This is a genomic window from Variovorax sp. GW821-FHT09B05 (assembly GCF_059418265.1).
Genome location: NZ_JBWKPN010000016.1, coordinates 109842 through 165448 on the forward strand (window position 1 = coordinate 109842; position 55607 = coordinate 165448).

Below are 55607 nucleotides of genomic sequence, written 5' to 3' on the forward strand. Positions count from 1 at the left end.
GTGCGATCGCATGCGGCAGCTCGACGATGACCAGCGTGTAGCCGTCGGGCGGCGCCTTGGCGGCGGCGTCGGTGCCGATCTGGCCGGCCGCGCCCGGGCGGTTGTCGACGATCACCGACTGGCCCAGCGTCTGGCTCATGCGCTGCGCCATGGCGCGCGCGATGGCATCGGTGCTGCCGCCCGCGGCCCAGGGCACGACCAGCTTCACGGGCCGGTCGGGAAAGGCGCCCGCCTGGGCGTTGCCGGTGGCGCCCAGCAGGGCGCCTGCCGATGAAACGGCAAGGAAGGTACGTCGGCGCATCGCGTGCTCCGTGAACGAGGGACGAAGGAAGAAAGAACCGGTCTCAGACCGGCGGATCGGGCCAGCTCGGGTCGCAGGCGGCGCTCGCGGTGAGCATCAGCACCACATGCGCATCGGCCGCCACCAGGCCGTTGTCGCGCAACTGCCGCAGCGCGCCCAGGCCCGCGGCCGCGCAGAGTTCGGCGCTCACGCCGGCGGCCGTCAGCAGCCGCCGCGCCACGCGCGCCTCGTCGTCGTTGACCACCACCGCGCCGCCGGCGGTGGCGGTGGCGGCCTGCCATTGCAGGTAGGTGACGGTGGCGCCCGCGGTCGAGAACTGCGCCGTGTGGCCCGGGTAGCTGCCGTTGACGGCGCCGCCCGCGAGCACGCGCGACAGCCGCGGGAACGGCTCCACCAGCCACAGCCGCGGCAGCCGCGCGATGCGCCCGGCCGCCAGCAGGTCGCGAAAGCCCGCATAGATGCCCCAGGCCAGGTCGCCGCGCGCGGTCGGCACCACGATGTGGTCGGGCAGACCGCCCTCGGCCAGGCATTCGGCCGCGATCGGCTTGTAGCCCTCGATCGCCAGCGGCGCGCTGCCCAGCGCGGGCAGCCGGTAGTTGGTGAGCGCGAAGTAGCCCGGATGCTGCGCGCGTTCGCGCACGAAGGCCCAGCGGCCCGCGTTGTCGGAGAAGGCATAGCGCCGCGCGCCGAGCGCGTCGAGCTGGCGCGCATAGGCGGCCGGCAGGCCTTCATAACCCGCGACTTCGCAGGACAGGCCCGCGGCCCAGGCATAGTGGGCGGCCGAGACTGCGGCATTGCCCGAGGAGGCCAGCACCAGCGTGTGGGCGCCGGCGTCCAGCGCCTGCGCCACGCCGACGGCGGTCATGCGGTCCTTGTGCGAGCCGGTCGGGTTGACCGATTCGTCCTTGAGCGCCAGCCGCGCCACGCCCAGGCGCTGCGCCAGTTCGGGCAGCTCGCGCAGCGGCGTGTTGCCCTCGCCGAGCGTGAAGCCCGGCAGGTAGGGCATCGGGAGGCCGGCGTCGGTGCCCGGCAGGTAGCTGGCCCGCAGGCCGATGTGCACGCCCATGCGACGGCAGGCCGGGCAGCCTTCGTTGAGCGAGGACACCGGATAGAGCGTCTCGCAGCGCAGGCACTGGAGGCCGCGCAGTTGCGGATTGCGCAGCGGCCGCACGGCATCGGCCGCGAGGGCCTCGTCCGCGGCGGCGTCGGAAGAAAGGTCGGCGGGCAAGGTATCGAGCGCGTGGAGTGTCATCGCACTGTAGGGTGTGAAGGAGTCGGTCGGGGTGGCGGGCCGAATCTTATGCGTTCGGAAATAAAATCAGAATGCCCAAAATACTCAACCGATAACGGAACTTATCGATGCGATTTGCGGAGATCGAGACTTTCCGGGCGCTGATGCGCAGCAGTTCCACGCGCAAGGCCGCGGCGCTGCTGCATGTGACGCAGCCGGCGATCAGCCAGTCGCTCAAGCGGCTCGAGACGCAGGCCGGCATGCAGCTGTTCCAGCGCACCGGCGGGCGGCTGGTGCCCACGCCCGAGGCGCGCGCGCTGTGGGTGGAGGTCGAGCGCGTGTTCATCGGCATGGACGCGATCGAGCACCGGGTGCGCAGCCTGCGCGACTTCGGCACCAACCAGCTCGAGCTCAGCTGCTATCCGGCCTTCGGCCTGGGCTTCATGCCGCGCGCGCTCGAGCGCTTCAAGGCGCACCGCGGCGCGAGCGCCTGGCCGCAGGTGTCGCTGCAGGTGCTCAGTTCCAAGGACGTGCGCGACCGGGTCTCGATGGGCATCTCCGACTTCGGCCTGATGGCCGACGAGCTCTCGCTCGAAGGCCTCGAGCATTCGACCTTCGCGCATTTCCCGGGCGTGGTCGTGATGCCGCAGGGTCATGCGCTCGCGCGCTTCAAGAGCATCGAGCCCGAGCAGCTGGTGGAAGCGCCCTTCCTCGCGCTCAACCCCGAGGACCCCTCGCACCGCCGGCTCGAGGCCGCGCTGGCGCAGAAGAGCCTGGCGCTGCGCATGGTGGTGCAGACGCCCTACGCCGCCAGCGTCTGCGAGATGGCGCTGCGCGGGCTCGGCGTGGGCCTGGTCAATCCGATCACCGCGCTCGACTATGCCGAGCGCGGCCTGGTGGCGCGCAAGCTGTCGGTCGACATCTCCTTCGCCTGCATCCTCGCGCTGCCGGCCGGCAAGGTGCTGTCGTCGACCGCGCGCGACTTCCTCTCGGTGATGCGCCAGCAACTGGCCGACGACGAGAAGCGCATGCAACGCTACCTGCGCTGAGCCTTCAGCGCTCGGCCGGCAGCCGGCCGAGGAAATCGCCGATCGCCGCGCCGATCTCCGCCGCATGCGTCTCGAGCGCGAAGTGGCCGGTGTCGAGGAAGCGCACCTGCGCGTTCGGGTTGTCGGTCTTGAAGGCCTCGGCGCCCGGCGGCAGGAAGAAGGGATCGTTGCGACCCCAGACCGCGAGGAAGGGCGGACGGTGGTTGCGGAAGTAGTCGTGGAACTTCGGATACAGCGCCACGTTGTTCGCGTAGTCGAGGAACAGGTCGAGCTGGATCTCGATGTTGTCGGGCCGCTGCATCAGGGCCCAGTCGAGCTCCCAGGCCTCGGGCGCCACCTGCTGCGGATCGGGCGTGCCGTGCACGTACTGCCAGCGCGTGGCCTCGTGCGTCAGTTGGGCCGCGCGCACGGCCTCGCGGTTGGCGGCATTCGGCTCGCGCCAATAGGTGCGCAGCACGCCCCAGCCCTCGCTCAGGCCCTGTTCGTAGGCATTGCCGTTCTGCGACACGATCGCGCTCACCCGCTCGGGCCGCGACAGCGCGAGCCGGAAGCCCACGGGCGCGCCGTAGTCGAACACGTAGATCGCATAGCGCCGCAGCCCGAGCGCGTCGGTGAAACCTTCGATCACCTTGGCGAGGTTGTCGAAGCTGTAGGCGAAGGCCGGCCGCGCGGGCGACTCGGTGAAGCCGAAGCCCGGCAGGTCGGGCGCGACGATGTGGAAGCGATCCGCCAGCAGCGGGATCAGGTTGCGGAACATGTGCGACGAGCTCGGGAAGCCGTGCAGCAGCAGCAAGGTGGGCCGCGAGGGATCGCCAGCCTCGCGATAGAAGACCTTGTGCGCGCCGACGGCGACGGTGTGGAAACGAACCATGGGAAGACTCCTGCAAGCCGATGGCGGCGCCCGGGGACTCCCGGACTTAAATAACCTGCTAACGACGTATTTGAAGGTTATTCATGGCCGAGTAACCTGTCAATCTATTTTTTGACGGTTATCATCGCGCCAGGAGCTTTGCCATGACCACCACCGCCGTCCCCATGCCCGCGCCCTTCGTCGGCGACCATCTCGCGCTCGATTTCGTCAACAGCACCGCCACGCCCGACGGCGTGCGCGTCGAATGGCTGGCCGATGGCGCGGCGCTGCTGCAATGGCTGCTGGCGGCGAAGCAGATCGCGCCGGCCGATGCCGAACGGCTGCAGGCTGCCAAGGGCGGCGCGGCCGCGCTCGATGCGGTGGCACGGCGGGCGCGCGAGCTGCGCGACGGCTTCCGGCACTTCGCCGAACGCCACGCGGGCAGGCCGCTCGACGTGGAGGCGACGGCCGAACTCGAGGCGCTGAACCGCCTGCTCGCGCAGGACCAGAGCCATGTGGAAGTGGCGGCCGATCCCGAGGGCGGCGGCCTGCGGCTGCGCCGCGTCGAGCCCTTCTCGACGCCCGATCAGCTGCTGCAGCCGATCGCGCGCGCCATGGCCGGGCTGCTGTGCGACGAGCACTTCGAATGGGTGCGCGCCTGCGAAGGCCACGCCTGCACGCTGATGTTCCTGGACCGCACCAAGACCCACTCGCGCCGCTGGTGCAGCATGGCCTCGTGCGGCAACCGCGCGAAGGCGGCCGCGCACCGGGCGCGGCGCAACCTCACTTCCAGCTGAACTCGTGGTTCAGGCCGATCACGACCCCGCGCACGCCCTGCGGCCCGGAGCGTGAGGCGCTGAGGTCCAGGCTGATCAACGGCGTCAGGTTCAGGCGCGCGCCCACGCGCGAGGTCCACAGCCGCGAGACGCGGCTGCGCTCGGCGATCAGCGACAGCGTGTCGTTGAGCGCCCACTCGCAGGCCAGCCCGCCGCGCGCCGTGCGCTGGCCGGTGCCGGGCGCCCAGTCGGCGCCGAGGTTGGCGTGAATCTGCAGACTCTGCGTGGGGCGCCAGGTGACCGGCAGCACGAACTGCCCGCCCGTGCGGCCGCCGGTGCGCAAGTCCGACACCGTGCCGGCCGAGACCGCGGCGCTCCAGGTGGCATCGGGCGCCGGGCCGAAGAAATTCCACTTGATCTGCGGCCCGCCCGTGACCGTGCGCACGCCCAGCGTCGACAGCCGGTCGAGGTTGAAGCCCAGCTCCACGGGGCCGATGCGGCAGGCCGGGCCCAGGTGGAAGCCGATGACCGGCTCGGTGCCGGTGCGGCCCCACCAGGTCTCGTACTGGCACTGGCCCGGATCGAGCGTGGCGGCATCGTCGATGTCGAAATGGCCGGCCGCGTGCGCGCTCGCGCCGGCCCACAGGCCGCAGGCGGCTAGCAGCCATCCGATGCGCGTCCCTCTGGTGGCGTGTTCGTTGTTCTTCATCGCGGGCGTTCCGGTGAACCGGCGCGCGATTCTAGGCAGGCGGAAAGTCGGCGGCGTGACGCCGCCGCCCGAACGCTGGAACGCTAGATCTCGAACTGCGGCTGCAGCTCGCGGATGCGCTTGATCGCCACGCCCGCCGCGGCCGTGCGCGTCTCCACGCCGAGCTTCACGTAGACCCGCTCGAGGTGCTTCTTGGCCGTGGCCGGGCTGCTGCCGAGGATCTCGCCGATGTCCTTGTTGGTCTTGCCCTTGACCACCCAGTAGAGCACCTCGGCCTCGCGCGCCGTGAGCTTGAGGCTCAGGCTCATGGCCTCGATCACGGCGGTGTCGGACACCTCGCGCATGATGATCATCCACTCGTCGCCGTCGTCGTCGTGCCCGGTCTGCTGGTGCAGCCGCAGCGTGAGGCTGCTGGCGCCCTGCGCGATCGACAGCGCCGGCGGCTCCACGCCGCGCTGGCGCGCCGCCGGCGCATGGCTGCGCAGCCAGTCGAGCACGGCGGCCGGGGTCTCGGGCGCGCGCGTCTCGCAGTAGCGCTGCAGCAGGTCGCGCGCCAGCGCCGTCTGCCAGATCAGCCGGCCCTCGGGCAGCCGCACCGTGATGCTCGCGTAGCCGAAGGCGTCGAGCGCGTTGCGCGCCTGGCCGGCCTGGCGCGCCACCTGGCGCGCACGCCGGGCGCCCTGCAGGTGCACGTTCATGCGCGCCAGCACCTCCTTGGGCTTGATCGGCTTGGTCACGTAGTCCACGCCGCCGGCCTCGAGCGCGGCCACCAGGTGCTCGGTCTCGGTCAGGCCGGTCATGAAGACGATCGGGATGTGCGCCGTCATCCCGTCGGCCTTGAGCCGGCGCGCGACCTCGAAGCCGTCGATGCCCGGCATCATCGCGTCGAGCAGCACGATGTCGGGCCGCGCCTGCGCGGCGCGCTGCAAGGCCTGTTCGCCGTTGGTGGCGATCAGCACCGTGTAGCCCGATTCGTCGAGCGCGTCGTGCAGCACCGCGAGGTTGTCGGGCACGTCGTCCACGATCAGCACCAGGTCGCTGTTGGCGCTCTTGTCGCGCAGCGACTGCGCGAGCGGCACGGGTTCCACAGGTGTGGCCGGTGTGTTCATCTGATGGTCATCCCGCATGGGCCGCCTCGGCCAGCGCGCGGCCCATGGCCTCGAACTGGAACTGTCGCGCCAGCACGCGCTGTGCCTCGGTCCAGGCGGCGCATTCGGGCTGCTCGCCATCGATCGCGTCGAGCTGGTTCATGATGCCGCGGAAGTAGCCGAGGCTCACGGCCTCGTCGAGCGCGCGCAGCCGCTCGCGCGAAGGCGGGCGCAGCACCGGCTGCACCGGCGCCGGCACGCTCGCCGCGGCCGCCTCGGTCCAGCGCAGGCCGAGCCGGCGCTCGAGCCAGTCGAGCAGCTCGGTGTGGCGCACCGGCTTCACGAAGAAGTCCTCGGGCGCGATCTCCACGTCGTTGTCGAGCCCCTTGTCGAAGGCATTGGCCGAGACGATCGCCACCGCGGCGTCGGCCAGCCCGAGCCGGCGCGCGCGGCGGATGGTCTCCCAGCCGTCGATGCCAGGCATCGCGAGGTCGACGAACATGGCGTCGGGCCGATAGCCCGCTGCGATCAGGTCGAGCGCATCGTGGCCGCTGGCCGCGCTGCGCAGCTCGAAGCCCAGCGGCGCCAGCACATGGCCCAGCAGCTCGCGGTCGGCCTCCTCGTTGTCGACCACCAGCAGCCGGCGGCGCGCGCCCTCGTAGCCGCGCCGCGCGCGCTGCACCGGTTGCGGCCGGCCCGCGCCGGCCACCGCCTCGTGCACGCGCGGCAGGAACAGCCGCACGCAGAACAGCGAGCCCACGCCCGGCGTGCTGCTGACCTTCATCTCGCCGCCCATCAGGTCGGTCAGCATCTTGGCGATGGTGAGGCCCAGCCCCGCGCCCGGCGCGGCCGCGGCGCCGGCCGAATCGCCGCGCGCGAAGGGCTCGAAGATGCGCTCGATCTCGGCCGCCGTCATGCCCGGGCCGGTGTCCTCGATCTCCACCGCGGCGAACTCGCGCGCATAGGCGAGGCGCAGCGTGACCTGGCCAGCGGCCGTGAACTTGATCGCGTTGCCCAGCAGGTTGATGAGGATCTGGCAGACCCGCTTCTCGTCGGCACGCACCACCTCGGGCAGCGCGCCCGCGGCCTCGAAGTGGAAAGCCAGGCCCTTCTCGGCCGCCTGCAGCTCGAACATGTCGGCCAGCTCGCGCAGGGTGTCGGCGAAGCGCATCGGCCGCGCATGCAGCGTGAGCTTGCCGGCCTCGATGTGGGCGATCGCCAGGGTGCCCTCGATCAACGACAGCAGGTGCTCGCCGCCGCGCTTGATGACCGCCACCGCCTGCTGGCGATGCGGCGGCACGGAATGGTCCTCGCCCATCAGCTGCGCATAGCCGAGGATGCTGTTGAGCGGCGTGCGCAGCTCGTGGCTGATGGCGCTGATGTAGCGGCTCTTGGCCTGGTTGGCCTGGTCGGCGGCGCGCCGCGCCTGCTCGGCCGCGAGCTTGGCCTGCTCGGCCACCTCGCGCGCCTCCTCGGCGGTGCGCGTGGCCGACTGCAGCGCGCGGTCGGTCTCGCGGTGCAGCTCGATCTCGCGCACCAGCAGGTGGGTCTGGCGGTTCGATTCCTCCTGCGCCACCTTGCGGCTCTGGTGCGCCAGCACCAGCCACCAGGCCACGATGCCCGCGATCACCAGCAGCGCCATGTAGGCCTTGAGGAAGCCCGAGCGCAGCGAGGCCTGCTGCGCGGCCGCGAGCGCCTGCGCCACCTCGCTCCGCGCGGCCAGCTCGAGCGCGCTCTCGCCGAGCGCGCGCAGCTCCTGCTGGTAGAGCACGCCAAACACCACCGCCAGCAGCGGCACGATGATCAGCATCAGCAGCAGGAAGTGACCCAGGCCGGTGTCGAGGTAGCGCCAGCTGCGCCGCGGCAGCAGCCAGCGCAGCACCGCCGACCACTGCGCCGACAGGCTCGCATGCGGCTTGCAGAGGTCGCCGCAGCGCGCGTCGAGCGTGCAGCACAGCGAGCAGATCGCGCCCTGGTAGGCCGGGCAGTGGGCCATGTCGGGGCCTTCGTACTCGCGCTCGCAGATCACGCAGCGCTGCACCGCGAGGCGGCGGTAGGCGCCTTCGGATTCCACCCGGGCCCACTGCACCGGCCGGCCGGCGGCCACCGCGGCGCCCTCGACCGAGCCGCGCGCCAGGTAGTAGCGCCCGCCCGTGGCCCAGGCCAGCAGCGGCGAGGCGACGAGCGCCGTGCCGAGCGCGATCAGCGCCGAGAAGGCCTGCGCCAGCGGCCCGAACACGCCCAGGTGTGCGGTGATCGACAGCAGCGAGGCCAGCGCCATCGCGCCCACGCCCACCGGGTTGATGTCCCACAGGTGGGCACGCTTGAACTCGATGCCCGGCGGCGACAGGCCCAGCGGCTTGTTGATGACCAGGTCGGCCACCACGGCCATCATCCAGGCGATGGCGATGTTGGCGAACAGCCCGAGCACGTCGCCCAGCGCCTCGAACACGTTCATCTCCATCAGCATGAAGGCGATCAGCGCGTTGAACACCACCCATACCACGCGCCCCGGATGGCTGTGGGCCACGCGCGAGAAGAAGTTGCTCCAGGCCAGCGAGCCCGCGTAGGCGTTGGTGACGTTGATCTTGAGCTGCGAGATCACCACGAACAGCGCGGTGGCCGCCACCGCCCAGCCATAGTTGGGGAACACGTACTCGTAGGCCGCGAGGTACATCTGGTTCGGATCGACCGCGCGCTCCACCGGCACCATGTGCGTGATCGCGAGATAGGCCAGCGCGGCGCCGCCCAGCATCTTGACCACGCCCAGCACCACCCAGCCCGGCCCGCCCGCCAACACGCCGGCCCACCAGCGGCCGCGGGTGGCCGCGGTGCGCGCGGGCATGAAGCGCAGGTAGTCGGCCTGCTCGCCCATCTGCGTGATGAGCGCGATGCCGACCGTGAGGGCGGCACCGAACAGGTGCAAGTTGAATCCTTGCGCACCACTCTTGGCGCCGTTGTAGTGCGTGATGCCCGCAAACGCACCAGGATCGCGCACCAGCACATAGGCGAAGGGCACGACCAGCATCAGCAGCCACAGCGGCTGCGTCCACAGCTGCAGCCGGCTGATCGCCGAAACCCCGTGCGTGACCAGCGGGATCACCACCAGCGCGCAGACCAGGTAGCCCCAGACCGGCGGGATGCCCAGCGCCAGCTCGAGCGCGTAGGCCATCACGGCCGCCTCGAGCGCGAAGAAGATGAAGGTGAAGCTCGCGTAGATCAGCGAGGTCAGCGTGGAGCCGATGTAGCCGAAGCCGGCGCCGCGCGTGAGCAGGTCCATGTCGACGCCGTAGCGCGCCGCGTACACGCTGATCGGCAGGCCCGCGAGGAAGATGATCAGCCCCGTGGCCAGGATGGCCCAGAAGGCGTTGGCGAAGCCGTACTGCACCAGCAGCGTGGCGCCCACCGCCTCGAGGATCAGGAACGAGGCCGCGCCGAAGGCCGTGTTGGCGACCCGCCATTCGGACCATTTGCGAAAGCGCTGCGGCGTGTAGCGCAGCGCGTAGTCCTCGAGGGTTTCGCTCGCGACCCAGCTGTTGTAGTCGCGCCGCACCTTGACGATGCGCTGCGGCGCGTCGTCGGACTCGGTGGGGGGGACGGCGGAGGGCGGGCCAGGGTTCACACCGTTTCGGTGCATCTTTCGTGCCACCCGGCGCCCCGCGGACCCGGTGCCATACGGCATTCGGCGAACAGGGCACGACTGTTGCAACAGCCCTGCTCTGCCCATAATGGCCGCCTCCTCCCGCCACCCGATGCCGTCTCCATGGAACTGACTCCGCGCGAAAAAGACAAGCTGCTGATCTTCACCGCGGCACTGCTCGCCGAACGCCGCAAGGCCCGCGGCCTCAAGCTCAACTACCCCGAAGCCATCGCCCTGATCTCGGCCGCCGTCATGGAAGGCGCGCGCGACGGCAAGAGCGTGGCCGAGCTCATGAGCGAGGGCCGCAGCGTGCTGACGCGCGCCGACGTGATGGACGGCATCGCCGAGATGATTCCCGACATCCAGGTCGAAGCCACCTTCCCCGACGGCACCAAGCTCGTGACGGTGCACCAGCCCATCGTCTGAACGACCGCACACCCAGAACAACCAAGGACAAGCCCTCATGCGCCCATCGATCTCCTCCAGGACCCTCGCCCTGCTCGCCGCCGCCCTGCTGCCCCTGGCGGCCAGCGCCCACACCGGCGTCGACGGCGGCCTGCACCACGGCCTCGTGGCCGGCTTCATGCATCCGCTGACCGGCGCCGACCACCTCGCGGCGATGGTCGCGGTGGGCGTCTGGAGCGCGCTGTCGGCGCGCCGCGCCTGGCCCGACCTGCTGTGGGCACCGCTGGCCTTCGCCGGCATGCTGCTGGCGGGCGCGCTGGTCGGCCTGGCCGGGCTGCAGCTGCCGGCCGTCGAGCCGATGATCGCGGCCTCGCTGCTGGTGCTGGGCCTGCTGGTGGTCACGCGCGTGCACCTGCCGGCCGGCGTGGCGATGGCGGTGGTCGGCCTGTTCGCCGTCTTCCACGGCGTGGCGCACGGCCACGAGCTCGCGGGCGAGCACGACGCCGCCCTCACGCTCGCCGGCATGGTCGGCGCGACCGTGCTGCTGCATGCCGCCGGCATCGCGCTGGGCTGGGCGCTGCGCCATGCCAACGCCTGGCTGCCGCGCATCGCGGGCGCCGCGGTGGTCGGCCTCGGCGCCACGCTGCTGGCGCAGGCGATCTGAGGCGAGGCACCGCCCATGATCCCCGGCGAAATCCTCACCGACGACGGCGACCACCCGCTCAACCCGGGCCGCCGCACCCTCACGCTGGTGGTGCAGAACACGGCCGACCGGCCGATCCAGGTCGGCTCGCACTACCACTTCGCCGAAACCAACGGCGCCCTCGGCTTCGACCGCGAGGCCGCGCGCGGCATGCGCCTGAACATCGCCTCGGGCGCCGCGGTGCGCTTCGAGCCGGGGCAGCAGCGCACGGTCGAACTGGTCGATTTCTCGGGCGACCGCATCGTCTACGGCTTTCGCGGACTGGTTCAGGGCAAGCTCTGAGCGGGCGCCGGCATGCTGTCACTCGCGCTCTCCGCCTTTCTGCTGGGCCTGGTGTTCAACGCCGCGCCGGGGGCCGTGTTCGCGGAAACCGTGCGCCAGGGACTGCAGGGCGGTTTCCGTCCGGCCTTCGCCGTCCAGATGGGCTCGCTGGTCGGCGACGCGCTGTGGGCCGTGCTGGGCCTGGCCGGCGCGGGCGCGCTGATGCAGATCGATGCCCTGCGCTGGCCGCTGGGGATCGCCGGCGTGCTCTATCTCGCCTGGCTCGCGGCCGACAGCTGGCGCGCGGCGAAGCGCGATGCCGGCATCGAGCGCGCGCAGGCCGTGCCCGCGAAGCGGGCGCTGCGCTCGGGCGTGATCCTCTCCGCCACCAATCCCCAGAACCTGGCCTACTGGGCCGCGCTCGGCAGCGCCATGGCCGGCCTCGGCATGGACCAGCCGACCACCGCCCACTACGCCGTCTTCTTCACCGGCTTCATGGCGGCCTCCGTGCTCTGGTGCTTCGTCTGCGCGGGCCTCGTCGCCAGGCTCTTCGGCCGCTCGGCATCGCGCTGGGCCGGCGTGACGCACCGCCTGTGCGCCCTCGCGTTCATGGCGCTGGCGGTCGCCTCGATGCGCGACCTGCTGAATTTCACCGGCCCCGCCGAGAACCGGCCCGCGGCCTCTCCCGCAAGACAAGGAACGACATGGCAACCATAGGCAGGCGCGCCTACGCAGAGATCTTCGGCCCCACGGTGGGCGACCGCGTGCGGCTGGCCGACACCGAGCTGCTGATCGAGGTCGAGGCCGACTACACGCTGCGCGCCGGCGGCTACGGCGAGGAGGTCAAGTTCGGCGGCGGCAAGACGATCCGCGACGGCATGGCGCAGTCGCAGCGCACGCGCGCGCAGGGTGCCGTCGACACGGTGCTCACCAACGCGCTGATCCTCGACCACTGGGGCATCGTCAAGGCCGACATCGGCCTGAAGGACGGCCGCATCGCCGCCATCGGCAAGGCCGGCAATCCCGACGTGCAACCGGGTGTCGATATCGTGATCGGCCCGGGCACCGAGATCATCAGCTGCGAGGGCAACATCGTCACCGCCGGCGGCATCGACAGCCACATCCACTTCATCTGCCCGCAGCAGATCGAGGAGGCGCTGGCCTCGGGCGTGACCACCATGCTGGGCGGCGGCACCGGCCCCGCCACCGGCACCTTCGCGACCACCTCCACGCCCGGGCCCTGGCACATCGAGCGCATGCTGCAGGCGGCCGACGCGTTCCCGATGAACCTCGGCTTCCTCGGCAAGGGCAACGCCAGCCTGCCCGGCGCGCTGCACGAGCAGATCAAGGCCGGCGTGATCGGCCTCAAGCTGCACGAGGACTGGGGCACGACGCCCTCGGCCATCAGCAACTGCCTCGACGTGGCCGATGCCACCGACACGCAGGTGGCGATCCACAGCGACACGCTCAACGAATCGGGCTTCGTCGAGAACACGATCGCGGCCGTGGGCGGCCGCGCGATCTGCGCCTTCCACACCGAGGGCGCGGGCGGCGGCCATGCGCCCGACATCCTGCGCGTGGTGGGCGAGGCGAACTTCCTGCCCTCGTCGACCAATCCCACCATGCCCTACACCGTGAACACGCTCGACGAACACGTCGACATGCTCATGGTGTGCCACCACCTCGACGCCGGCATCGCCGAGGACCTGGCCTTCGCCGAGTCGCGCATCCGCAAGGAAACCATCGCCGCCGAGGACGTGCTGCACGACCTCGGCGCGATCAGCATGTTCAGCTCCGACAGCCAGGCCATGGGCCGCGTCGGCGAGGTGGTGCTGCGCTGCTGGCAGACCGCGCACAAGATGAAGCTGCAGCGCGGCACACTGCCCGAGGACAGCGTGCGCAACGACAACTTCCGCGCCAAGCGCTACGTGGCCAAGTACACGATCAACCCCGCGATCGCGCACGGCATCGCGCACGAGGTGGGCTCGATCGAGGTCGGCAAGTGGGCCGACATCGTGGTGTGGAAACCGGCCTTCTTCGGCGTGAAGCCCTTCACCATCATCAAGGGCGGCAGCATCGCGATGGCCGCGATGGGTGACCCCAACGCCTCGATCCCGACGCCGCAGCCGGTGCACTACCGCCCGATGTTCGGCGCCTATGGCGGCTCGCTCGCGAAGGGCTCGCTGACCTTCGTCTCGCAGGCCGGCCTGGCCGCGGGCATCAAGGAGCGCTACGGGCTGGCGAAGAACCTGGCGGCGGTGAAGAACATCCGCAACGTGCGCAAGAAGGACCTGATCCACAACGGCTACGCGCCGAAAATGGAGATCGATGCGCAGACCTATGCGGTGCGCGCGGACGGGCAGTTGCTGACCTGCGAACCGGCGAAGCTGCTGCCGATGGCGCAGCGCTACTTCCTGTTCTGAGACAAGGCCCGAAAATCCGGCGCGGCACGCCGGCTTGACAGGCTGCGTATCCTTGAAAGCATCGTTCCTGTCTTCAGACGCGCCACGCGTCCCACCGCACCATGCTCACCGCCAACAAACTCATGCCCCGGGGCCGCGGCCTCGCGCCCGTGCTGCTCAAGCGCGCCGCCACCATCGAACTCGACTGGGACGTGCGCCAGAAAAGCCGTTTCGACGCCACCGATTCGCAGGGCCGGCAGATCGGCGTGTTCCTGCCGCGCGGCACGGCCGTGCGTGGCGGCGACGTGCTGGTGGCGGAAGACGGCTCGCTGGTGCGCGTGATCGCGGCGCCTCAGCCGGTGTTGCGCATCACGCACTGCACGGCCCACGGCACGCCCTTCGACCTGACGCGCGCGGCCTACCACCTGGGCAACCGTCATGTGCCGATCGAGCTCAAGCCCGACCACCTGAAGATCGAACCCGACCATGTGCTGGCCGACATGCTGCGGTCGATGCACCTGATCGTGGTGGCGGTCGAGGAGGCCTTCGAACCCGAGGGCGGGGCCTATGGGTCGCATGAGCATTCGCATGGGGGTGGGCACAGCCATGACCATGACCACTCGCATGGTCATGCGCACTCTTCGGGGCCGAAGCCGCTGGTGTTGGCGCCGGAGTTGCTCGATGACCATGGGCACTCTCACTGAGATGGAGGCTGGGTTTTCGGATCGGGCCGGCTTGTTTCGGTCGGGGCGGGCGCACGCCGACGGGGTACTCCCCTCCGCGAATGTCCCCCGCCTTCGGCTCCTCCTTTATTTCGCTGCGGGGAGTACCCCATCGACGTGCGCCAGACGCGCGGCGCCTGCGCGGCCGGCACCACCGCTGCGTCTACGTGCACAGGGCAGTGGGTGCTTCCCGCAGCGAAATAAAGGAGGAGCCCGAAGGGCGGGGGACATTCGCGGAGGGAAGTACCCGCTGTCCTGTGCACGCGCCCCGAACAAATGCACCCCAGTCGGCAAGTCAACGTCCAACTGACATGCCAGAACCCCAAAGCCTCCTCCAGCTCATCTGGCTCGCCTCCCCCGCCCTCCCGGTCGGCGGCTTCTCGTACTCCGAAGGTGTCGAGGCCGCCGTCGAATGGGCCGGCGTCGACTCCGAGGCCAGCGCCGCCGAATGGCTGTCCGACCAGTTGCACCTGAGCTTCGCGCGCGGCGACCTCGCCTTGGTCGCGCAAGCCATCGCTGCCTGGCGCGCCGACGACAAACAGCGCATCCGCACACTCAACGATTGGGTGCTGCAAACCCGCGAATCGGCCGAGTTCTTCCTGCAGACCGAACAGATGGGCCGCTCCTTCGTCGAATGGCTCAAGCTGCACCATGCCGACACGGCCGAGGTCTTCTCCGGCCTGCCCGCGAGCTATCCCGTGGCCTTCGCGTTCGCGGCCCACCGCTCGGGTGCTTCGGTGCACGACGGCTGCCTGGCCTTTGCCTTCGGCTGGGCCGAGAACATGGTCGCGGCCGCGGTCAAGGCCGTGCCGCTCGGGCAGAGCGCGGGACAGCGCATCCTCGGGCGGCTCGCGCAGGAGATTCCCGCGGCCGTGAACCATGCGATGCAGCTGTCCGACGACGAGCGGCAGGCCTTCGCGCCGCTGCTGGCCGTGCTGTCGGCGCGGCACGAAACCCAGTATTCGCGGCTCTTCCGCAGCTAGATTTTTTCCTTCACGCACCCACCATGACCTCCGCCCTGCACCACATCCCCAACCGCACCAAGAAGCTGCCGCCGCTGCGCGTGGGCATCGGCGGCCCCGTCGGCTCGGGCAAGACCACGCTGCTGGAGATGCTCTGCAAGTCGATGCGCGACAGCTACGACCTGGTCGCGATCACCAACGACATCTACACCAAGGAAGACCAGCGCCTGCTGACCGTGGCCGGCGCGCTGCCGGCCGAACGCATCATGGGCGTGGAGACCGGCGGCTGCCCGCACACCGCGATCCGCGAGGATGCCTCGATCAACCTCGAGGCCATCGACCGCATGCTCGAGGATTTTCCCGATGCCGACGTGGTGTTCGTCGAATCGGGCGGCGACAACCTCGCGGCCACCTTCAGCCCCGAGCTCTCGGACCTCACGATCTACGTCATCGACGTGGCCGCGGGCGAGAAGATCCCGCGCAAGGGCGGCCCCGGCATCACCAAGAGCGACCTGTTCGTCATCAACAAGACCGACCTCGCGCCCTACGTGGGCGCCAACCTCGACGTGATGGAGCAGGACACGCAGCGCATGCGCCGCCAGAAGCCCTATGTGATGACCAACCTCAAGACCTTGACCGGCGTGGCCGAGGTCGTGCGCTTCATCGAGGAGCGCGGGATGCTCAAGACGGCCTGAGGCCGTCGCCTCACAGCTCGCTGCCGTCGCGCAGCTGGCGCTGCTTGTAGACCAGGCGAACGCTCGCGCGGCGCGGATCGCCGACACGCTGGACGTAGACGTCCATCTCGCCGCTGCTCCAGGCCGCATAGGCGCTGCCCGGGTCGTTGGCCGCGAGTTCGGCACCGAAAGTACCGCGGCCCCACTGCAGCAGTTCGGCAAACGCCGCGCTGCCGCCATCGGGCAGGCCCTGCGCCGAAGCCGCGTACTCCACACGCCGCAGCTGCGCATCGGCAAAGAAGAAGGTCGGCTCGAACACCAGCCCCGCCAGGGCCTGGGATGCGCCATGCCAGCTGCCCAGCAGGCCGCCCGCGAGCCGCTGCGGCCGCGCCACGCGCTCGGCCGAGGGCAGCGCGGCACGCAGCTCGTCGGCCGACATGCCGAGCCGCACGCCGGGCGGCAACGCTTGCGCCTGAACGGCGAGGCTCGCGAGACAGAGGGCACCCGCGCCGAACAGGCGCGCTACGGGTGAAAAGAATGAGGGAATGGACATCGGGCAACGGCGAAACGGGCGACAGCGGCCTGTGACCCGCAGTATCGCCCCGAGTTCGCGACAGCACCGTGTAACTGCCGATACACGTCCCACCGGCCCTTTGTAGACTGGCCCGATGACTCCCCAGGACGTGCTCGACCACTACGACCGGGCCGCGCTGTGGCCCGCCGATCGCCCCGACCGCGGCCCCGCCGGCCTGCCCGCCGCCTATGCCGACGCGCTCGCGCTGCGCGCCCTGCGGCTCGCGCGCGGCGAACGGCCCATGGGCTACAAGGTCGGCTTCACCAACCGCACCATCTGGCAACGCTATGGCGTTTTCGCGCCGATCTGGGGCCCGGTGTGGAACACCACGCTGACGCTGTGCGACGGCCGGGGCAGCATCGACCTCACGGGCACGGTGCAGCCGCGCATCGAGCCCGAGGTCGTGTTCGGCATCGCCGCCACGCCGCCGCGGGGCGCCACGCTCGAGCAATTGTTCGCCTGCGTCGAGTGGATCGCGCCGGGCTTCGAGATCGTGCAGTCGCACTGCGAAGGCTGGAAGTTCGGCGCCGCCGACACCGTGGCCGATGGCGGGCTGCATGCGCGCCTGCTGGTCGGACGGCAACGGCCACTGCGCGACTTCGCGAGCGACGGCGCGGCGCTCGATGCGCTGCTCGCGCGCACCCGCCTGCGCCTGTCGCGCGACGGCACGCAGGTCGAGGAAGGCACGGGCGCCAACGTGCTCGACGGCCCGCTGCATGCGCTGCTGCACTTCCTGCACGAACTGCAGGCCTGCCCCGGCGCACCCGCGCTGCAACCGGGCGAGGTGGTCACCACCGGCACCTGGACCGACGCCTGGCCGATCGCGCCCGGCCAGGTCTGGCGCAGCGAGTTCGACGCGCCCTTCGACGGCCTCGAAGTCACGCTGCGCTGAGCGCGCGGCTCAGCCGGCCTTGCGGAAGGTCAGGTTGATGCGCACGCTGCCCAGCAGCGGATGCGGCTTGTCCTTGAGCGGCAGCACGCCATGGAAGCGCAGCCGGTCGGGACCGCCCCACACCACCACGTCGCCATGCGCGAGCGGCACGCGCTCGACCGCGTCGCCGCGCGCGAGCCCGCCGAACTGGAACACCGCCGGCATGCCCAGCGACACCGAGACGATCGGCGCGCCGTGGTCGCGCTCGTCGCGGTCCTGGTGCAGCGAGAGCCTGGTGCCGGGCTGGTAGCGGTTGACGAGGCAGGCATCGGGCCTGAAGCCAGCGAAACCCGCCGTCTCGGCCGCCTCGCGCGCGAGCCGCGCGAACGCGGCGGGCATCGCGGGCCAGGGCTTTTGCGACAACGGATCGATCGCGTCGTAGCGATAGCCGCTGCGATCGCTGACCCAGCCCAGCGGACCGCAGTTCGTCATCGCCACCGACATGGTGTAGCCGCCGGGCGTGACCAGGTGCCGGAACGGCGACACGCCCTCGATGCGCGGCAGCGCGGCCAGCAGCTCGCTCGCGAACGGCAGCGCAAAGCCACGCAGCACGCAGGCGCCCGGGCCCAGCGGCTCGGGTGCGCGAAACGGTTCGTCGGTGGCGGGGAAGAGCTCGAGGGTCATGGTGGATGCGGCCCTCGAAAATACCGCAAGCCGGCGCACCGGGTCCGGCCGGTTCCGGACATCCGGTGCCGCCGGTGTGGTCTCAGGCGGTCTCGAGCATGCCCGCGAGCCGCGCCGCGATCAGCCCATGGGCCTCGGCCATGATGCGGTCGACCAGTTCCTGCACGGTCGGCACGTCGTGGATCAGGCCCGCCACCATGCCGCAGCTGAAGGCGCCCGCGTCCACGTCGCCCTCGATCATCACGCGCGGATAGATGCCCGCCACCTGGTCGTGGATGTCCGAGATCTGAAGGTCCGCGCCCTTCGCGCGCTCGATCGCGAGCAGTTCCTCCACGCCCTTGTTGTTGAGCACGCGCTCGGTGTTGCGCAGGCCGCGCATCACCAGCCGCGTGTCGAGCTCGCTGGCCGCGACGATCGCGCGCTTCACGTTCTCGTGCACCGGCGCCTCCTGCGTGGCAATGAAGCGCGTGCCCATGTTCATGCCCTCGGCGCCGAGCGCGAGCGCGGCCACGAGGCTGCGGCCGTCGGCCATGCCGCCCGAGGCGACGAAGGGAATGCGCAGCTCGTCGGCCGCGCGCGGCAGCAGGATCATGTTGGGCACGTCGTCCTCGCCCGGATGGCCGCCGCACTCGAAGCCGTCGACGCTGACCGCGTCGCAGCCGATGCGCTCGGCCTTCAGTGCGTGGCGCACCGAGGTGCACTTGTGGATCACCTTCACGCCGGCCGCCTTGAGCGCCGGCATGTGTTCCTCGGGGCTGCGGCCCGCGGTCTCGACGATGCGCACGCCGCCCTCGATGAGCGCGGCGATGTACTCGGGATAGGGCGGCTTGGAGAAGGTCGGCAGGAAGGTCAGGTTCACGCCGATCGGCTGGTCGGTCATCTCGCGGCAGCGCGCGATCTCGCGCGCCAGCAGCTCGGGCGTCTTCTGCGTGAGCCCGGTGATGATGCCGAGGCCGCCGGCATTCGACACCGCGGCCGCGAGTTCCGCGAAGCCCACGTAGTGCATGCCGCCCTGGATGATCGGATGGCGGATGCCGAAGAGTTCGGTGATGCGAGTTTTCATGGTCGATGAGGGTGGAGGAAGAGGACGGGAAACGCGGCGCTGCCGCTCACCAGCGCTCCATGTACGGACGCAGGTCGAGCTCGAAGGTCCACGCATCGCGCGGCTGCGTGTGCAGGTGCCAGTAGTTCTCGGCGATGTGCTCGGGGTTCAGGATGCCGTCCTCCGACTTCAGCGCGTAGCGCTCGGGGAAGCTGGTGCGGATGAACTCGGTGTCGATCGCGCCGTCGACCACCACGTGCGCCACGTGGATGTTGCGCGGCCCCAGCTCGCGCGCCATGCTCTGGGCCAGCGCGCGCAGCGCATGCTTGGCACCCGCGAAGGCCGCGAAGTTGGCGGCGCCGCGCAGCGCCGCGGTGGCGCCCGTGAAGATGATCGTGCCGCGGCCGCGCTCGACCATGCGTCTGGCCGCTTCACGGCCGTTGAGGAAGCCGCCGAAGCAGGCCATCTCCCAGATCTTGAAGTACTTGCGCGCGGTCTCCTCGAGGATGCTCGAGGGCACGTTGGCGCCGATGTTGAACACCAGCACCTCGATCGGCCCGACCTCGTGCTCGACCCGATCGAACAGCGCGATCACCTCCTCCTCCTTGCGCGCATCGGAGCCGAAGGCCACGGCCTTGCCGCCGGCCGCCTCGATGCTCTCGACCAGCGGCTGCAGCTTCTGCGCGTCGCGCCGCGTCACGCAGGCGGTGTAGCCGCCGGCCGCGAAGCGCCTCGCGATCGCCCCGCCGGTGGAATCGCCGGCGCCGATGATCAGCGCCACACCGGCGCCCGCATTGCCCTGGCTCATGTCGTCTCCTTGATTGAACGCTCGTGGACCAAAGCACGGTAAAGGAGAGGCATCGGGCTGTCAATCGAGCGCGCGACAGCATTCCGGCGGTGCATGCGGCGCATGCGCGCGGCGCGGTTCAGTCCAGGTGGTTGCGCTCGATGTCGCGGCGGGTCGAGTTCAGGATGTCCTGGCGCGTGCGGTCGTTCTCGACCACGCGCGCCATCAGCAGCGCGCCCACGCACTGCGCCATCACGGCCCAGGCCGCGTCGTCGTCGCCCGCCAGGCGCTGGCTCCAGGCCTTGTGCAGTTTCTTCAGGCCGCGCTCGACCGCCGCGCGCACGGCCGGGTCGGAGCGCGCAATCTCGGCGCCCAGCGCGGGCAGTGCGCAGCCGGTCTCGGGGTGCAGGGCATGGGCGCTGCTGAGGTAGCTCTTGAGGCAACGCGCCACATGGTCGGGCGGCGAGTCGGGCGTGCCCGCGAGCATCTCGGCGCTGTTCTCCATCTCGCGCTCGATCAGCGCCGCGAACAATTCACCCTTGGAGCCGAAGTGGCTGTAGAAGGCGCCGCCCGTGAGGCCGATGGCCGACATCAGCGCATCGACGCCGGTGCTGCTGAAGCCCCCCTTCTTGGCGATCGCTCGGCTGCTCTCGAGCAGCTTCTCGCGGGTCTCTTCCTTGTGGTTGGGGGCGTAGCGCATGGCGGTTCCTCGGCGCGGGATTCCGGTGGACAGGACGAAGGGAAAAATAACATACGATCGTTCAGCCATCCTGACGCCGAGCCATCGATCGCTGCTCGTTTTCCCGGGTCCCTTGCAAGGCCCGCGCCCGCCGCGGAAGACGCTTTCAGGGCGCCGGCGCACCGATCCCGAGCAATTCCTTCACCAGCACGTACTGCGCATCGAGCATCGAGGTGCCCAGCGAGATGCGGCAGCCGCGCGCCTGCGCCGCGGCCAAGAGCGGCGTGATCGCGGGCGTCATGATGATCTCGGCCACGTCGGTGCCTGCCGCCAGGTGCGCCAGGTGCGCCACGTCGAGCGGCAGTGCATCGCCCTCGTGCATGCCCATCGAGGTGGTGTTGACCACGAGGTCGAAGCCGCGCGGGTCGTTCGTGCCCGCGCGCGCGCTGCAGTCCGGGTACGCGGTGGCCACGTCGGCCGCCAGCGCCTCGGCCCGCTCGTTCGTGCGGTTGTGGATCACCAGTTCGCGCGCGCCCGCCTCGGCGATGCCGAAGGCCACCGCGCGCCCCGCGCCGCCCGCGCCGAGCTGCAGCACGCGGCGCCCCTGTAGCGTGATCCCCTGCCCCGCGAGCCCGTCGACGAAGCCGCGGCCATCGAGGTTGTCGCCCGTGAGCCGGCCCTCGGCATCGCGCCGCACGAAGTTGACCGCGCCGATGCGCGCCGCGCGCGGCGTGGTCGCGTCGAGCAGCGGCAGCACCGCGATCTTGTGCGGGATGGTCACGCCGAAGCCGAGCACGTTGCGCATGCGGCGCAGCGCGTCGATCACGGTCGCGAGGTCGGCGGGGCCCACGTGCAGCGGCGACACCGCGATGTCCAGGCCCTCGGCCGCGAAGCGGTCGTTGAGCCGCAGCGAGCCCACCACGTGGGCCACGGGATCGGCCAGCATCAGCATGATGCCGGTGCGGCCGGTGATGCGCATCTCGGTCATGGCGGCGCTCAGGCGGGCAGCTCGAACGGCGCCGGGTCGAGGAAGCGCCGCAGCACGTTGCCGGTGATGCGGCTCACGTTGTTGTCGTAGCCGTTGTGGCTCAGCGAGAGCACGTAGGAGATCGAGCCGGTGGAGAACACCGCGCCGCCCCTGGCGGTCTCGAAGAACACCATGTCGGCGCGCACCAGCGCGTTCTGCTCGCCGTCGAGGCCGTGCACCGTGGTGCGGTACTCCTCGGGCGTGGGCAGCGCGCCCGGGCCCAGGCCATGCGAGGTCGCGAGCATCACCGCATGCGGCGGCGAACCGAGGCCGACGTCGAAGCGGTCGATCTCGATGCCGACCGCACCGCCGATGCGCACGCCGTAGTCGCCGATGCGCTCGCCCTGCGCGATGCCCTCGACCGCGAAGGCCACGCGCGGCTCGGCCGCGTCGGGCGTCAGCAGGTAGTAGCCCGCGTGGTCGTAGACCATGGCCGAGAAGCCCACGCCGATCAGCTTCTGCGGCGCGAAGCCGCTGTGGCGCCACAGCGCGCCGGGCTCGCCGGTGCCGGCCAGGTGCACCTCGCCAGGCTGCGATTCCCAGGTCCGCGTGCCGGCCATGCCGCGCCGCACCTCGACCGCGGCCGGTGCCTTCGGATGGAAGGCGCAGCGCCAGTAGAAGCCGTTGGCGCCGAGCGCGAGGTGGCGCCCGCCCGCGTTCTGGAAGGCCATGATGCCGTTCATCATCGCCTCGCTGTAGTACTCGGGATGCGACAGCGTCGCCAGCACGCGGTAGCCCGCGAGCGCGCCCGCGCCCTGGCGGTCGAGCTCGACGTCGGTCACCACGTCGTAGTCGATGCCCTTCTCCTCGAGCCAGTCGAGGAAGTGGCTGTCGATCGCGAGGTTGCCGGGCTGCGAGCGCGGCCGCATGTTGAGCACCGGGCGCAGCCACGAGCTGTAGGCGCGGCCGCTGCCGTCGATGTGGTGGTCGTAGGTCGACTGGCCGACCTCGGGATGTTCCTGCAGGTAGATGTCGTCGCCAGTCAGCATCAGCAGGCGCTCGGTCAGCACCTCGAAGTGCACCGCATGCAGCCGCAGCGCGCTGTTGGCGTAGGCCATGTAGGTCATGCTCGCGGCCAGCACCGCGAGCGGCGCGCGCTTCGCATCGGCCGCGGGCGTCACGAAGAAGGTGATGAAGGTCTCGGCCGCGCTGCCGTCCACGGGCCGCAGGCGCAGCGCGTGGAAGCCCGACTTCCAGTCGGCCGGCACGTCGAGCTCGAGCGTCGCGGGCCAGCCGCAGTCGTAGATGTCGTCGCTGTGGAAATGGATCGCGCCGTACTCGCGCGGCGCGAGCCGCCAGTCGTGCACGTCGCCGGTCCAGTGCACGCCGGTCATGCCGCGGCAGGGCAACTGGTGCAGCCGGCCGTCGAGGCGGTTGGAGGAGCGGTCGAGCACCTCGAGCGTGTCGATGCCGTGCGAGAAGTCCCAGCAGGCGATCAGCGCGGCATCGGCCAGGCCCGGGCGCGCGAGGTCGTCGCAGCGGCGCAGCGCGTCGATGCCCAGCAGGCCTTCGGCGATGCGCGGTGCCTCGATCTTGCCGTCGTAGTGCGCACCGCAGCGGCCGCCGGTGGCCGAAAGCGCATGCGCGGCCACGGTCAGCGGGCCTTGCGAGTCGAGGCGCCAGCCGCCCGCCTTCGTCGCGCGGGCCTCGCGGCGCTGCTCGGGCAGCGCGCCATCGGCCAGCCGGCATTGCGACAGCACCATCTCGCCGGTCGTCGCATCGAGCGCGCCCTGCACCCAGTACCAGCGGCGCTGCTCGAGCGGCGCATCGGTCTTCAGCTCGATGGCGCCATCGGCACCGCCCACGCGCAGCCGCAGGCCCTCGCGCGACAGCTGCAGCGCCCAGCCGCGGCCGCTGTCCTCGCACCAGCGCGCGAGCACGGTCTGCGGCGTGGCCAGCAGCCGCGTCGGCCAGACGTAGCAGCCGAACGAGAACGCGCCCTCGGGCGCGAAGCGCGCATCGGCGGGCACCGACATGAAGGAGCCGCAGGGCGCCTCGTGGAACGCGACCGCATGCACGCCGTCGATCGGCGATGCGAGCTCGCGGTACTTGATGCCGGGCCCGGTGGCGTCGGCGTCGGCGCAGCGCACGCGCACGAACTTCACGTCGGCCTGCTGCTTCGCTTCGCTGCTGAGGTGGAATCGGATGCGTTCGCCGGCGCGCACGCTGAGGGTGTCGGGGTAGCCGACGAAGGCATTGGTGTCGATGGGGGCGCTCATGGTCGTCTCGCGGTGTTCTTCTTCAATCCAGCTTCAGCTCGGTGCCGGTCAGCGCCTTCCAGCGCAGGCCGAACACATGCCACTCGGCGTCGTCGAGCGACTCGAACACCACGTCGTGGAACACCTTGACCTTCTGGCCGCGCTCCTCGGGCATCTGCGCCAGCGCCCAGCGGCGGCCCGGCTCGACCATCACCAGCAGATAGCGGCCGGGGAAGGCGCCCCAGCGCATGCGATGCAGGAGCTTCTTCAGTTCCTCGCTGTGCGGGCCGCGGATGCAGCCGCGGAATTCGCGCGCGAGGTCGGTGCGTTTGGGGTCGAGTACGTAGCGCGCCGCGTTCGGGTCGCTGGTGTGGTCCATCATGGGGTGGGAGGCTTTCTGCCGGTCGGTGGCGGCTGGTTGCGCAGCGCGAGCAGTTCCTCGGCGCGCGCGGGATTGGCATCGATTTCCCCGAGCACGCGCACGAAGTCGCGTCCGCCCTCGATCAGGTCCTGCTCGATGGCGTGGCGCACCATCGCGGTGTCGCGCTGCTGCAGCCCGCGCAGCACGTTCACGTGCTGGTGCTCGGCGTCGTAGGTCGGGTGGCCGTGGGGATAGAGGAAGTTCATCATCGGCCCCACCTGCACCCAGATGCGGTCCAGCAGCTCGGTGAGCTGCGGCATGCCCGAGTGGCGGTAGATGCCGAAGTGGAAGTCGAAGTTGTGCTGCAGCGCGGCGCGGTAGTCCTTGGTCTTCTCCGCGCGCACCAGCAGCCGGTGGCTCTCGGTGAGCTGCTTGAGGGTGGCGCCGTCGAGCAGCGGCACCGCGCGCTCGGCCGCCAGCGGCTCGAGCGCGAGGCGGATGTCGCGCAGCTCGAGGTACTCGGCCAGCGAGAGCTGCCGCACGCGGATGAAGTAGCCCTCCTTCATCTCGAGCGCGCGGTCGCGCACGAGCTGGATCAGGGCCTCGCGCACCGGCGTCTCGCTGGTGCCCATGGTCTTGGCCAGCTCGCGGATCTTCAGGCGCTGGCCCGGCTGGAAGGTGGCCGACATCAGCTGCTCGCGCAGGTGCTCGTAGATCTGGCTCGCCAGATTGGTGCGTTCGACCACGTTGATGACCGGGGTTGCCATGGGCTTCTCTCTCCTTGATTGCGTGTGTGCCGGGAATCGCGCGGCGGCGTATTGTGGCCCTGCCGTGGCCCCGCGAGCGGCACTCACGCGATCGGGATCAGCGTCCCAGCCAGGCGATCCAGCGGTCGCGCAGCATCTGGCGGTTGTTGCCGATCCACTCGTAGTCGGCCACGATCAGCTTGTCGAAGTTCTCGGCCGAGGTCGCGAGCATGGCGCGGCGCTCGGGCGGGAACAGGCTCGCGGTCTTGCCATTGCCGGTGTCGTAGTTGACGGCATTGACGAAGTTCACGTGCTGCTCGGGCGCCGAGGCATAGAAGAAGTCGAGGTAGGCCATGGCCGCCTTCGGATGCGGCGCGCCCTTGGGGATCGACATGTAGCCGACGTCGCGCACGGCGCCGTCCCACGACACGGCGATCGGCACCTTGGCGTTCATCAGCGAGATCAGGCGGCCCGAGTAGCCCATGCTCATGACCACTTCCTTGTTGCGCATGATCTGCTGCAGCTGGTCGCCGCTCTTCCACCAGACCGCGACGTTGGGACGCAGCTTGTCGAGCTTCTTGTAGGCGCGGTCGAGGTCGAGCGGGAACAGCTTGTCGGGCGCGACGCCGTCGGCCAGCAGCGCCGCCACCGGCACCCACCATTCGCGGTCGCCGGTGTCGGGCAGGCCGCGCGGGCCGGGGAACTTGGCCGTGTCCCAGAAGTCGGCCCAGGTCTTGGGCACGTTGGCGCCCTTGAAGGCCTCGGTGCTGTAGCCGATCTGCATGCCGCCCACGGTGCGCATCACGCCGTAGGTGGTGCAGGCGCCCTTCACGCCGTTGGCGGTGACGTTGGGCAGCTTGCTGCAGTCGATGGCCTGCAACAGTTCCTTCTTCTGCACCAGGTCCGGCGGGGTGGCGGTCACGATGTCGAACTCCATGCCGCCGCTGCGCGACATGGCCTGCACCTTGGCCCACTGGTCGGGCACCTCGATCGCGGCGGGCACCACCTCCACGCCCTTGGCCTTGGAGAACGGGGTGTAGAAGTACTGCACCAGCGTCTTCTCCATCAGGCCGCCGGTGGTGGCGATCACCAGTTCCTTCTCGAGCCCCTGCGCCGAGGCGCCGGTGAACGCCGCGCAGGCGAGCAGCGCGAGGGCGGCACCCTTGCTTCGAGCCAGACATTTCATCATCGCGAACTCCTTGTGAGTGAGGACCAGGAAAAAACGGGGGGTGCGCTCATTCGGCGCGGCGCCGGCGCTCGAGTACGCGCAGCAGCGCCACGGCGATCAGCACCGCGATCGACAGCAGCGTGAGCAGCGTGGCGATGGCCGGGATCACGGGCGTGAGGTTCTGCTCGATGTCCTCGAACATGCGCCGCGGCAGCGTGCGCTGGCGCACGCTCGAGACGAAGAACGAGACCACGGGCTCGTCGAAGGAAATGATGAAGGCGAACAGCGCGCCGCTCAGCAGGCCCGGCACGATCAGCGGCAAGGTCACGTGGAAGAAGGCACGCGCGCGGCTCGCGCCGCAGCTCATGGCGGCCGACTCGAGGTCGGGGTCGACGCGCGACAGCGCGGCCGAGACCGTGAACACCACGAAGGGCAGCGCCAGCACCGTGTGCGCCGCCACGAAGCCGGCCAGCGAACCGACCACGCCCAGGCGCTGGTAGAACAGGTAGCAGGCCACCGCCACCGCGATGTGCGGCGCGATCACCGGGCCGATCACCATCAGCTGCGTGGCCGAGCGGAAGCGCTCGGTGCCGCGCACGATGGCGTACGACACCATGGTGCCGATGACCACCGAGCAGACCATGGTCAGCGCGGCCACCTGCAGGCTCAGCAGCGCCGCCTTCTGCCACTGCGGATCGCCGAAGAACTCCTGGTACCAGTGCAGCGTGAAGCCGCTGGGCGGGAACTCCAGGAAGTCGGCCGGGCTGAAGGACATCGGCACGATGATCAGCGTGGGCACCATGATGAACAGCACCACCAGCCAGACGTAGGCGCGCAGCGAGAAGGCGCCCAGGTCGAAGGGCGCGCGGTGGCGCACGGTGTTCTCGTTCTTGCTCATGCGCCGCCTCCGATCAGCCGGTTGAAGCTCACGGCCTTGTTGAAGACCATGGTCAGCGTGGCCACCACCACCATCAGCACGCCGATCAGCGCGGCCGCGAAGGGCCAGTCGAGCATCTCGCGCACCTGCTGCGACACCAGCGTGGCGATCATCAGCTCCTGCGGGCTGCCGACCAGCGCCGGCGTGACGAAGAAGCCCAGCGCCGAGAGGAAGACCATCAGGCAGCCGCTCCACACGCCCGCGCGGCTCATCGGCAGCAGCACCTCGAAGAAGGCGCGCCGGCGGTTGGCGCCGAGCATGGCGGCCGCGCGCATGTAGTCGTCGGGAATGTTCTTGAGCGCCGAGTAGATCGGCAGGATCAGGAAGGGCAGCAGCACGTGCGCCATCGCGAGCACCACCGCACCCTCGGTGTAGAGCAGCTTCACGGGCTCGCCCGTGAGGCCCAGCCACTGCAGCGCGTTGTTGACGATGCCGTCGCGGCGCAGCAGCACGATCCAGGCGGCCGTGCGCACCAGCACGCTGGACCACAGCGGCAGCAGCACGCAGGCCGTGAGCAGCGCGGCCACCGCGCCCTTCACGCGCGTCATCAGGTAGGCGATCGGAAAACCCAGCACCAGCGCCAGCACGGTCGTCAGCAGGCTGATCCAGCCGGTGCGCAGCATCACGCGCACGTAGACCGGGTTGTCGAACACGCGCGCGTAGTTCGCGAGCGTGGGATGCGGCTCGAGCACGCTGAGCGACAGCAGGCTCAGCAGCGGATAGACGAACACCAGCAGCAGCAGCGCGAAGAAGGGCGCGAGCAGCACGGCCGAGGCCGCCACGCTGAGCTGCCGGCCGCCGAGCCACAGGCGCGAGAACGCCGAGGGCGAGGCCGCGATGGCGGGCGCGGTCGCCGTGCTCATGCCGCGGCCACCTCTTCGCCATAGATGCGCAGCGCATCGGCCGGCCACAGCAGGCCCACGCGGTCGCCGGCCGCGAGCGCGACGCGGCTCGGGTCGGGCAGCCGCGCGCGCAGCTCGGTGCCGTCGGACAGCTGCGCGATGCACAGCACGGTGGAGCCGCTGTAGATCACGCCGCTCACGGTGGCGCGCAGCGCGGCCGGGTCCTCGGGGCTGCCGATCACGATCTGCTCGGGGCGCAGCGCGGCCACGGCGCGGCCGCCGGCGGCGACGCGCCCCACCAGCGCATCGGGGCGCACCTCGCGCGGGCTCGCGCCGCCGGGCAGCTGCACCAGCGCGCCCTGCGTGCGCAGCGAGCCGATCTCGGCCGGCATGAAGTTGGTCTCGCCGATGAAGCCCGCGACGAAGCGCGTGCGCGGCCGCTCGTACAGCGCCTTGGGCGCGTCGAGCTGCTGGATGCGGCCCTGGTTGAGGATCGCGACGCGGTCGGCCATGGTCAGCGCCTCGCCCTGGTCGTGCGTGACGAAGACCACCGTGATGCCGAGCTGCGACTGCAGCCGCTTGATCTCGAGCTGCATCTCCTCGCGCAGGTTCTTGTCGAGCGCGCTCAGCGGCTCGTCCATCAGCAGCACCTTCGGCTTGTAGACGATGGCGCGCGCCAGCGCCACGCGCTGCTGCTGGCCGCCCGAGAGCTGCGCCGGCATGCGCTTGCCGTAGCCCTCGAGCCGCACCGTGGCCAGCGCCTGCTCGGCCAGCCGATGCCGCTCGGCGCGCGCCACGCCGCGCATCTTGAGGCCGAAGGCCACGTTGTCGAGCACCGAGAGGTGCGGGAACAGCGTGTACTTCTGGAACACCATGCCGAGGTTGCGCTGGCTCGCGGGCAGGTAGGTGACGTCGCGGCCGTCGATGGCGATGCTGCCGGCATCGGGCAGCTCGAAGCCCGCGATGCTCATGAGGATCGAGGTCTTGCCCGAGCCGCTGGGCCCGAGCAGCGCGAGGAATTCGCCGGGCTGCACGCTCAGCGACACATCGTCGACCGCGCGCACCGCGCCGAAGCGCTTGGCGAGGCCGCGGATCTCGATGCCGGCACCGCCGACGCGTTCGGAGCCCGCAACGGGCGGTTGGGTTGCCGTGGATGCCATGCTGCGGATTCCTCTTCGTGCGTGCGGGAGATGGGGACGTCAGCGCCGGCCGAAGCGCGCTGCGACGGCGGCGAAGGCCGCGTCGGTGGCCTGCAGGGCCCGATCGATGTCTTGCACGGTGTGTGCCAGCGACAGGAACATGTTGTGCCTGGGATGCAGGTAGACGCCGCGGCGCAGCGCCTCGATGGTGAACACCGCGCCCTTGTCGAAGCCCGGGTCCTCGTCGAACAAGATCAGCGGCAGCGCCGCCGGGCCCGTCTGGCGCACCGGCACGCCATGGCTCGCAGCCTGCGCGGCGATGCCATCGCGGAAGCGCTGGCCCATGGCCTGCACATGGCCCACCACGTCCTGCGCATCCGCCACTTCGATCGTCGCCAGGCCCGCGGCCATCGCCACACCGCCCGACCAGAACGAGCCCGTGGTGTAGATGCGCGTGGCCGCCTCGCGCAGCGCGTCGACGCCGGTCACGGCCGCGAGTGCGTAGCCATTGGCGATCGACTTGCTCCAGGCGCTGAGGTCGGGGCGAACGCCCACGGTTTCCCAGCTGCCGCCCGCATGCACGCGGAAGCCCGCGCGCACCTCGTCGAGGATCAGCGCGGCACCGGCCTGGTCGCACAGCGCGCGGGCACGGCGCGCGAACTCGGGCGTGGGCAGCTCCTGGTCGATGCCCAGGTCGTGCTTGAAGGCCGCGCAGACGATGGCCGCGAGGTCCGTGCCTGCCTGGGCCACGGCCGCCTCGAGGCTCGCGATGTCGTTGTAGGTGTAGTGGATGAGGTGCGCGCGGTCCTCGGGCGTGATGCCCTGCGGAATCGGCGTGCACCAGGGATCGGCGCCGTGATAGGCCTTGGTCGCGACCAGCACCTTGCGCTTGCCGGTGGCCGCGCGCGCCACCATGAGGCAGACGGTGGTGGCATCGGTGCCGTTCTTCTGGAACAGCACCCAGTCGGCATGGGCGCTGCGCGCGACGAAGCGTTCGGCCAGTTCGACGAAGCGCGCCGTGGGGCCGTCGAGGCAGTCGCCCAGGGCCTGCTGCCTGCGCGCGGCCTCATCGACCACCGGATGGTGATGGCCCAGCAGGTTCGGGCCCCAGCTGCACATGAAGTCGATGTATTCGTTGCCGTCGACGTCCCAGACGCGGCAGCCCTGGCCGCGCTCGAAGAACTGCGGATAGCCCGCGGGCAGGCCCGCGGCATTCAGATGCCCCGTCATGCCGCCGGGCACGACCTTGGCGGCGCGCTGCCGGAGCTGGAGATCGTGCTGGTTCGGCCTGTTCTGCGAGGCGGCGGACGACATTCGGGAACCCTTCGTTGCGTTAGTTTTGAGGCATGATATATCATATTTACTGTAGCGCAATAGCTCACAAACCCGGCATCCGCCCTCGCACGAGAACGATCGGAGACACCCATGGCATTACTGTTCGGCGCCCTCGCCGATGACCTGACCGGCGGCATGGAACTGGCCGCGATGCTGGTGGCGCACGGCGTGCGCTGCGGCTTCGTGACGCGGCCCGAAGCCCTGGCCGAACTCGGCGACGAACTCGACGCGGTGGTGATCGCGCGCAAGACGCGCGTGGTGCCGGCGGCCGACGCGGTCGCGGCCTTCGAGGCCGGCGCGCGCGCGCTGCTCGAGCGCGGCGCGCGCCAGCTCTTCTTCAAGTACTGCGCCACCTTCGACTCCACCGACGACGGCAACATCGGTCCCTGCGCCGACCTGCTGCGCGAGCTCACGGGCGCGAAGCTCACCGCCTTCTGCCCCTCGTTCCCCGAGGCCGGCCGCCGCGTGTTCCAGGGCCATCTGTTCGCCGACCAGATGCTGATCTCGGAGTCGCCCAAGCGCTTCGACCCGCTGACGCCGATGCTCGACCCCAACCTCGTGCGCACGCTGCAGCGGCAGACCGCGACCAGGGTCGGCCTGATCCCGCAGCAGGTGGTGCATGCAGGCCCCGCGGCGATGCGCGCGCACGTGGCCGCGCTCGAGGCCGAAGGCACCGGCTTCGCGATCGCCGATGCGGCCGAGCCCGACGACCTGCGCGCCCTCGCCGGCCTGACCTGGGACTGGCCGCTGATGACCGGCAACTCCTCGATCGGCGCCTACTACCCCGCGCTGTGGCGCGAGCACGGCTGGCTCGCACCAGGCGACCGCGCGCCGCGCCTGCCGGCGGTCGAGGGCCCGGGCGTGGTGCTGGCCGGCAGCTGCGCCGACCGCTCGATCGAACAGCTGCGCGCCTTCGAGCGCGAACGGCCGGTGCACTGGATCGACGTCGAGCGCGCGATCGACGGCGTCGACGTGATCGGTGAGGCATTGGAGTGGGCGCTCGCGGCGCTGCCGCAGGGCCCGGTCGCGATCGCGACCTCGGCGCATGCGCCGGTGATCGAGCGCGTGCAGGCGCGCATTGGCCGGCACGAGGCCGCGGCGCTGGCCGAGGACATCCTCGGCCGGCTCGCGGTGCGGCTGCGCGACGCGGGCGTCAAGCGCTTCGTGATCTCGGGCGGCGAGACCTCGGGCTCGGTGCTCGAGCACCTGGCCATCGACCGGCTGCAGGTCGGCCCCTATGCCGGCCCCGGCATCGCGCGCGCGGTGACCCTCGGCGCCGCGCCGCTCGCGCTGTGCCTCAAGTCGGGCAAGCTGGGTCCGGTCGACATGCTGCTGCCCATGCTGCAGAGCATGCGCGACGCGGCCCGCTGAAGAACCGAACGTCCCACCTTCGCTTCACCGCGCCGACGCGCGAAAGGAACCGCCCATGACCACGTCCCCGTCTCCCCTTCCCCTGTCCGAAGACGCCCTGCGCCAGGCCCTGGCCGCGGGCTATCGCCGGCTCGCGCAGCTCGGCCTCAACAACGGCAGCGCGGGCAACATCAGCTGCCGCTTCGACGGCGGCGCGCTGATCAGCCCCACGGGTGCCGACGCCGACACCATCGACCCACGGGCGCTGGTGTCGATCACGCTCGACGGCGAGACCCGCGGCCCGGGCATCCCCTCGAGCGAATGGGCGATGCACACCGCCATCTACCGCCGCTACCCGCAGGCCGAGGCCGTGGTCCACACGCATTCGGATGCCTGCGTGGCGCTGTCGGCGCATCGGCGGCCGATCCCGGCCTTCCACTACATGCTCGCGGGCTTCGGCGGCGACGACATTCCCTGCGCGCAGTACGCCACCTTCGGCACCGATGCGCTCGCGCAATCGGCGGTCGATGCGCTCGAGAACCGCAACGCCTGCCTGCTCGCGAACCACGGGATGATCTGCCACGCGGCCACGGTCGAGAAGGCGGTGGCGAACGCCGCCAAGCTCGAGACCCTGGCGCGCCAGTACTGGATGAGCGCGCAGCTCGGCGCGCCCGTGATCCTCGACGCGCAGGAGATGGAGACGGTGCGCCAGCGCTACCGCGGCTACGGCAAGTCGCGGCTGCCCACGCGCGGCTGAGTCAGCCGGCGCCGAACGCCAGCACGAAGGCCGCGGTCGCACCCTCGGGGCAGCGCAGCGCGAAGCCTTCGGGCGTCGCACGCAACGCCAGGGCCGCGCCGCCTTCGATGCGGTCCGCCTCGCCGCGTGCGACCTCGGCACCATCGCACCACAGGGTCCAGGCACCGCGCGATGCCAGCCGCCCGATCTCGACCTCGACGCCGCCGCGCGCGCCCTCGCAGCGGCGCAGCGCGAAGCGCAGCACGCGCGCCTCGGTGTCGAACACCGCCTGCCGCACATCGACCGCGTCGTCCACGCGCACCAGCGCGGGCTGGCGATGGTGGTGCTCGGGCCAGGGCTGGTTGTAGAGGCGCCAGAGCCCGTCGGGCACGTTGAGGCTCGCATAGCCCAGCAGCACGTTGCCGGTCATCGGCTCGACCAGCGTGCGATGGCCCTGCGCGTCCTCGAGCTGGTCGTTGCGCGGGAAATGGAAGCCGCCCTCGCGCCAGCTCGGCGCCATGTGGCGATCGGCATGGCGCATGAAGCCCTCGAGCGTGGCCGCGTCGCCCATCTCCGAGGCCCAGGCCGCGGCCCAGCCGAAATCGGAATCGTCGTTGACCACCTGCTGGCCCATCACCGGCGGCCGTTCGGCCGAGCGCACCGAGCAGGCGCCGTCCTCGCCGCGCAGCAGCCAGCCCGCGAGCTGCGCCGGATAGTGCGCATGCACGAAGTCGCGGTTCCACATGTTCATCAACATGCCGCACCAGGCATCGACCCAGGGCGAGGGGCCGGCGTTGTCGCGCAGCGCCCGCGTGTCCTGCGCCATCATCGTGAGGTAGTGGCCATTGGCGCCGAGCCGGCCGAAGCGCTCCCAGGCCTGCTGGTAGGCCGTCGTGACCTCGGCCGCCATCGCGCCGCCATGCACCAGGTCGTGCATGCGAAAGCCCAGGATCGCGGGCTGGTTGCAGATCTGGAACACGCAGTTGGGCTCGCAGGCCACGCCGAGGTAGCCGCTCTCGACCATCTGCCAGTAGACGTGCTGGTTGAGGCTGCGCTGGTCGTATTCGAAGCGGCGCTCCTTGCCGCCCCAGAAGAAGGACCAGTAGCTGAAGGTCAGCGCGCCGGGCTGCGCATAGCGGTCGTCGTCGAACAGGTAGTGGTGCAGCAGCGCCATCGACTGCACGTAGGCGCTGTACATGATGTTGTCGCGCCCGACCGGGTTCCAGTCCTCCTCGTAGTCGTGCGAGCGGTGCATGTTGAACACGCTGCCGCCGCGGCTCACGCGCGCCCAGTACATCCAGACCTCGGGCAGCAGCATCTTGGCGATCAGCCGCTCGAACACCGGCCGGAAGGCGCCGGGCGCCGCCGGCAGCCGGTGGCGGTGCGCGAGCGCGATCGCATAGGCCATGTAGGCGAGCTGGAAGCGGTAGCCGCCGAAGTCGTCCTGGCCGGTGCCGCGGCCCTGCATGCCCGACCAGTCGTTGACCGGCTGTCGCGAGAGGTTGGCGAAATGGCGCAGGTGGCCGGCCTGCCGGTCGCTCAGCGGCGTCGAGGCTTCGGGGCTGTTCATGGCCTGTCTCCCTGCATCAGCTCGGTCATGCGCGCCGCCACCGCGGGCGCATCGAGCGATTCGGCGAAGTGCGCGAGGTAGCGGCCGCCCGGCGCCATGAAGTAGGCCAGCGCGGTGTGCGGCACCACGTAGCCGCCGGGCGCCGCCGCGTCGGGCACGCGACGCGCGAACACGCGAAAGCTCTTCTTCGCGGCCTCGACCTGCGCCTCGCTGCCCGTGAGGCCGACGAAGCCGCCCGGATGGCGCGCCACGCAGGCGCGCAGCACCGCGGGCGTGTCGCGCGCGGGATCGACGCTCACGTAGAGCGGCTGCACGCGCGCGGCCAGCGGGCCCAGCGCCCGCAGCGCCGCGCCGAGCTTGGCGAGCTCGCGCGGGCAGACCACCGCGCAGTGCGAGAAGCCGAAGAACACCAGCAGGTGGCGATCGCCATAGCTGCGCTGGTCGACCGGCGTGCCGAAGTGGTCGACCAGCGAGAAGGCGCCATCGATCGGCGCGGGCATCGGAGCCGGCGCGGCGGCGGCGGCGCCGCCGCAACAGCAGGGCGCGGGCGCGGCATCGGCGAAGGTGGAGAGGAAGGACATGGGCGCATTCTTATTTGAACGCGTTCATTTATAGCCCGGGTTTTCCCGCAGCGCCACCTATACTTCGGCCGTCCATCGCCCCCACGCCCCTCGCCGGCCCCACGCTCCATGCCCTTGCGCGACCCGAAGCACGACCTGCGCCGCCGCGCGCGCAGCCAGGAAGACAAGGCGCTGGTGCGCGAGGACTTCATCGCCGCGGGCCGGCGGCTGCTCGCGGCCGAGGGCGCGGCCGGCGTGTCGCTGCGGCGCGTGGCGGCCGAGGCCGGCTATGCGCCGGGCAGCATCTACCAGTACTTCCACGACCAGCAGGACCTGTTCTTCCACATCCGCGGCCGCGACATGGACAGCGCCACCGAGCACCTGCGCCAGGCCATCGCGCGCACGCGCGATCCCGCGCGGCGCGTGCACAAGCTGTTCATGGCCACCGCCGACCACTGGCTCGCGCACATGGAGGAGTTCCTCGAGATCTTCCCCGCGCCCAGCCTGCGCGAGCCGCCGCCGCTGGACAGCGAGGGCCGGCCCTTCGGCCGCTCGCGCGCGGTGGTCGACAGCCTGCAGCTCTACTACGACACGGTCGATGCCTTCTTCGCCACGCTGCCGCGCCCGCCGCTGTCCTCGCGGCTCGCGGCCGACACGCTGCTGGCCTCGGTGTTCGGCACCATCGCCTTTCCATGCATGACGCGCACCATGGCCTGGTCGGACACGCGCGCGATGGTGTCGCAGCTGGTCGAGGCGATGCTCGCGCAGTGGGCGGCGAAGGGCGCGGCGCGCGCGCGTTGAGCGGCACGGGGCGCCGAACGATCGGTGCCCAAATCCGGCGTCCTTGCGGTTGAGCCCGCGCGGCGTGCGCCGAACAATCCGGCCACCCTCCACTCGGCCCCTTCGCCCCGCACGCCATGAAGCCCGCCTCCCTACGCGCCCTCGCCGCGCGCCTCCTCGTCGCCGCGTCGGTCACGGCGAGCTGCACGCTCGCGCTCGCCGACACCACGCCGCTGCGCATCCTCGTCGGCTTCCCGGCCGGCGGCTCCACCGACCTGATCGCGCGCCAGCTCGCGGCCGGGCTGCAGACCGAGCTGGCGCGGCCGGTGGTGGTCGAGAACCGCGCGGGCGCGGGCGGCCAGATCGCGGCGCAGACGCTCAAGGCCGCGCGGCCCGACGGCCACACGCTGTTCCTCTCGAACGGGCACACGGTGTCCATCGTGCCGGTGACGATGGCGAACCCGGGCTTCGATGTCGCGAAGGACTTCGCGCCGGTCGGCCTCGTGACTTCGAACCTCGACGTGTTCGCGGTCAATCCCGCCGTGGTCGGCACGGGCGTGACCGACATCCGCGGCTTCGCGGCCTGGGCGCAGGCCCATGCCGGCCAGAACAGCGTGGGCGTGCCCGCGCCCGGCAGCGGGCCCGAGTTCGCGGTCGGCGTGCTGGGGCGCGCGCTCTCGACGCCGATGACGGCCGTGCGCTACCGCGGCGACGGCCCGCTGGTGCAGGACCTCGTGGCCGGCCAGGTGCCCGCGGGCATCGGCGGCGTGGGCGCGATCCTGCCCTACGTCGAGAGCGGCAAGCTGCGCCTGCTCGCGGTCAACGGGCCCGAGCGGATCGCGCGGCTGCCCGAGGTGCCGACCTATGCCGAGGCCGGCATCGCGGGCCTCGAGGAGATGATGTTCACGGCCGTGTTCGCACCGGCCGGCACGCCCGCCGCGCTGCTGCGCCAGTACAACGCAGCCATCGCCAAGGTGGTGAATGCGCCGGCCTTCGCGCAGAGGATCGCGAGCCTCGGCGTGACCGCGGCCACCAGCACGCCCGAGGCGCTCGGCCTGCGCGTGGCGAGCGGGCGCGCCGCCTATGGCCGGCTCGTGAAGACCCTCGACTACAAGCTGCAGTAGCGGCCACGGCGCGACACATGCGGGCAGGCCGCGGCGGCGATCAGGGCAGAATCCCCTGCGCCGCGCCGGTCGACCCGCCTGCCCATGCCGCCTTCCTCGCCTTCTTCCCACGATCCCCGCGCGCGCCGCCGCCGGCGCGCGCTGCTGCTCGGCGCCGGCCTGCTCGCGCTCGCGGCGCTGCTGATCGGCGCCGCCGGCCAATGGGCGGCCGCGCGCGAGGCCAGCTTCCAGGCCGACTCGATCCGCCGCGCGATGGAAGTGCACGTGCTGGGCCTGCGCGACTCGGCCGGCAAGTACAGCTACCTGCCGTTCACCGCGGCGCTGCATCCCGAGGTGCTGGTCGCGCTCGCGCACCCCGGCGACGCGACCGTGAAGCAGCGCGCCAACCTCTACATCGAGGAGGTGAACCGGCAGGCCGGTTCCGACGCGCTCTACCTGATCGACCCGCAGGGCCTCACGCTCGCGGCCAGCAACTGGGCCACGCCGCAGAGCTTCGTCGGCGAGTCCTATGCCAACCGGCCCTACTTCATCGATGCGCGCGCGGGCCGCAGCGGCCTGTTCTACGGCGTAGGCCAGACCACCGGCGAACCGGGCCTGTTCATCTCGGCACCGGTGCGCTCGGACGCGGGCGCGGTGATCGGCGTGGTGACGGTCAAGGTCAGCCTGCGCACGCTGCAGGAGGCCTGGACCTTCGTGCGCGACCCGATCCTCTTGACCGACGCGCGCGGCATCGTGTTCCTGAGCTCGGTGCCCGCGTGGATGTACCAGGCCACGCGCCCGCTCGACGCGGTACAGCTCGAGCGGCTGCGGCGCGACCAGCAGTACGGCGCGCGCGCCAGCTTCCCCGCGCTGCCCTGGAAGACGCAGCGCGGCGACGGCGAGCCCGGCTACCTGGTGCACACCGCGCTCGGCGGCAAGCCGCGCAGCTTCCTCGCGATCGACGAGCCGCTGCCCGACCTGGGCTGGACCCTCACGGTGATGGTCGACCACGCCGAGGTCACGCGCGCCCGCGAACGCACCTGGATGCTGGGCCTGCTGGGTGCCGGCGTGCTGCTGCTGGGCGGCCTCTACTGGCGGCTGCGCGAGCGCCGCTTCGCCGAGCAGCGCGATGCGCGGCGCGAGCTCGAGTTGCGCGTGCGCGAGCGCACCCACGAGCTCGACGAGGCCCACGCCTTCCGCAAGGCGATGGAGGATTCGCTGCTGGTCGGCATGCGCGCGCGCGACCTCGAGGGCCGCATCACCTACGTCAACCCGGCCTTCTGCGAGATGACCGGCTACGGCGCCGACGAGCTGCTCGGCAAGCTGCCGCCCTACCCCTACTGGCATCCCGACGAGGTGCCGCGCCACTGGCACCACTACGACGCCATGATGAGCGGCCAGCCCGCGCTGTCGGGCTTCGAATCGCGGCTGCGCCATCGCGACGGCCGCGAGGTCATCACCATGGTCTACACCGCGCCGCTGATCGACGCCGACGGCGGCCATGCGGGCTGGATGAGCTCGGTGGTCGACATCACCGAGCAGAAGCGCGCCGAGCTGCGCCAGCGCCAGAACGACGAGCAGCTGCAGCATGCGCAGCGGCTCGCGAGCCTGGGCGAGATGGCCTCCACGCTGGCGCACGAGCTCAACCAGCCGCTGATGGCGCTGAGCAGCTTCGCGGGCGCGGCCAAGGCCTTCGCCGAGCAGGGCAACCAGGCGCTGCTGGCCAGCAGCCTCGACGAGACCATGGCGCAGGCGCGCCGCAGCGCCGAGATCGTGCGGCGCATCCGCGGCTTCGTGCGCCAGCGCACCGCGGGCACGGAAGACTGCGCGGTGGCGGCGCTGGCCGCCAATGCGCTCGCGCTGCTGCAGGGCGAGATGCGGCAGCGCCAGTCGCGCGCCGAGGTGCGCATCCCGGCCACGCTGCCGCCGGTGCGCGGCGACCGCGTGCTGCTCGAGCAGGTGCTGCTGAACCTGCTGTCCAACAGCCTGCAGGCGATGCAGGCCACGCCGGTCGAACGGCGCGTGGTCGAGCTCGAGGCCGAGGTGGTCGAGGGCCGCATGGAGATCCGCGTGCTCGACCGCGGCACGGGCATCGACGACGCGCTCGCCGAGCAGGTGTTCGCGCCCTTCTTCACCACCAAGCCCGGCGGCCTCGGGCTCGGCCTCAACATCTGCCGCACCATCGTCGAGGCGCACCGCGGCCGGCTGGTGTTCGACCACCGCCCCGGCGGTGGCACGGTATTCACCCTCGTGCTGGAGATCCCCTCCCCATGAACGCATCCGCCAACAACCTCTGCGTGGTCGACGACGACGAGGCCGTGCGCCGCTCGCTCGGCCTGCTGCTGCTCTCGCGCGGCTACGCGGTGCAGACCTTTGCCTCGGGCGAGGACTTCCTGGCCGGCGCCGACCTGCAGCGCGCGGGCTGCGCCATCCTCGACCTGCGCATGGACGGCATGAGCGGGCTGCAGGTGTTCGACGCGCTGCGCGCGCAGGACAGCCCGCTGGTGGTGCTGTTCCTCTCCGGCCATGGCGACATCCCGATGGCGGTGGAGGCGGTGCAGAACGGCGCCTTCGGCTGGCTCGAGAAGCCCTGCAACGACGAGCAGCTGCTCGACAGCATCGCGCGCGCGCTGCAGCGCGCCGGCGAGATCGCCACCAGGCGCCAGGCCCGGCAGGCCGCGCAGGCGCTGTGGGACAAGCTCACGCCGCGCGAGATGCAGGTGGCGCGGCTGGTGGCCGAGGGCAAGCCGAACAAGCAGATCGCGCTCGAGCTCGCGCCGCTCGAGCAGCGCACGGTGGAGACCCACCGGGCCCACGCGTTCGCCAAGCTCGGCCTCGCGAACAGCCACCAGCTCGACCGCTTCCTGCGCGAGCACGGGCTGTAGCCGGGGCCGCGCCACCCCGGAGACGCCCACCTAGGGTTAACCCTTGCGTACCGATACGTAGCCGCGCGGCGGTGGGCTACGGACGACGGCGCGCGCGTGCCGCGACAGACTTCCCGGGCACCGATTCAGGCCGCCTCCAGCGGCCGCGACCCGAGACAAGGACACGCCATGAACACCCTCGCCCGCACCGGCGGCGCCCCCGCCGGCGCCTCGCCGGCCGACACCACGCCCTACACCTTCGAGGAGAAGCGCAAGCGCATCTTCGCCATCTTCGCCGCCTCCTCGGGCAACCTGGTGGAGTGGTTCGACTTCTACGTCTACGCCTTCTGCGCGATCTACTTCGCGCCGGCCTTCTTCCCCAAGTCCGACCCCACGGTGCAGCTGCTGAACACCGCCGGCGTGTTCGCGGCCGGCTTCCTGATGCGCCCGATCGGCGGCTGGCTGTTCGGCCGCATCGCCGACCGCAAGGGCCGCAAGACCTCGATGGTGACCTCGGTCGTGATGATGTGCGTGGGCTCGCTGGTGATCGCCTGCCTGCCGACCTATGCGCAGATCGGCGCCGCCGCGCCCGCGCTGCTGCTGCTCGCGCGGCTGCTGCAGGGCCTGTCGGTCGGCGGCGAGTACGGCACCACCGCCACCTACATGAGCGAAGTGGCGATGCGCGGCCAGCGCGGCTTCTTCTCCTCGTTCCAGTACGTCACGCTGATCGGCGGCCAGCTGCTCGCGGTGGTGGTCGTGGTGGTGCTGCAGCAGGTGCTCGACGAGGCCGAGCTCAAGGCCTGGGGCTGGCGCATTCCCTTCGTGCTGGGCGCCGTGGCGGCCATCGTGGCGCTGCTGCTGCGCCGCACGCTGACCGAGACCGCCAGCACCAAGACCCGCGCCGCCAAGGGCGCCGGCACCATGGGCGAGCTGTTCCGCCACCACAAGCGCGCCTTCCTCGTGGTGCTGGGCTACACGGCCGGCGGCTCGCTGATCTTCTACACCTTCACCACCTACATGCAGAAGTACCTGGTGAACTCGGCCGGCATGTCGATCAAGACCGCCAGCAACGTGATGACCGCGTGCCTGTTCATCTACATGTGCATGCAGCCGCTGTTCGGCGCGCTGTCGGACCGCATCGGCCGGCGCAGCAACATGCTGCTGTTCGGCGCGCTCGGCATGCTGATGACGGTGCCGGTGCTCAGCAGCCTGCAGAACGTCGCGAGCCCGCTGATGGCCGGCGTGCTGATCACCGTCGCGCTGGCGGTGGTGAGCTTCTACACCTCGATCAGCGGCATCGTGAAGGCCGAGATGTTCCCGCCCGAGGTGCGCGCGCTCGGCGTGGGCCTGTCGTACGCGGTGGGCAACGCCATCTTCGGCGGCAGCGCCGAGTACGTGGCGCTGGGCCTGAAGTCGATCGGCCACGAGTCCTACTTCTACTGGTACGTGACGGCGATGATGGGCGTGGCCTTCCTGGTCAGCCTGCTGCTGCCGCGCCAGGCCACCTACCTGCATCACGACAAGTAAGGCGCTCGCGCACCGAGAAGAGTCCCGCCGCGGGGTCCGCGCCGGGACTCTTTTTTTTGAGGCCCGATCACTCCGCGCCGAGGCTGCGCAGGTAGGCGCACAGCATGTCGGCCAGCGCCTCGGAATAGGCCTTGATCTGCGCCTCGGTGCGCGGCGTTTCCGAGAACTGCTTGCCGACCGCGCCGAAGGTGGTGGTGACGAGGTCGCCCGCCAGCGCGCGCCGCGCCTTCGACAAGCCGGGCAGCGCCTCGCGCAGGAAGGCCTGCATCGCGCGCTCGCCCGCGGCGCGCGCGGACTGCGCCTCGGGCGCGTCGCGGTAGAACGGCGCCGCGTCGTGCAAGGCGGTGCGCATGCCGGCCTCCTCGCACTCCGAGCGCACGAAGGCATGGACCAGCCGGCGCAGGCGATCGAGCGGCGGCGTCTGCACGTCCTCGAGGATGCCGCACAGCAGCTCGGTGGTCTGGCGCCATTCGTCGCTCTGCAGCCGGAACAGGATCGAGGCCTTGTTCGGAAAGTACTGGTAGACCGAGCCCACGCTCACGCCGGCGCGCTCGGCCACGCGCGTGGTGGTGAAGCGGTGCACGCCCTCCTTGGCCAGAACCTGAAGGGCGGCTTCGAGGATCGCCGCGACGAGGTCGCTCGAACGGGCCTGCTGGGGCTGTCTTCTAGAGGAGAGCGGGGCGCTGCGGCGGGTGGGCATGGCGTGGCTTTCGGAACGCGAATGGAAAATCTGAAGCTTCCTTCATATTATCGACGCACACCGTCCCGATTACCGAAGAACACCATGAACACACTGACCACCGCACCGCTCGCGCCCCTGCTGGAGCGCCTGTTCGCCGAGGCCGATGCCTCCTCGCCGCGCACCAGCGCCGCCGTCGCCGGCCTGTCGAGCGACGAGCTCGCGCGCCTGATGCAAAGCCGCACCGAGTACCTCGATTTCTACGCACGCCTGAAGGACTTCCCGCTCGCCGTATCGCGCGAGACCGGCTCGCTGCTCTACATGCTCGCGCGCGGCAACGGCGCGCGCAGCATCGTCGAGTTCGGCACCTCGTTCGGCATCTCCACCCTGCACCTGGCCGCGGCCCTGCGCGACAACGGCGGCGGTCGGCTGCTGAGCACCGAGTTCGAAGCCTCGAAGGTGGCGCGCGCCCGCGAGAACCTCGCGGCCGGCGGCCTCGCCGACCTGGTCGAGGTCCGCGAAGGCGATGCGCTGCGCACGCTGGCCAGCGACCTGCCCGAGCGCATCGACCTGCTGCTGCTCGACGGCGCCAAGGCGCTCTATCCCGAGGTGCTGGCACTGGTCGAGGCGCGCCTGCGTCCCGGCGCGCTCGTGATCGCCGACAACGCCGACCACAGCCCCGAGTACCTCGCGCGCGTGCGCTCGAGCGCGGCCGGCTACCTGTCGGTGCCCTTCGCGTCCGACGTCGAACTCTCGATGCGGCTAGGCTGAGCCTTTCTTTTTTTCCCGCCAGTCCCGCTGGCCGTAAGCGTCTGACGTCAAGCAACGCACCCCCGCGATCCTCGCGGCCGGGGTGCGTTTTCCTTTTCGCACCGGCCGTCCGAGGAACCACCTGGACCACCCCCATGACCTCCACTTCCGCCCCGGCGATTCCCGCGCCGTCCCGCTCCGCGCAGAGCCGCCTGCTGCTGCTCGCCGCGGTGCTCTTCATCTCCTACCTCTGCGTCGGCCTCTCGCTGCCCGTGGTGCCAGTCCACGTGACGACGCGGCTGGGCCTCGGCAACTTCTGGGCCGGCCTCGCGGTCGGCATCGCCTTCCTCGCCACCGTGCTCACGCGCCCCCCCGCGGGCAGCCTGTCGGACCGCCAGGGTCCCAAGCGCGCCGTGGTGCGCGGGCTGGCCTTCTATGTCGCGGGCGCGCTGGTCGCGTGGCTCGCGGGCCTGTGGATTCCCACGCCGTGGATCGGCTTCGGCCTCCTGGTCGCGGGCCGCCTGCTGCTGGGCCTCGGCGAGAGCCTGGTGGCCGTCGGCGTGATCGGCTGGGGCATCGGCCTCGTCGGTCCCGCGCGCTCGGGCCAGGTGCTCGCGCTGGTCGGCGCCGCGATCTACGGCGCGCTCGCGGTCGGCGGTCCGGTCGGCCTCGCGCTGCTCGAACGCTTCGGCTTCGCGGGTGCGATGGCCACGAGCGCGCTGCTGCCCTGCATCGGACTGCTGGCCGTGTGGCGCCTCGAGGGCGTGGCGGTGCAGCCGGGCGCGGGCCGGCCTTCGCTGCGCAGCGTGCTCGGCATCATCTGGCCGCATGGGCTGATCGTGTGCCTGCAGGGCATCGGCTTCGCGGCCATCGGCGCCTTCTTCGTGCTGCACTTCCGCGACCAGCACTGGTCGCATGCGGGCCTCGGGCTCACGGCCTTCGGCAGCGGCTTCGTGCTGGTGCGCATCTTGTTCGGCCACCTGCCCGACCGCATCGGCGGGCTGCCGGTGGCGATCGTGTCGCTGGCGGTCGAGGCCTTCGGCCAGGCGCTGATCTGGCAGGCGCCGAGCCCCGTCGCCGCGCTCGCGGGTGCCTTCCTCACCGGCCTGGGCTGCTCGATGATCTTTCCGGCCATGGGCCGCGAGGTGGTGCGGCTGGTGGCACCGCAACTGCGCGGCACCGCGCTCGGCGGCTTCTCGGCCTTCCAGGACCTGGCCTACGGGCTCACCGGCCCCGTGGCCGGGCTGCTCGCGGACCGCGCGGGCTATGGCGGCGTGTTCCTCATCGGCGCGGGCGCGGCGCTCGCCGGCCTGCTGATCGCACTGCGGCTGCGCAGCGTCGCGCGTGCATGAGAAAGCCCCACTCTCCCTTCGCACCGAAGGCCCTCTCTCGCGTTCGAATACACTCCACGCCGCTTGCAGCCTGCATCCGAGGCTGCGCCGTCATAGGCAACATGACGAATCAAACCTATCAGGAACTCAGTTGAACCGCATCGAACTCGTTGAGAAAATCGCCACCACCCACAACGTCAGCAAGGCAGAAGCCGCGCGCATCGTGGAAACGGTCACCAGCTCCATCGTCGCCGCCGTGAAGAAGGGCGACCCCGTCCAGATCGTCGGCTTCGGCACCTTCAAGCAAGTCGCCCGCGCTGCCCGCACCGGTTTCAACCCGAGCGTCGGCACCAAGATCAAGATCGCCGCCCAGAAGGTGCCGAAGTTCGTGCCGGGCGCCGCCTTCAAGGCCGCCGTGGACCCGAAGGCCGCCAAGCGCAAGGCCGACGCCAAGCCCGCCGCCAAGTCGGCTGCGAAGCCCGCTGCCAAGCCGGTCGCGAAGAAGGCTGCTGCCGCTCCCGCCAAGAAGGCCGTGGCCGCGAAGAAGAAGTGATGCACCGCGGCCTCTCGCAGGCCGCATGCACGCAATGAAGACGGCCCCGCGGGGCCGTTTTCTTTTGGGGCCAGCGAATCAGGCGCGCTTCTTCGGCCGCCGCACCGCCTGCGCGCCCGTGCTGAATTCGGCCGCCGCCTCCACCACCCACTCGCTGAACAGCTGCACCGCCTGCGAATCGCGCTTGTGCTCGGGGTAGACGAGGCAGTAGCGCTTCTCGTGCTTGAGGCTGATGTCGAAGGGCATGGCCAGCGTGCCGCGCGCCACGTCCTCCTGCACGTAGAAGCGCGGCACCAGCCCCACGCCCAGGCCCGCGCGCGCGGCGTCGATCACCATCGCATAGAGCTCGAAGCGCATCGCCGGCGGCGGCACCGGCTGCGTCGAGCCCGCGGCCTCGAACCAGCGCTGCCAGGCCTCGGGCCGCACGCGCTTGTGCAGCAGCGGCAGCGCGATCAGGCCGGCGGGCTTCTTCAGCTTCGAGAGGTCGAAGTGGGCCGGGCTCAGCACCGGCACCACCTCCTCCTCGAACAGGTGCACCTTCTCGACCGCATCCCACACCGGGTCGTCGAAGTGCAGCGCGGCATCGAGGTTGGTGCCGCGGAACGCGAAGGGCTCGGCGCGCTCCGACAGGTTGACGGTGATGCCCGGGTTCTTGCGCAGGAAGTCGTGCAGCCGCGGCAGCAGCCAGCGGCTCGCGAAGGTCGGGATCACGGCGAGCTCGAGCACGCCGCCCGCGCCCTTGTGCTGCATCAGCGACTTGGTGTGCAGCTCGATCTCGTCGAGGTTGCCGCGGATGTTGCGCGCATAGAGCCGGCCTGCGTCGGTCAGCACCACCTGCTTCTTGCCGCGGCTGAACAGCTTCACGCCGAGGAAGCCCTCGAGCACGGCGATCTGCCGGCTCACCGCGCTCTCGGTCAGGTACATCTCGGCCGCGGCGCGCGCGAAGCTCTCGTGGCGCGCGGCCGACTCGAACAGCGACAAGGCGACGGTGCTGGGGATTTTTCGCTTCATGACGGATCGCGGCCCTTGGATCGAGGCGCCATTCTTGACCAGGACGAGCCGCGGCGGCACCTATTCCTCCACCTGGATGCGCGCGGCGCGCACCACCGTGCCCCAGCGCGCGTTCTCGCTCTTCACGAAGGCGCCGAAGTCGCGCGGCGCGATGTTCGAGGGCGTGTAGCCGATGTCGGTCATTCGCGCGCGCGCCGCCGGATCGCGCACCACCTTCTCGACCTGTGCCTGCAGCGCCTCGACCACGGCGGCGGGCGTGCCGGGCGGCGCGAGGATGCCGAACCAGGTGTCGGCATCGACCGCGTAGCCGAGCTCCTTGAGCGTCGGCACGTCGGGCAGGCCCGCGAAGCGCTCGGGCGAGCCGAGCGCGAACAGCTTGAGCTTGCTGCGGCTCGCCACCGCCAGCGGCGTGGGCACGAAGCCGTACTCGACGTCGCCGGCCATCACGGCCGACATCACGGGCGCGGCGCCCGCATAGGGCACGGGCAGCGCCTTCGTGCCCTCGGCGCGCGAGCGCAGCAGCTCCATGCCCATCTGCGCCATGCTGCCCGGGCCCCAATGCGCATAGGTGACCTCCCTGGCGCGCGCGCGGGCCACGAAGTCGGCCACGTCCTTGGTCTCGCTCGCGGGCCGCGCGGCCATCACGAAGCCCATCTTCGCGACCAGTGCCACCGGCTGGAAGCCGTCGGGGTCGTAGCGCACGGCCTTCTTGTAGATGTGCGGCGAGACCGAGATGAAGTCGGCCGCGGCGAACAGCAGCGTGGTGCCGTTGGCCGGTGCGGCATAGACGTAGTTGGCGCCGAGGATGCCGTTGACCCCGGGCCGGTTCTCGACGATCAGCGGCTGGCCCAGCGTGCTGCCGATCTGCGTGGCGACCAGCCGCGCGAGCACGTCGGTGCCGCCGCCGGGCGCATAGGGTACGACCAGGCGGATCGGCCCGGGCGGCGCCCAGTCGGCGCGGGCCGCGAAGCCGCCGAGGGCCGCACCGGCGATGGCCAGGGCCGCGAGGCGGCGCGTCGTGATGAAGGGCATGTCTGTCTCCTTGGTGGTGTGTGTGGACGTGCCGCGCCGCACCGCGCGGGCGGCGATGGCGAAGCAGCCGGAAAGAAAGCGGGGGCAGCGCCGGCGCGCTAGCGCGGCGCCGCCTGGCGCGCGGCATGCGCGCCCGCGATGCGGCCGAACACGGCGCCGCGCAGCACCGAGGTCGCGCCCGTGTAGACCTGGTGGTAGAGGCCCGCGGCCTCGCCGGCCGCATAGAGGCCGGGGATGGTGCGGCCATCGTTGTCGACCACCTGCGCATCGCGGTTGGTCTTCACGCCGCCGAAGGTGAAGCAGATGCCCGACATCACCGGGTAGGCGCAGAAGGGGCCGCGCGCCAGCGGCAGCGCCCAGTTCGACTTGGGCGGCGCGAGGCCCGCGGTGGCCACGCCGTCCACCGCGAGCGGCGAGAAGCGCGCGTCGGCATCCCCCGCGCAGGCCGCGTTGAAGGCCGCCACCGTGGCCAGCAGGCCCGCCGGGTCGATGCCGCAGGCGCGCGCGAGCGCTTCCAGCGACTCGGCCTCGATCGGCGGCTGGTCGGTGCGGATGCCCTTCCTCCAGTTCGGCACCTCGTGGATGCGCTGGTCGTAGACCATGAAGGCGATGCCGTCGGGCTGGTCCTTGATGGCGCGCGCGATCGGGTCGTAGTGCACGTCGACCGGCCCGGGCGCCTCGTCGACGAAGCGCCGGCCGTCCTTGTTGACCAGCAGGCCGTACGAGAAGCTCATCACCAGCGGCTCGACCTGGGCCGAGCGCGGGTCCATGGGCTCGGCATGGTAGGAGCCGAAGTCGCCGGCCGGCGCGCCGCCGGCATCGAGCGCCATGCGGATGCCCTCGCCGCGGTTGTAGTAGCCGCCGCGCGCCACCGGCCGCAGGTAGCGCGCCTGCGGGCCGATGTAGCGCGTGAGCATCTCGGGGTTGCCCTCGAAGCCGCCCGTGCCCAGCACCACGCCGCGCGCCACGATGCGCCGCACGCTGCCGTCGGGCCCGACGGTGTCGACCGCCAGCTCGCCGCGCGCATCGGCGCGCCGCAGTTGCTGCGCGGTGCTGCGGTAGCGGATCGCCACGCCCAGGCGCAGCGCTTCGTCGCGCAGCGCCTCGATCAGCGCGAGGCCGCCGCCCACGGGCATCAGCCGCGGCGCGGCCGCGGTCACGAAGTAGGTCGGCAGCGCCGCGAAGCGCACGCCGAAGCCCTGGAGCCACCGCACCGTGGCGCCGGCCTCGCCGGCCAGCGTGGCGACCAGCTCGGGGTCGGGCATGCCGTGCGCCTTGACGTGCGGCGGCCAGTCCTCGTAGGGCGCGGCCGCGTGCTGCACGATCTCGGGGTCGATGTGGTGGCCGGCATTGGCCACCAGCAGTTCCTCGAAATCGTCGCTGACCTCGGTCTCGCTCTTCATGCGGAAGTAGGACTCGGTCCAGCGCGTGTTGCCGCCGAACTCCTCGGGCGTGGCGCGTTCCAGCACCGTCACGGTCGCGCCCGCGGCGGCCGCGGCCACCGCCGCGCTCAGGCCCGAGATGCCGCAGCCGACGACGAGCACGTCGCAGCGGTCGATGGGCAGGGATGCTTCGTTCATGTCTCTACTTTCCTTCTTCTTGCGCCGGCATGCCTGGAGCGGACCCGCTCAGTACTTGCGGATGAACGGGTCCGGCATGTCGAGCTCGGTCGAGATCCACACGCTCTTGGTCTCGAGGAATTCCTTCACCGCCTCCACGCCGCCCTCGCGGCCCTGGCCGCTGTCCTTGAAGCCGCCGAAGGGCGTGGTGAAGCTGGTCGAGCGGTAGTTGTTGATCCACACCGTGCCGGCCTTGAGCCGCTCCGACATGTGCATCGCGCGGTGCAGGCTGCGCGTCCACACGCCGGCCGCGAGGCCGAAGCGGATGTCGTTGCCGATGCGCACCGCGTCGGCCTCGTCCTTGAACTTGAGCACCGACAGCACCGGCCCGAACACCTCCTCCTGCGCGATGCGCATGCCGTTGTCCACGCCCGTGAAGATGGTCGGCTCGACGAACTGGCCCGCGCCGTAGCCCGGGCCGCTGCGCACCTTGCCGCCGAAGGCGCAGTGCGCGCCCTCGGCCTTGGCGATGTCGATGTAGCTCACCACCTTGTCGAACTGCGGCCGCGTGGCCACCGGGCCCACCTGCACGTCGGGCAGCGCGGGATCGCCGAGCTTGGCCTTGGAGGCGATCGCGACCAGCCGCTCGACGAACTCGTCGTGGATGCTCTCCTGCAGCAGCAGCCGCGAGCCCGCCATGCAGGTCTGGCCGCCGGCCGAGAAGATGCCGGTGATCACGCCGTTGGCGGCGCGCGCGAGGTCGGCGTCGTCGAACACGATGTTGGGCGACTTGCCGCCGAGCTCGAGCGTCACGCGCTTGAAGTGCTTGGCCGCCGCCACGCTCACGCGGCGCCCGCCCTCGTCGCCGCCGGTGAAGGCGATGCAGGCCACGCCCGGATGCTCGACCAGCGGCTCGCCCACGTCCTTGCCGAAGCCCGTGACCACGTTGAACACGCCCGGCGGAAAACCCGCTTCGGCGAACAGCCGTGCGAGTTCGAGCAGCGACACCGAGGTGTGCTCCGAGGGCTTGGCGACGACGGCGTTGCCGGCCGCGAGCGCCGGCGCCACCTTCCAGGCCGTCAGCAGCAGCGAGGAGTTCCACGGCGTGATGGTGCCGACCACGCCGATCGGCTCGAGGCGCGTGTAGTTGAAGACCTTGGGCTTGTCGATCGGGATCACCGCGCCCTGGATCTTGTCGGCCAGGCCGCCGTAGTAATAGAAGTACTTCGCCATGTACGAGACCTGGCCGCGCACCTCGCTGCGCAGCTTGCCGTTGTCGCGCGCCTCGGCCTCGGTGAGGCTGTCGAGGTTGGCCTCGATCAGCGCGCCCAGGCGGTGCAGCAGCATGCCGCGCTGCGTGGCCGACATCTGGCCCCACGGGCCCTGCATCGCGGCCTCGGCCGCCTTCACCGCGCGATCGACGTCCTCGGCATTGCCCTGCGGAATGCGGGCCCAGGGCTCGCCCGAGAACGGGTCGAGCGAATCGAACCACTGGGCCGAGGCGCTCGCCTGCCATTCGTTGCCGATGAAGAGTCTGTACTGCTGCATTGCTTGCGTGCTCCGTGGGTGGGCCGGGTGAACTGGATGAATGGCGTTCAGTTTCCGGCGCGGCACGCGGTGGCACAAGCGATGAGTCCTGGGCCTCTCGTGAGCTTTCGTCATCGATGGCCGCGGCGGCGTTCAGCGCAGCACGCGCGACTTGTCGTAGGCCTCCTCGAAGATCTGGTGGATCAGTTCGCGGAACCAGCGGTGGCCCGCGTCGTGCTCGTTGCGCGGATGCCAGACCGCGTCGATCGACAGCCCCAGCTCGGGCAGCGGCATCGGCACCGCCACGCAGTCCGAGCCCGAGAGCACGCTGTCCATCCAGTGCGCGGGCATGGCCGCGATCAGGTCGGTCGATTCGATCACGGGCACCATGCCGAGCCAGGTCGGCACCTGGATCATCACGCGGCGCGCGAGCCCGCGCTCGGCCAGGATCTCGTCGAGGATGCTGCTGCCCACGCCCGAGACCTTGAGATGGCCCAGCGAGAGGTACCTGTCGAGCGTCATCGGTTCGGAGGCCGCGGGATGGCCCTTGCGCATCAGCACCATCCACTGGTCGTCGAGGATGCGCCGCGAGGCCGACAGCACCGAACGGCCGCGCGACACCGAGAGCCGGATCTCCACGCCCTCGTACTCCACGCGGTCCGAGGGCTGGTACATGTCGAAGGACTGCACCGACAGGCTGACGCCGGGCGCCACCGAGCTCAGGTGGATGCACAGCCGCGGCAGCAGCAGCACGCCGACGTAGTCGGACAGCCGCAGGTGGAAGGTGCGGCGCGCGGTCGCGGGGTCGAAGCCGCCGCGCACCTCGATCGCGCTCTCGATCTCGCTGAAGGCCTTGCGAAAGCTCGTGGCCAGGCGCACGGCCTCGGGCGTGGGCGCCATGCCCTGCGGCGTGCGCGTCAAGAGCGGGTCCTTGAACTGCGTGCGCAGGCGGCGCAGCGCATGGCTCACGGCCGAGGCGGTCAGGCCCAGCCGGGTGGCGGCCTTGACCACGCTGCGCTCCTCGAACAGGGCTTCGAAGATGACCAGCAGGTTGAGGTCGATGCTGCGCAGGTTCAGGGGCGGGCCGCCGGCGGCGTTCATGGGATGAATCCGGTTCACGATGAAGATGACAAAGATGATCTTGCCTCACGCGGGGGCCTCTCAGAACAATAGCCCGCATCCCCAGCCCCCTCTCCATGGCATCGATCTTCTTCTCCATGGCATCGCTTTCCATGCACGACCGGCTTCCCCCGACCTCCGCCATTCCCGACAGCGCCCGGATATTCCCCGAAGGTTCTTGCGACACCCACTTCCACGTCTTCGGCGATGCGCGTGAATTCCCGCTGATCGACGAGCGCTCGTACACACCGGCCCCGGCCTCCATGGCCGACTACTGGGCCGCCTTCGGCCCGGTGGGCGTCGAGCGCTGCGTGCTGGTGCAGCCCAGCGTCTACGGCCGCGACCATTCGCTGCTCAAGCGCATGCTGCGCGAGGCGGCGCCCGGCAGCATGCGCGGCGTGGCCGTGATCTTCGAGGACACGAGCGAGCGCGAGATCGAGGAACTGCACGCGCTGGGCGTGCGCGGCGCGCGCTGCAACGCGCTGTTCTCGGGCGGCGTGTCGGCCGCCAGCCTGCGCGCCATCGCCGACCGCATCGCGGCCTTCGGCTGGCACCTGCAGCTGCTGGTCGACGTCGAGCACGATCCCGACCTGGTGCCGCGCGTAACCGCCACTGGGTTGCAGGTGGTGGTCGACCACTTCGGCCATCCGGCGCCCGGCGCGACACCGCAGGGCCCCGGGCTCGCGAACCTGCGCGCGCTGCTCGCGGAAGGGCGCGCCTGGGTCAAGTTCTCGGGCGCCTACCGGCTCAGTGCATCGGCCTGCGCCACCGACCCCGCCGTGATCCCGCTGGCCCATGCGCTGGCACGCGCCAACCCCGAACGCATCTTGTGGGGATCGGACTGGCCGCATCCCGGCATCGACGCGCGCGCCACCGCCGGCAGCGAACTGGCCGGGGCGCTGCGCGCCTGGCTGCCCGACGGCGACCTTCGACAGGTGCTGGTGCGCAACCCCACGCAGCTTTACTGGAACCATTGATTCATCACAGGGAGACGTTCGAATGACCGACAACAAGTTCAACCGCAGAACCTTCATCCAGGGCGGCGTCGCGCTCGCCGCAGCGGCGGCGGCCTGGCCCGGCAGGGCGCAGGGCCGCACCTTTCCGAGCAAGCCCCTCACGCTGATCGTGCCCTTCGCGCCGGGCGGCAACGTGGACATCACGGCCCGCACCCTGGGCGTGCCGCTGACGCGCCATGCGGGGCAGTCGGTGATCGTCGACAACCGCGCCGGTGGCGGCGGTGCCGTGGGCACGGGCTGGGCCTCGCGCGCCGAGAACGACGGCCATTCGCTGCTGGTGGCCACGCCGGGCCAGCTCGGCACCCTGCCCGAGATGATCAAGGTGCCCTACCGCGCCGAAAACTTCGTGCCCGTGGCCGTGCTGAGCCGCACGCCCGTGGTGGTGGTGGTGCGCGCCAACGATGCACGCTTCAAGACCGCCGGCGACTTCCTGCAGGCGATCCAGGCCAAGAGCGAGAACGTGACCATCGGCCATGCGGGCCCGGGCTCGCCGAACCACCTGGCGCTGCTGCAGCTCGAGGATGCCGCGAAGGCACGCGTCAATGCCGTGCCCTACAAGGGTTCGGGCCCGGCCGTGGTCGACCTGCTCGGCGGCCAGATCGACGCCGTGATCGACCAGGTCACGAGCTCGGCGCCGCACCTCAAGAGCGGCGGCCTGCGCGCGCTGCTGGTGCTCGGCCCGCAGGTCGGCGGCATGCTGGCCGGCGTGCCGAACCTGGCGCAGCAGGGCATTCCGAGCTTCGACGCCACCACCTTCGTCGGCGTGTTCGCGCCCAGGGGCATCGCGCCGCAGACCGTCGCGAGCCTGCAGGGCTGGATCTCGAAGTCGGTGGCCGAGCCCGAGTTCTCGAAGCCGATCCGCGAACTGGGCAGCGAGCCCTTCGCCGAGAGCGCGGCCTACCTGCAGCGGCTGGTGCAGGAAGACGCGGTGCTGGCGACGCGGCTGGTCAAGCAAGGCCGCCTCAAGGCGGACTGAGCGGCGCTGCACGGCCGGCCATGATCGCCCACGTTCCACCCCCGGTCACGCTGGCGCAGCACTACCGGCAGTTTCTCGCGGCGCTGGCCGCCGCAGGCTTCGAGGGCGAGATCAGCCAGCGCCATGCCGACCGCACCGTGCTCGCGACCGACAACTCGATCTACCAGCGGCTGCCGCAGGCGGTCGTGTTCCCGAAGCATGCCGACGACGTGGTACGGCTCGCGAGGCTGATGGACCGCGACGAGCACCGGCGCGTGGTGCTCGCGCCGCGCGGCGGCGGCACCGGCACCAACGGGCAGTCGCTGACCGACGGCATCGCGGTCGACCTGTCGCGGCACCTGAACGGCATCGTCTGGATCGATCCGGTGCGGCGCGTGGCGCGCGTGCAGGCCGGCGTCGTGAAAGACCAGCTCAATGCCGCACTCGCGCCGCACGGCCTGTTCTTCGCGCCCGAGCTGTCGACCTCGAACCGCGCCACCATCGGCGGCATGGTCAGCACCGACGCGAGCGGCCAGGGCAGCTGCAGCTACGGCAAGACGCGCGACCACGTGCTCGCGCTCGAGGTCGTGCTGCCGGGCGGCGAACGCTTCGACAGCCGCCCCGCAGGGCCCGACGAACTCCAGGCCCAGCTGGCGCGCCCGGGCCGCGTGGGCGATGCCTGGCGCTGCGCGCACCGGATCGCCGAGCGCGATGCCGCGCTGATCGCGCAACGCTTTCCCAAGCTCAACCGCTGCCTCACCGGCTACGACCTCGCGCACCTGCGCGAGCGCGACGGGCGCTTCAACCTCAACAGCGTGCTCTGCGGCGCCGAAGGCTCGCTGGGCTTCATCGTCGAGGCCGAACTCAACCTGCTGCCGATTCCGCGCCACACGGTGCTGGTCAACGTGCGCTATGCGAGCTTCATGGATGCGCTGCGCGATGCCCAGGCGCTGATGGCGCACGCGCCGCTGTCGATCGAGACCGTGGACTCGCGCGTGCTGATGCTCGCGATGGAGGACATCGTGTGGCAGGGCGTGGCCGAATACTTTCCCTCGAGCGAAGACAGCGCGCCCACGCGCGGCATCAACATGGTCGAGTTCAGCGGCGATTCGCTGGAGCTGCTCGAGACCCGGGTCGCGGCCTTCGTCGCGCACCTCGCGCGCGATGCCGGTGCCGCGCGCCTGGGCCACACCATCGCGGCCGGCCATGCCGCCGTGACCCGGGTCTATGCGATGCGCAAGCGCGCGGTGGGCCTGCTGGGCAATGTGCAGGGCGAGGCGCGGCCGCAGCCCTTCGTGGAAGACACCGCCGTGCCGCCCGAGCGGCTCGCCGACTACATTGCCGAGTTCCGCGCGCTGCTCGACGGCCATGGCCTCTCGTACGGGATGTTCGGCCATGTGGATGCGGGCGTGCTGCACGTGCGGCCCGCGCTGGACCTCAAGGACCCGGCCCAGGCCGCGCTGATCCGCCCGCTGTCCGACGCGGTGGCGCGGCTCACGCAGAAGTACGGAGGCCTGCTCTGGGGCGAGCATGGCAAGGGCGTGCGCTCCGAATACGCGCCGGCCTTCTTCGGCCCGCTGTATGCGTCGCTGCAGGAACTCAAGGCCGCCTTCGATCCGCACAACCAGCTCAACCCCGGCAAGATCGCGACGCCCGCGGGCATCGATGCGGCGCTGCTGCGCATCGACGAGGTGCCGATGCGCGCCGACGCCGACCGCCGCATCGACGAGCGCGTGTGGCAAAGCTACGCCAGCGGCCTGCATTGCAACGGCAACGGCGCCTGCTACGACTTCGACCCCGACGAGGCCATGTGCCCCTCGTGGAAGGCCACGCGCGAGCGCCGCCATTCGCCCAAGGGGCGCGCTTCGCTGCTGCGCGAATGGCTGCGGCTGCAGGGCGAGGCCGGCGTCGACGTGCTGCAGGCCGCGGCGCGGCAACCCTCGTTCCTGGCCGGGCTGCCCGCGCGCTGGCGCAACGGCCGGCGGCGTTCGAACGCCGACGACTTCTCGCACGAGGTCTACGAGGCGATGGCCGGCTGCCTGGCCTGCAAGTCCTGCGCGGGGCAATGCCCGGTGAAGGTCAACGTGCCGGAGTTCCGCGCGCGCTTTCTCGAGCTGTACCACGCGCGCTACCTGCGCCCGCTCAAGGACTATTTCATCGGTTCGCTCGAATACAGCATGCCCGGCCTCGCGCGCATGCCGGCGCTCTACAACGGCCTGATGGCCCTGCCCGCGGTGCGCGGCCTGCTCGCGCGGCATGCCGGCATGGTCGACGCGCCACTGCTGAGCCGCTTCGATTTCGGCGCCACCCTGCGGCGCTGGAACGTGCGCCACGCCACGCCCTCGGCGCTGGCGCGACTGAGTGCCGACGAGCGCGCGCGCTCGGTGGTGCTGGTGCAGGACGCCTTCACGCGCTACTTCGAGACGCCGGTGCTCGCGGCCTTCATCGCGCTGGCCGCGCGGCTGGGCTGCACCGTGTGGCTCGCGCCCTTCCGGCCCAACGGCAAGCCGCTGCAGGTGCAGGGCTTTCTGCGCGCCTTCGACCGCGCGGCGCGCCGCAATGCCGACATGCTCGACGCGCTGGCGCAAGCCGGCGTGCCGCTGGTCGGCCTCGATCCCGCGATGACGCTGGTCTACCGCCAGGAGTACGCCAAGCTGCCGCGGATGGCGCGCCTGCCTTCGGTGCTGCTGCCGCAGGAATGGCTGCTCGATGCGCTGCCCGCCGAAGCGCCGCCGCGTGCCGCGCCGGGCGACTTCCGCCTGCTCGCGCATTGCACCGAGAAGACCAACGCGCCCGCGGCCGCCGCGCTGTGGCCGCAGGTGTTCGCACGCGCCGGCCTGCGGCTTGAGGCGCAGGCCAGCGGCTGCTGCGGCATGTCGGGCACCTACGGCCACGAGCAGCGCAACCTGCAGACCTCGCAACGGATCTTCTCGCAGTCGTGGGCGCCGCTGCTGGCGGCCGAGCCCGCGCCAGCGGAGTTCCTCGCCACCGGCTATTCGTGCCGCAGCCAGGTCGAGCGGCTGCAGGCGCGGCGCCTGCGCCATCCGGTGGAGGTGCTGGCGCAGCTGTATGGCGGTGGTGACGAAGAGGACGCCGACGCCACGCACTGAACCCGTCGATGGAAAGGCGCTATCTTGTGCGCCGATCCATCGACCGGGTTCCCATGTCCAACGCCAGACTGCCCTCCTTCAAATTCCTGATCGGCTTCGAAGCGGCCGCGCGCCTGGGCAACTACTCGCGCGCGGCCGAGGAGCTCCACGTCTCGCAATCGGCCATCAGCCACCAGATCGCGCAGCTCGAGCAGCAGGTCGGCCAGCCGCTGTTCCGGCGCAAGGGGCGCGGCGTGGAGCTGACCGTGGCCGGCGGCCTGCTGCTCGACAGCGTGGGCAAGTCGCTCGAGCAGATCCGCCATGGCCTGCATC

General features: G+C 70.9%; 53 protein-coding genes (2 of these 53 cut by a window edge). 25 read left to right on the forward strand and 28 right to left on the reverse strand.

Annotation, left to right across the window (positions count from 1 at the left end; genetic code table 11):
• A protein-coding gene (locus AC07RM_RS32370) for a Bug family tripartite tricarboxylate transporter substrate binding protein (RefSeq protein WP_490879398.1) crosses the window boundary here: on the reverse strand, nt 1-301 show its beginning. 677 nt of this gene lie to the left of the window's left edge; the window shows 301 of its 978 coding nt (coding positions 1-301); its start codon is at nt 299-301; its stop codon lies beyond the left edge, outside the window.
• A gap of 43 nt (nt 302-344) precedes the next feature.
• On the reverse strand, nt 345-1553 hold the full coding sequence (locus tag AC07RM_RS32375; protein WP_495337080.1) for a pyridoxal-phosphate dependent enzyme: 1209 nt from the start codon (nt 1551-1553) through the stop codon (nt 345-347).
• A gap of 107 nt (nt 1554-1660) precedes the next feature.
• Here AC07RM_RS32375 and AC07RM_RS32380 point away from each other — a divergent pair, with 107 nt between their 5' ends.
• Complete coding sequence (locus AC07RM_RS32380; RefSeq protein WP_093341057.1) at nt 1661-2581, forward strand: LysR substrate-binding domain-containing protein; 921 nt, start codon at nt 1661-1663, stop codon at nt 2579-2581.
• Nucleotides 2582-2585: 4 nt separating this feature from the next.
• Here the strand turns inward: AC07RM_RS32380 and AC07RM_RS32385 are convergent, their stop codons facing one another.
• The gene (locus AC07RM_RS32385; protein ID WP_495337081.1) at nt 2586-3452 is read right to left on the reverse strand and encodes an alpha/beta fold hydrolase; all 867 of its coding nucleotides are present in this window, start codon (nt 3450-3452) and stop codon (nt 2586-2588) included.
• 143 nt (nt 3453-3595) lie between these two features.
• Here AC07RM_RS32385 and AC07RM_RS32390 point away from each other — a divergent pair, with 143 nt between their 5' ends.
• On the forward strand, nt 3596-4228 hold the full coding sequence (locus AC07RM_RS32390; RefSeq protein ID WP_495337082.1) for a CGNR zinc finger domain-containing protein: 633 nt from the start codon (nt 3596-3598) through the stop codon (nt 4226-4228).
• Here AC07RM_RS32390 and AC07RM_RS32395 read toward each other — a convergent pair.
• From AC07RM_RS32395 to AC07RM_RS32405, 3 genes are all read right to left on the reverse strand, one after another.
• Nucleotides 4215-4916: a PA4824 family protein gene (locus AC07RM_RS32395; RefSeq protein WP_495337083.1), complete on the reverse strand. Its 702-nt coding sequence runs from the start codon at nt 4914-4916 to the stop codon at nt 4215-4217. The genes AC07RM_RS32390 and AC07RM_RS32395 overlap by 14 nt on opposite strands.
• An 83-nt stretch (nt 4917-4999) precedes the next feature.
• Nucleotides 5000-6025: a response regulator gene (locus tag AC07RM_RS32400; RefSeq protein ID WP_495337084.1), complete on the reverse strand. Its 1026-nt coding sequence runs from the start codon at nt 6023-6025 to the stop codon at nt 5000-5002.
• Between the two features lie 7 nt (nt 6026-6032).
• Nucleotides 6033-9641 carry an ATP-binding protein gene (locus AC07RM_RS32405; protein ID WP_495337085.1) on the reverse strand — a complete coding sequence of 1203 codons (3609 nt, stop codon included), beginning with the start codon at nt 9639-9641 and terminating at the stop codon, nt 6033-6035.
• A 126-nt stretch (nt 9642-9767) separates the two neighbouring features.
• Between AC07RM_RS32405 and AC07RM_RS32410 the strand changes: the two genes are divergently transcribed.
• The 8 genes from AC07RM_RS32410 to ureG all read left to right on the forward strand — a co-directional run bounded on the left by AC07RM_RS32410 (nt 9768) and on the right by ureG (nt 15794).
• A complete protein-coding gene (locus AC07RM_RS32410; RefSeq protein WP_057591402.1) occupies nt 9768-10070 on the forward strand; it encodes an urease subunit gamma in 303 nt (100 codons plus the stop codon).
• A 37-nt stretch (nt 10071-10107) separates the two neighbouring features.
• Complete coding sequence (locus AC07RM_RS32415; RefSeq protein WP_093341064.1) at nt 10108-10713, forward strand: HupE/UreJ family protein; 606 nt, start codon at nt 10108-10110, stop codon at nt 10711-10713.
• A gap of 15 nt (nt 10714-10728) precedes the next feature.
• Nucleotides 10729-11034, forward strand: a complete 306-nt coding sequence (locus tag AC07RM_RS32420; RefSeq protein WP_057591400.1) for an urease subunit beta — start codon at nt 10729-10731, stop codon at nt 11032-11034.
• A gap of 12 nt (nt 11035-11046) precedes the next feature.
• Nucleotides 11047-11730 (forward strand): LysE family transporter, encoded by a 684-nt coding sequence (locus tag AC07RM_RS32425; RefSeq protein WP_495337086.1) that lies wholly within the window; start codon nt 11047-11049, stop codon nt 11728-11730.
• Nucleotides 11718-13436 carry an urease subunit alpha gene (gene ureC, locus AC07RM_RS32430; protein WP_495337087.1) on the forward strand — a complete coding sequence of 573 codons (1719 nt, stop codon included), beginning with the start codon at nt 11718-11720 and terminating at the stop codon, nt 13434-13436. The genes AC07RM_RS32425 and ureC overlap by 13 nt, the downstream gene beginning before the upstream one ends.
• Nucleotides 13437-13537: 101 nt before the next feature.
• On the forward strand, nt 13538-14119 hold the full coding sequence (ureE, locus tag AC07RM_RS32435; protein ID WP_495337088.1) for an urease accessory protein UreE: 582 nt from the start codon (nt 13538-13540) through the stop codon (nt 14117-14119).
• 329 nt (nt 14120-14448) lie between these two features.
• On the forward strand, nt 14449-15120 hold the full coding sequence (locus AC07RM_RS32440) for an urease accessory protein UreF (RefSeq protein WP_495337089.1): 672 nt from the start codon (nt 14449-14451) through the stop codon (nt 15118-15120).
• A 23-nt stretch (nt 15121-15143) separates the two neighbouring features.
• Nucleotides 15144-15794, forward strand: a complete 651-nt coding sequence (gene ureG, locus AC07RM_RS32445; protein ID WP_093341072.1) for an urease accessory protein UreG — start codon at nt 15144-15146, stop codon at nt 15792-15794.
• A 10-nt stretch (nt 15795-15804) separates the two neighbouring features.
• On the opposite strand, the gene AC07RM_RS32450 is transcribed toward ureG, so the two are convergent.
• Nucleotides 15805-16326: a hypothetical protein gene (locus AC07RM_RS32450; protein WP_495337090.1), complete on the reverse strand. Its 522-nt coding sequence runs from the start codon at nt 16324-16326 to the stop codon at nt 15805-15807.
• 115 nt (nt 16327-16441) lie between these two features.
• On the opposite strand from AC07RM_RS32450, the gene AC07RM_RS32455 reads away from it, so the two are divergent.
• Nucleotides 16442-17239: a 2-keto-4-pentenoate hydratase gene (locus AC07RM_RS32455; RefSeq protein ID WP_495337091.1), complete on the forward strand. Its 798-nt coding sequence runs from the start codon at nt 16442-16444 to the stop codon at nt 17237-17239.
• Between the two features lie 9 nt (nt 17240-17248).
• Here the strand turns inward: AC07RM_RS32455 and alkB are convergent, their stop codons facing one another.
• The 13 genes from alkB to AC07RM_RS32520 form a co-directional block, all read right to left on the reverse strand.
• Nucleotides 17249-17902, reverse strand: coding sequence for a DNA oxidative demethylase AlkB (alkB, locus tag AC07RM_RS32460; protein ID WP_495337092.1), 654 nt, complete (start codon nt 17900-17902; stop codon nt 17249-17251).
• An 82-nt stretch (nt 17903-17984) separates the two neighbouring features.
• Complete coding sequence (locus AC07RM_RS32465) at nt 17985-18965, reverse strand: NAD(P)H-dependent flavin oxidoreductase (RefSeq protein ID WP_057591373.1); 981 nt, start codon at nt 18963-18965, stop codon at nt 17985-17987.
• 46 nt (nt 18966-19011) lie between these two features.
• Nucleotides 19012-19752: an SDR family oxidoreductase gene (locus AC07RM_RS32470; RefSeq protein WP_495337093.1), complete on the reverse strand. Its 741-nt coding sequence runs from the start codon at nt 19750-19752 to the stop codon at nt 19012-19014.
• Nucleotides 19753-19870: 118 nt separating this feature from the next.
• Nucleotides 19871-20431: a TetR/AcrR family transcriptional regulator gene (locus AC07RM_RS32475; RefSeq protein ID WP_093341080.1), complete on the reverse strand. Its 561-nt coding sequence runs from the start codon at nt 20429-20431 to the stop codon at nt 19871-19873.
• A 145-nt stretch (nt 20432-20576) separates the two neighbouring features.
• Complete coding sequence (locus tag AC07RM_RS32480; protein WP_495337094.1) at nt 20577-21398, reverse strand: shikimate dehydrogenase family protein; 822 nt, start codon at nt 21396-21398, stop codon at nt 20577-20579.
• Nucleotides 21399-21406: 8 nt separating this feature from the next.
• Nucleotides 21407-23656 (reverse strand): N,N-dimethylformamidase beta subunit family domain-containing protein, encoded by a 2250-nt coding sequence (locus AC07RM_RS32485; RefSeq protein ID WP_495337095.1) that lies wholly within the window; start codon nt 23654-23656, stop codon nt 21407-21409.
• Nucleotides 23657-23678: 22 nt separating this feature from the next.
• Nucleotides 23679-24017 carry a N,N-dimethylformamidase alpha subunit family protein gene (locus tag AC07RM_RS32490; RefSeq protein ID WP_495337096.1) on the reverse strand — a complete coding sequence of 113 codons (339 nt, stop codon included), beginning with the start codon at nt 24015-24017 and terminating at the stop codon, nt 23679-23681.
• Nucleotides 24014-24763 carry a GntR family transcriptional regulator gene (locus AC07RM_RS32495; protein ID WP_495337097.1) on the reverse strand — a complete coding sequence of 250 codons (750 nt, stop codon included), beginning with the start codon at nt 24761-24763 and terminating at the stop codon, nt 24014-24016. Before AC07RM_RS32495 ends, AC07RM_RS32490 begins: the two co-directional genes overlap by 4 nt.
• A 97-nt stretch (nt 24764-24860) precedes the next feature.
• Entirely contained in the window at nt 24861-25931 is a 1071-nt protein-coding gene (locus AC07RM_RS32500) for an extracellular solute-binding protein (RefSeq protein ID WP_093341086.1), read from the reverse strand.
• A 46-nt stretch (nt 25932-25977) separates the two neighbouring features.
• Nucleotides 25978-26808, reverse strand: coding sequence for an ABC transporter permease (locus AC07RM_RS32505; protein WP_203202689.1), 831 nt, complete (start codon nt 26806-26808; stop codon nt 25978-25980).
• Nucleotides 26805-27710 carry an ABC transporter permease gene (locus tag AC07RM_RS32510; RefSeq protein WP_495337098.1) on the reverse strand — a complete coding sequence of 302 codons (906 nt, stop codon included), beginning with the start codon at nt 27708-27710 and terminating at the stop codon, nt 26805-26807. The genes AC07RM_RS32505 and AC07RM_RS32510 overlap by 4 nt, the downstream gene beginning before the upstream one ends.
• Nucleotides 27707-28849 (reverse strand): ABC transporter ATP-binding protein, encoded by a 1143-nt coding sequence (locus tag AC07RM_RS32515; protein ID WP_495337099.1) that lies wholly within the window; start codon nt 28847-28849, stop codon nt 27707-27709. Before AC07RM_RS32515 ends, AC07RM_RS32510 begins: the two co-directional genes overlap by 4 nt.
• Nucleotides 28850-28888: 39 nt before the next feature.
• Nucleotides 28889-30142, reverse strand: coding sequence for an aminotransferase class III-fold pyridoxal phosphate-dependent enzyme (locus tag AC07RM_RS32520; protein ID WP_495337100.1), 1254 nt, complete (start codon nt 30140-30142; stop codon nt 28889-28891).
• A gap of 111 nt (nt 30143-30253) precedes the next feature.
• Between AC07RM_RS32520 and otnK the strand changes: the two genes are divergently transcribed.
• Complete coding sequence (gene otnK, locus AC07RM_RS32525) at nt 30254-31534, forward strand: 3-oxo-tetronate kinase (protein ID WP_495337101.1); 1281 nt, start codon at nt 30254-30256, stop codon at nt 31532-31534.
• Between the two features lie 55 nt (nt 31535-31589).
• On the forward strand, nt 31590-32270 hold the full coding sequence (locus AC07RM_RS32530; protein ID WP_495337102.1) for a class II aldolase/adducin family protein: 681 nt from the start codon (nt 31590-31592) through the stop codon (nt 32268-32270).
• 1 nt (nt 32271) lies between these two features.
• On the opposite strand, the gene AC07RM_RS32535 is transcribed toward AC07RM_RS32530, so the two are convergent.
• Nucleotides 32272-33819, reverse strand: coding sequence for a linalool dehydratase/isomerase domain-containing protein (locus tag AC07RM_RS32535; protein WP_495337103.1), 1548 nt, complete (start codon nt 33817-33819; stop codon nt 32272-32274).
• On the reverse strand, nt 33816-34400 hold the full coding sequence (locus AC07RM_RS32540; RefSeq protein WP_495337104.1) for an SCO family protein: 585 nt from the start codon (nt 34398-34400) through the stop codon (nt 33816-33818). Before AC07RM_RS32540 ends, AC07RM_RS32535 begins: the two co-directional genes overlap by 4 nt.
• 108 nt (nt 34401-34508) lie before the next feature.
• Here AC07RM_RS32540 and AC07RM_RS32545 point away from each other — a divergent pair, with 108 nt between their 5' ends.
• The 5 genes from AC07RM_RS32545 (at nt 34509) to AC07RM_RS32565 (ending at nt 40653) form a co-directional block, all read left to right on the forward strand.
• Nucleotides 34509-35180, forward strand: coding sequence for a TetR/AcrR family transcriptional regulator (locus AC07RM_RS32545; RefSeq protein ID WP_431510310.1), 672 nt, complete (start codon nt 34509-34511; stop codon nt 35178-35180).
• 116 nt (nt 35181-35296) lie between these two features.
• Nucleotides 35297-36283: a tripartite tricarboxylate transporter substrate-binding protein gene (locus AC07RM_RS32550; RefSeq protein ID WP_495337105.1), complete on the forward strand. Its 987-nt coding sequence runs from the start codon at nt 35297-35299 to the stop codon at nt 36281-36283.
• An 84-nt stretch (nt 36284-36367) separates the two neighbouring features.
• The gene (locus AC07RM_RS32555) at nt 36368-38536 is read left to right on the forward strand and encodes a sensor histidine kinase (protein ID WP_495337106.1); all 2169 of its coding nucleotides are present in this window, start codon (nt 36368-36370) and stop codon (nt 38534-38536) included.
• Entirely contained in the window at nt 38533-39147 is a 615-nt protein-coding gene (locus tag AC07RM_RS32560; RefSeq protein WP_395350328.1) for a response regulator transcription factor, read from the forward strand. Before AC07RM_RS32555 ends, AC07RM_RS32560 begins: the two co-directional genes overlap by 4 nt.
• Nucleotides 39148-39315: 168 nt before the next feature.
• The gene (locus AC07RM_RS32565) at nt 39316-40653 is read left to right on the forward strand and encodes an MFS family transporter (protein ID WP_495337107.1); all 1338 of its coding nucleotides are present in this window, start codon (nt 39316-39318) and stop codon (nt 40651-40653) included.
• Between the two features lie 67 nt (nt 40654-40720).
• Here the strand turns inward: AC07RM_RS32565 and AC07RM_RS32570 are convergent, their stop codons facing one another.
• Complete coding sequence (locus tag AC07RM_RS32570; RefSeq protein ID WP_495337108.1) at nt 40721-41353, reverse strand: TetR/AcrR family transcriptional regulator; 633 nt, start codon at nt 41351-41353, stop codon at nt 40721-40723.
• A gap of 84 nt (nt 41354-41437) precedes the next feature.
• On the opposite strand from AC07RM_RS32570, the gene AC07RM_RS32575 reads away from it, so the two are divergent.
• The 3 genes from AC07RM_RS32575 to AC07RM_RS32585 all read left to right on the forward strand — a co-directional run bounded on the left by AC07RM_RS32575 (nt 41438) and on the right by AC07RM_RS32585 (nt 43966).
• Entirely contained in the window at nt 41438-42103 is a 666-nt protein-coding gene (locus tag AC07RM_RS32575; protein WP_495337109.1) for an O-methyltransferase, read from the forward strand.
• Nucleotides 42104-42237: 134 nt separating this feature from the next.
• Nucleotides 42238-43434 (forward strand): MFS transporter, encoded by a 1197-nt coding sequence (locus tag AC07RM_RS32580; protein ID WP_495337110.1) that lies wholly within the window; start codon nt 42238-42240, stop codon nt 43432-43434.
• Nucleotides 43435-43564: 130 nt separating this feature from the next.
• Nucleotides 43565-43966, forward strand: a complete 402-nt coding sequence (locus AC07RM_RS32585; protein WP_093341107.1) for an HU family DNA-binding protein — start codon at nt 43565-43567, stop codon at nt 43964-43966.
• Between the two features lie 78 nt (nt 43967-44044).
• On the opposite strand, the gene AC07RM_RS32590 is transcribed toward AC07RM_RS32585, so the two are convergent.
• The 5 genes from AC07RM_RS32590 to AC07RM_RS32610 form a co-directional block, all read right to left on the reverse strand.
• Entirely contained in the window at nt 44045-44977 is a 933-nt protein-coding gene (locus AC07RM_RS32590; RefSeq protein ID WP_208513176.1) for a LysR family transcriptional regulator, read from the reverse strand.
• A 60-nt stretch (nt 44978-45037) separates the two neighbouring features.
• On the reverse strand, nt 45038-46009 hold the full coding sequence (locus AC07RM_RS32595; protein WP_495337111.1) for a Bug family tripartite tricarboxylate transporter substrate binding protein: 972 nt from the start codon (nt 46007-46009) through the stop codon (nt 45038-45040).
• 98 nt (nt 46010-46107) lie between these two features.
• Nucleotides 46108-47589, reverse strand: a complete 1482-nt coding sequence (locus AC07RM_RS32600) for an FAD-dependent oxidoreductase (protein WP_495337112.1) — start codon at nt 47587-47589, stop codon at nt 46108-46110.
• Between the two features lie 48 nt (nt 47590-47637).
• On the reverse strand, nt 47638-49116 hold the full coding sequence (locus AC07RM_RS32605; RefSeq protein WP_495337113.1) for an aldehyde dehydrogenase: 1479 nt from the start codon (nt 49114-49116) through the stop codon (nt 47638-47640).
• Between the two features lie 132 nt (nt 49117-49248).
• Nucleotides 49249-50196 (reverse strand): LysR family transcriptional regulator, encoded by a 948-nt coding sequence (locus AC07RM_RS32610; RefSeq protein ID WP_209541804.1) that lies wholly within the window; start codon nt 50194-50196, stop codon nt 49249-49251.
• Between the two features lie 116 nt (nt 50197-50312).
• On the opposite strand from AC07RM_RS32610, the gene AC07RM_RS32615 reads away from it, so the two are divergent.
• The 4 genes in view from AC07RM_RS32615 to AC07RM_RS32630 are tightly spaced (at most 53 nt apart) and all read left to right on the forward strand, a layout consistent with a single transcriptional unit that may run on beyond the window.
• Nucleotides 50313-51191: an amidohydrolase family protein gene (locus AC07RM_RS32615; protein WP_495322557.1), complete on the forward strand. Its 879-nt coding sequence runs from the start codon at nt 50313-50315 to the stop codon at nt 51189-51191.
• Nucleotides 51192-51213: 22 nt separating this feature from the next.
• Nucleotides 51214-52206, forward strand: a complete 993-nt coding sequence (locus AC07RM_RS32620; RefSeq protein ID WP_495337114.1) for a tripartite tricarboxylate transporter substrate binding protein — start codon at nt 51214-51216, stop codon at nt 52204-52206.
• A 20-nt stretch (nt 52207-52226) separates the two neighbouring features.
• On the forward strand, nt 52227-55295 hold the full coding sequence (gene ydiJ / locus AC07RM_RS32625; protein ID WP_495337115.1) for a D-2-hydroxyglutarate dehydrogenase YdiJ: 3069 nt from the start codon (nt 52227-52229) through the stop codon (nt 55293-55295).
• A 53-nt stretch (nt 55296-55348) separates the two neighbouring features.
• Nucleotides 55349-55607: the beginning of a LysR family transcriptional regulator gene (locus AC07RM_RS32630; protein ID WP_495337116.1), read on the forward strand. The gene runs 626 nt beyond the window's last position; the window shows 259 of its 885 coding nt (coding positions 1-259); the start codon lies at nt 55349-55351; the stop codon falls past the right edge of the window.

Coding starts and splice junctions, on each gene's coding strand:
- AC07RM_RS32375 (WP_495337080.1), bottom strand. CDS start 1,553: ATGACACTCCACGCGCTCGATACCTTGCCCGCCGACCTTTCTTCCGAC.
- AC07RM_RS32380 (WP_093341057.1), top strand. CDS start 1,661: ATGCGATTTGCGGAGATCGAGACTTTCCGGGCGCTGATGCGCAGCAGT.
- AC07RM_RS32385 (WP_495337081.1), bottom strand. CDS start 3,452: ATGGTTCGTTTCCACACCGTCGCCGTCGGCGCGCACAAGGTCTTCTAT.
- AC07RM_RS32390 (WP_495337082.1), top strand. CDS start 3,596: ATGACCACCACCGCCGTCCCCATGCCCGCGCCCTTCGTCGGCGACCAT.
- AC07RM_RS32395 (WP_495337083.1), bottom strand. CDS start 4,916: ATGAAGAACAACGAACACGCCACCAGAGGGACGCGCATCGGATGGCTG.
- AC07RM_RS32400 (WP_495337084.1), bottom strand. CDS start 6,025: ATGAACACACCGGCCACACCTGTGGAACCCGTGCCGCTCGCGCAGTCG.
- AC07RM_RS32405 (WP_495337085.1), bottom strand. CDS start 9,641: ATGCACCGAAACGGTGTGAACCCTGGCCCGCCCTCCGCCGTCCCCCCC.
- AC07RM_RS32410 (WP_057591402.1), top strand. CDS start 9,768: ATGGAACTGACTCCGCGCGAAAAAGACAAGCTGCTGATCTTCACCGCG.
- AC07RM_RS32415 (WP_093341064.1), top strand. CDS start 10,108: ATGCGCCCATCGATCTCCTCCAGGACCCTCGCCCTGCTCGCCGCCGCC.
- AC07RM_RS32420 (WP_057591400.1), top strand. CDS start 10,729: ATGATCCCCGGCGAAATCCTCACCGACGACGGCGACCACCCGCTCAAC.
- AC07RM_RS32425 (WP_495337086.1), top strand. CDS start 11,047: ATGCTGTCACTCGCGCTCTCCGCCTTTCTGCTGGGCCTGGTGTTCAAC.
- ureC (WP_495337087.1), top strand. CDS start 11,718: ATGGCAACCATAGGCAGGCGCGCCTACGCAGAGATCTTCGGCCCCACG.
- ureE (WP_495337088.1), top strand. CDS start 13,538: ATGCTCACCGCCAACAAACTCATGCCCCGGGGCCGCGGCCTCGCGCCC.
- AC07RM_RS32440 (WP_495337089.1), top strand. CDS start 14,449: ATGCCAGAACCCCAAAGCCTCCTCCAGCTCATCTGGCTCGCCTCCCCC.
- ureG (WP_093341072.1), top strand. CDS start 15,144: ATGACCTCCGCCCTGCACCACATCCCCAACCGCACCAAGAAGCTGCCG.
- AC07RM_RS32450 (WP_495337090.1), bottom strand. CDS start 16,326: ATGTCCATTCCCTCATTCTTTTCACCCGTAGCGCGCCTGTTCGGCGCG.
- AC07RM_RS32455 (WP_495337091.1), top strand. CDS start 16,442: ATGACTCCCCAGGACGTGCTCGACCACTACGACCGGGCCGCGCTGTGG.
- alkB (WP_495337092.1), bottom strand. CDS start 17,902: ATGACCCTCGAGCTCTTCCCCGCCACCGACGAACCGTTTCGCGCACCC.
- AC07RM_RS32465 (WP_057591373.1), bottom strand. CDS start 18,965: ATGAAAACTCGCATCACCGAACTCTTCGGCATCCGCCATCCGATCATC.
- AC07RM_RS32470 (WP_495337093.1), bottom strand. CDS start 19,752: ATGAGCCAGGGCAATGCGGGCGCCGGTGTGGCGCTGATCATCGGCGCC.
- AC07RM_RS32475 (WP_093341080.1), bottom strand. CDS start 20,431: ATGCGCTACGCCCCCAACCACAAGGAAGAGACCCGCGAGAAGCTGCTC.
- AC07RM_RS32480 (WP_495337094.1), bottom strand. CDS start 21,398: ATGACCGAGATGCGCATCACCGGCCGCACCGGCATCATGCTGATGCTG.
- AC07RM_RS32485 (WP_495337095.1), bottom strand. CDS start 23,656: ATGAGCGCCCCCATCGACACCAATGCCTTCGTCGGCTACCCCGACACC.
- AC07RM_RS32490 (WP_495337096.1), bottom strand. CDS start 24,017: ATGATGGACCACACCAGCGACCCGAACGCGGCGCGCTACGTACTCGAC.
- AC07RM_RS32495 (WP_495337097.1), bottom strand. CDS start 24,763: ATGGCAACCCCGGTCATCAACGTGGTCGAACGCACCAATCTGGCGAGC.
- AC07RM_RS32500 (WP_093341086.1), bottom strand. CDS start 25,931: ATGATGAAATGTCTGGCTCGAAGCAAGGGTGCCGCCCTCGCGCTGCTC.
- AC07RM_RS32505 (WP_203202689.1), bottom strand. CDS start 26,808: ATGAGCAAGAACGAGAACACCGTGCGCCACCGCGCGCCCTTCGACCTG.
- AC07RM_RS32510 (WP_495337098.1), bottom strand. CDS start 27,710: ATGAGCACGGCGACCGCGCCCGCCATCGCGGCCTCGCCCTCGGCGTTC.
- AC07RM_RS32515 (WP_495337099.1), bottom strand. CDS start 28,849: ATGGCATCCACGGCAACCCAACCGCCCGTTGCGGGCTCCGAACGCGTC.
- AC07RM_RS32520 (WP_495337100.1), bottom strand. CDS start 30,142: ATGTCGTCCGCCGCCTCGCAGAACAGGCCGAACCAGCACGATCTCCAG.
- otnK (WP_495337101.1), top strand. CDS start 30,254: ATGGCATTACTGTTCGGCGCCCTCGCCGATGACCTGACCGGCGGCATG.
- AC07RM_RS32530 (WP_495337102.1), top strand. CDS start 31,590: ATGACCACGTCCCCGTCTCCCCTTCCCCTGTCCGAAGACGCCCTGCGC.
- AC07RM_RS32535 (WP_495337103.1), bottom strand. CDS start 33,819: ATGAACAGCCCCGAAGCCTCGACGCCGCTGAGCGACCGGCAGGCCGGC.
- AC07RM_RS32540 (WP_495337104.1), bottom strand. CDS start 34,400: ATGTCCTTCCTCTCCACCTTCGCCGATGCCGCGCCCGCGCCCTGCTGT.
- AC07RM_RS32545 (WP_431510310.1), top strand. CDS start 34,509: ATGCCCTTGCGCGACCCGAAGCACGACCTGCGCCGCCGCGCGCGCAGC.
- AC07RM_RS32550 (WP_495337105.1), top strand. CDS start 35,297: ATGAAGCCCGCCTCCCTACGCGCCCTCGCCGCGCGCCTCCTCGTCGCC.
- AC07RM_RS32555 (WP_495337106.1), top strand. CDS start 36,368: ATGCCGCCTTCCTCGCCTTCTTCCCACGATCCCCGCGCGCGCCGCCGC.
- AC07RM_RS32560 (WP_395350328.1), top strand. CDS start 38,533: ATGAACGCATCCGCCAACAACCTCTGCGTGGTCGACGACGACGAGGCC.
- AC07RM_RS32565 (WP_495337107.1), top strand. CDS start 39,316: ATGAACACCCTCGCCCGCACCGGCGGCGCCCCCGCCGGCGCCTCGCCG.
- AC07RM_RS32570 (WP_495337108.1), bottom strand. CDS start 41,353: ATGCCCACCCGCCGCAGCGCCCCGCTCTCCTCTAGAAGACAGCCCCAG.
- AC07RM_RS32575 (WP_495337109.1), top strand. CDS start 41,438: ATGAACACACTGACCACCGCACCGCTCGCGCCCCTGCTGGAGCGCCTG.
- AC07RM_RS32580 (WP_495337110.1), top strand. CDS start 42,238: ATGACCTCCACTTCCGCCCCGGCGATTCCCGCGCCGTCCCGCTCCGCG.
- AC07RM_RS32590 (WP_208513176.1), bottom strand. CDS start 44,977: ATGAAGCGAAAAATCCCCAGCACCGTCGCCTTGTCGCTGTTCGAGTCG.
- AC07RM_RS32595 (WP_495337111.1), bottom strand. CDS start 46,009: ATGCCCTTCATCACGACGCGCCGCCTCGCGGCCCTGGCCATCGCCGGT.
- AC07RM_RS32600 (WP_495337112.1), bottom strand. CDS start 47,589: ATGAACGAAGCATCCCTGCCCATCGACCGCTGCGACGTGCTCGTCGTC.
- AC07RM_RS32605 (WP_495337113.1), bottom strand. CDS start 49,116: ATGCAGCAGTACAGACTCTTCATCGGCAACGAATGGCAGGCGAGCGCC.
- AC07RM_RS32610 (WP_209541804.1), bottom strand. CDS start 50,196: ATGAACGCCGCCGGCGGCCCGCCCCTGAACCTGCGCAGCATCGACCTC.
- AC07RM_RS32615 (WP_495322557.1), top strand. CDS start 50,313: ATGGCATCGCTTTCCATGCACGACCGGCTTCCCCCGACCTCCGCCATT.
- AC07RM_RS32620 (WP_495337114.1), top strand. CDS start 51,214: ATGACCGACAACAAGTTCAACCGCAGAACCTTCATCCAGGGCGGCGTC.
- ydiJ (WP_495337115.1), top strand. CDS start 52,227: ATGATCGCCCACGTTCCACCCCCGGTCACGCTGGCGCAGCACTACCGG.